50 protein-coding genes and 3 tRNA genes (1 of these 53 only partly in view) are annotated in these 53,346 nt (G+C 63.9%); 26 read left to right on the forward strand and 27 right to left on the reverse strand.

Going from position 1 to position 53,346, the window contains the following annotated elements; all coding sequences use genetic code 11:
- The 5 genes in view from ACTIF6_RS21290 to ACTIF6_RS21310 are tightly spaced (at most 47 nt apart) and all read right to left on the reverse strand, a layout consistent with a single transcriptional unit that may run on beyond the window.
- A protein-coding gene (locus tag ACTIF6_RS21290) for an undecaprenyl-diphosphate phosphatase (protein WP_439589831.1) crosses the window boundary here: on the reverse strand, positions 1-224 show its 5' portion. It extends 616 nt beyond the left edge of the window; the window shows 224 of its 840 coding nt (coding positions 1-224); the start codon lies at positions 222-224; the stop codon falls past the left edge of the window.
- Between the two features lie 47 nt (positions 225-271).
- On the reverse strand, positions 272-877 hold the full coding sequence (locus ACTIF6_RS21295; protein WP_439589832.1) for a CDP-alcohol phosphatidyltransferase family protein: 606 nt from the start codon (positions 875-877) through the stop codon (positions 272-274).
- Positions 867-1,502, reverse strand: coding sequence for an ATP-binding cassette domain-containing protein (locus ACTIF6_RS21300; RefSeq protein WP_439589833.1), 636 nt, complete (start codon positions 1,500-1,502; stop codon positions 867-869). The genes ACTIF6_RS21295 and ACTIF6_RS21300 overlap by 11 nt, the downstream gene beginning before the upstream one ends.
- Positions 1,499-3,133, reverse strand: a complete 1,635-nt coding sequence (locus tag ACTIF6_RS21305) for an ABC transporter permease (protein WP_439589834.1) — start codon at positions 3,131-3,133, stop codon at positions 1,499-1,501. Before ACTIF6_RS21305 ends, ACTIF6_RS21300 begins: the two co-directional genes overlap by 4 nt.
- 7 nt (positions 3,134-3,140) lie before the next feature.
- On the reverse strand, positions 3,141-4,358 hold the full coding sequence (locus ACTIF6_RS21310; protein ID WP_439589835.1) for an ABC transporter substrate-binding protein: 1,218 nt from the start codon (positions 4,356-4,358) through the stop codon (positions 3,141-3,143).
- A 94-nt stretch (positions 4,359-4,452) separates the two neighbouring features.
- Here ACTIF6_RS21310 and ACTIF6_RS21315 point away from each other — a divergent pair, with 94 nt between their 5' ends.
- Positions 4,453-5,034: a sigma-70 family RNA polymerase sigma factor gene (locus ACTIF6_RS21315; RefSeq protein WP_439589836.1), complete on the forward strand. Its 582-nt coding sequence runs from the start codon at positions 4,453-4,455 to the stop codon at positions 5,032-5,034.
- The gene (locus ACTIF6_RS21320) at positions 5,031-5,234 is read left to right on the forward strand and encodes a zf-HC2 domain-containing protein (RefSeq protein WP_439589837.1); all 204 of its coding nucleotides are present in this window, start codon (positions 5,031-5,033) and stop codon (positions 5,232-5,234) included. Before ACTIF6_RS21315 ends, ACTIF6_RS21320 begins: the two co-directional genes overlap by 4 nt.
- Before the next feature lie 12 nt (positions 5,235-5,246).
- On the opposite strand, the gene ftsY is transcribed toward ACTIF6_RS21320, so the two are convergent.
- Complete coding sequence (ftsY, locus tag ACTIF6_RS21325; protein ID WP_439589838.1) at positions 5,247-6,251, reverse strand: signal recognition particle-docking protein FtsY; 1,005 nt, start codon at positions 6,249-6,251, stop codon at positions 5,247-5,249.
- Positions 6,252-6,280: 29 nt separating this feature from the next.
- On the opposite strand from ftsY, the gene ACTIF6_RS21330 reads away from it, so the two are divergent.
- From ACTIF6_RS21330 to ACTIF6_RS21350, 5 genes are read left to right on the forward strand one after another with little or no spacing between them, the layout of a single operon-like run.
- Entirely contained in the window at positions 6,281-7,714 is a 1,434-nt protein-coding gene (locus tag ACTIF6_RS21330; protein ID WP_439589839.1) for a M16 family metallopeptidase, read from the forward strand.
- A gap of 2 nt (positions 7,715-7,716) precedes the next feature.
- Positions 7,717-9,078 carry a M16 family metallopeptidase gene (locus ACTIF6_RS21335; protein ID WP_439589840.1) on the forward strand — a complete coding sequence of 454 codons (1,362 nt, stop codon included), beginning with the start codon at positions 7,717-7,719 and terminating at the stop codon, positions 9,076-9,078.
- 28 nt (positions 9,079-9,106) lie between these two features.
- Positions 9,107-9,721 (forward strand): 16S rRNA (guanine(966)-N(2))-methyltransferase RsmD, encoded by a 615-nt coding sequence (gene rsmD / locus ACTIF6_RS21340; RefSeq protein ID WP_439589841.1) that lies wholly within the window; start codon positions 9,107-9,109, stop codon positions 9,719-9,721.
- Between the two features lie 36 nt (positions 9,722-9,757).
- Positions 9,758-10,276, forward strand: coding sequence for a pantetheine-phosphate adenylyltransferase (coaD, locus tag ACTIF6_RS21345; RefSeq protein WP_439589842.1), 519 nt, complete (start codon positions 9,758-9,760; stop codon positions 10,274-10,276).
- 14 nt (positions 10,277-10,290) lie between these two features.
- Positions 10,291-10,587, forward strand: coding sequence for a YfhL family 4Fe-4S dicluster ferredoxin (locus ACTIF6_RS21350; RefSeq protein WP_439589843.1), 297 nt, complete (start codon positions 10,291-10,293; stop codon positions 10,585-10,587).
- Here ACTIF6_RS21350 and pth read toward each other — a convergent pair.
- From pth to ACTIF6_RS21385, 7 genes are all read right to left on the reverse strand, one after another.
- Positions 10,539-11,198 carry an aminoacyl-tRNA hydrolase gene (gene pth, locus ACTIF6_RS21355; RefSeq protein WP_439589844.1) on the reverse strand — a complete coding sequence of 220 codons (660 nt, stop codon included), beginning with the start codon at positions 11,196-11,198 and terminating at the stop codon, positions 10,539-10,541. The genes ACTIF6_RS21350 and pth overlap by 49 nt on opposite strands.
- A 150-nt stretch (positions 11,199-11,348) precedes the next feature.
- Positions 11,349-11,984 carry a 50S ribosomal protein L25/general stress protein Ctc gene (locus ACTIF6_RS21360; RefSeq protein WP_439589845.1) on the reverse strand — a complete coding sequence of 212 codons (636 nt, stop codon included), beginning with the start codon at positions 11,982-11,984 and terminating at the stop codon, positions 11,349-11,351.
- A 100-nt stretch (positions 11,985-12,084) separates the two neighbouring features.
- On the reverse strand, positions 12,085-13,059 hold the full coding sequence (locus ACTIF6_RS21365) for a ribose-phosphate pyrophosphokinase (RefSeq protein WP_086125522.1): 975 nt from the start codon (positions 13,057-13,059) through the stop codon (positions 12,085-12,087).
- 75 nt (positions 13,060-13,134) lie between these two features.
- Positions 13,135-13,211, reverse strand: a tRNA-Gln gene (locus ACTIF6_RS21370).
- 92 nt (positions 13,212-13,303) lie between these two features.
- Positions 13,304-14,227, reverse strand: a complete 924-nt coding sequence (ispE, locus tag ACTIF6_RS21375) for a 4-(cytidine 5'-diphospho)-2-C-methyl-D-erythritol kinase (protein WP_439589871.1) — start codon at positions 14,225-14,227, stop codon at positions 13,304-13,306.
- 14 nt (positions 14,228-14,241) lie between these two features.
- A complete protein-coding gene (locus ACTIF6_RS21380; RefSeq protein ID WP_439589846.1) occupies positions 14,242-14,748 on the reverse strand; it encodes a lipoprotein insertase outer membrane protein LolB in 507 nt (168 codons plus the stop codon).
- On the reverse strand, positions 14,745-16,547 hold the full coding sequence (locus ACTIF6_RS21385; protein WP_439589847.1) for a tetratricopeptide repeat protein: 1,803 nt from the start codon (positions 16,545-16,547) through the stop codon (positions 14,745-14,747). The genes ACTIF6_RS21380 and ACTIF6_RS21385 overlap by 4 nt, the downstream gene beginning before the upstream one ends.
- Before the next feature lie 102 nt (positions 16,548-16,649).
- On the opposite strand from ACTIF6_RS21385, the gene mutM reads away from it, so the two are divergent.
- The 3 genes from mutM to mutY all read left to right on the forward strand — a co-directional run bounded on the left by mutM (position 16,650) and on the right by mutY (position 20,583).
- Complete coding sequence (mutM, locus tag ACTIF6_RS21390) at positions 16,650-17,468, forward strand: bifunctional DNA-formamidopyrimidine glycosylase/DNA-(apurinic or apyrimidinic site) lyase (RefSeq protein WP_439589848.1); 819 nt, start codon at positions 16,650-16,652, stop codon at positions 17,466-17,468.
- 104 nt (positions 17,469-17,572) lie between these two features.
- Complete coding sequence (locus tag ACTIF6_RS21395) at positions 17,573-19,516, forward strand: dynamin family protein (protein ID WP_439589849.1); 1,944 nt, start codon at positions 17,573-17,575, stop codon at positions 19,514-19,516.
- A complete protein-coding gene (gene mutY, locus ACTIF6_RS21400; protein WP_439589850.1) occupies positions 19,513-20,583 on the forward strand; it encodes an A/G-specific adenine glycosylase in 1,071 nt (356 codons plus the stop codon). Before ACTIF6_RS21395 ends, mutY begins: the two co-directional genes overlap by 4 nt.
- Here the strand turns inward: mutY and rapZ are convergent, their stop codons facing one another.
- The 3 genes from rapZ to ACTIF6_RS21415 are packed head-to-tail and all read right to left on the reverse strand — an operon-like array spanning position 20,584 to position 24,073.
- The gene (rapZ, locus tag ACTIF6_RS21405; RefSeq protein WP_439589851.1) at positions 20,584-21,495 is read right to left on the reverse strand and encodes an RNase adapter RapZ; all 912 of its coding nucleotides are present in this window, start codon (positions 21,493-21,495) and stop codon (positions 20,584-20,586) included.
- Positions 21,496-21,507: 12 nt separating this feature from the next.
- Positions 21,508-23,151 (reverse strand): DNA repair protein RecN, encoded by a 1,644-nt coding sequence (gene recN, locus ACTIF6_RS21410; RefSeq protein ID WP_439589852.1) that lies wholly within the window; start codon positions 23,149-23,151, stop codon positions 21,508-21,510.
- Between the two features lie 4 nt (positions 23,152-23,155).
- A complete protein-coding gene (locus tag ACTIF6_RS21415; RefSeq protein WP_439589853.1) occupies positions 23,156-24,073 on the reverse strand; it encodes an NAD kinase in 918 nt (305 codons plus the stop codon).
- A 95-nt stretch (positions 24,074-24,168) separates the two neighbouring features.
- Between ACTIF6_RS21415 and hrcA the strand changes: the two genes are divergently transcribed.
- Both hrcA and ACTIF6_RS21425 read left to right on the forward strand, forming a co-directional pair.
- A complete protein-coding gene (hrcA, locus tag ACTIF6_RS21420; RefSeq protein WP_439589854.1) occupies positions 24,169-25,188 on the forward strand; it encodes a heat-inducible transcriptional repressor HrcA in 1,020 nt (339 codons plus the stop codon).
- Positions 25,189-25,223: 35 nt separating this feature from the next.
- Positions 25,224-25,300, forward strand: a tRNA-Ile gene (locus tag ACTIF6_RS21425).
- Positions 25,301-25,957: 657 nt separating this feature from the next.
- Here ACTIF6_RS21425 and ACTIF6_RS21430 read toward each other — a convergent pair.
- The 3 genes from ACTIF6_RS21430 to ACTIF6_RS21440 are packed head-to-tail and all read right to left on the reverse strand — an operon-like array spanning position 25,958 to position 28,738.
- On the reverse strand, positions 25,958-26,422 hold the full coding sequence (locus tag ACTIF6_RS21430; RefSeq protein WP_439589855.1) for a Zn-ribbon domain-containing OB-fold protein: 465 nt from the start codon (positions 26,420-26,422) through the stop codon (positions 25,958-25,960).
- Between the two features lie 19 nt (positions 26,423-26,441).
- Positions 26,442-27,641, reverse strand: a complete 1,200-nt coding sequence (locus ACTIF6_RS21435) for a thiolase family protein (RefSeq protein WP_439589856.1) — start codon at positions 27,639-27,641, stop codon at positions 26,442-26,444.
- Entirely contained in the window at positions 27,638-28,738 is a 1,101-nt protein-coding gene (locus ACTIF6_RS21440; protein WP_439589857.1) for a thiolase C-terminal domain-containing protein, read from the reverse strand. The genes ACTIF6_RS21435 and ACTIF6_RS21440 overlap by 4 nt, the downstream gene beginning before the upstream one ends.
- A 118-nt stretch (positions 28,739-28,856) precedes the next feature.
- Here ACTIF6_RS21440 and ACTIF6_RS21445 point away from each other — a divergent pair, with 118 nt between their 5' ends.
- The 13 genes from ACTIF6_RS21445 to ACTIF6_RS21505 all read left to right on the forward strand — a co-directional run bounded on the left by ACTIF6_RS21445 (position 28,857) and on the right by ACTIF6_RS21505 (position 41,581).
- On the forward strand, positions 28,857-29,531 hold the full coding sequence (locus ACTIF6_RS21445) for a TetR family transcriptional regulator (RefSeq protein ID WP_439589858.1): 675 nt from the start codon (positions 28,857-28,859) through the stop codon (positions 29,529-29,531).
- A 173-nt stretch (positions 29,532-29,704) separates the two neighbouring features.
- Complete coding sequence (locus ACTIF6_RS21450) at positions 29,705-30,868, forward strand: acyl-CoA dehydrogenase family protein (protein ID WP_439589859.1); 1,164 nt, start codon at positions 29,705-29,707, stop codon at positions 30,866-30,868.
- A gap of 5 nt (positions 30,869-30,873) precedes the next feature.
- Entirely contained in the window at positions 30,874-31,692 is an 819-nt protein-coding gene (locus ACTIF6_RS21455; RefSeq protein ID WP_439589860.1) for an enoyl-CoA hydratase/isomerase family protein, read from the forward strand.
- Positions 31,693-31,727: 35 nt separating this feature from the next.
- Positions 31,728-32,900, forward strand: a complete 1,173-nt coding sequence (locus ACTIF6_RS21460) for a phenylacetate--CoA ligase family protein (RefSeq protein WP_439589861.1) — start codon at positions 31,728-31,730, stop codon at positions 32,898-32,900.
- Positions 32,897-33,667 carry an ABC transporter ATP-binding protein gene (locus tag ACTIF6_RS21465; RefSeq protein ID WP_439589862.1) on the forward strand — a complete coding sequence of 257 codons (771 nt, stop codon included), beginning with the start codon at positions 32,897-32,899 and terminating at the stop codon, positions 33,665-33,667. Before ACTIF6_RS21460 ends, ACTIF6_RS21465 begins: the two co-directional genes overlap by 4 nt.
- A complete protein-coding gene (locus tag ACTIF6_RS21470) occupies positions 33,664-35,592 on the forward strand; it encodes an AMP-dependent synthetase/ligase (RefSeq protein WP_439589863.1) in 1,929 nt (642 codons plus the stop codon). The genes ACTIF6_RS21465 and ACTIF6_RS21470 overlap by 4 nt, the downstream gene beginning before the upstream one ends.
- Before the next feature lie 4 nt (positions 35,593-35,596).
- Positions 35,597-36,478: a branched-chain amino acid ABC transporter permease gene (locus ACTIF6_RS21475; RefSeq protein ID WP_439589864.1), complete on the forward strand. Its 882-nt coding sequence runs from the start codon at positions 35,597-35,599 to the stop codon at positions 36,476-36,478.
- Between the two features lie 2 nt (positions 36,479-36,480).
- Positions 36,481-37,527, forward strand: coding sequence for a branched-chain amino acid ABC transporter permease (locus ACTIF6_RS21480; RefSeq protein ID WP_439589872.1), 1,047 nt, complete (start codon positions 36,481-36,483; stop codon positions 37,525-37,527).
- A 103-nt stretch (positions 37,528-37,630) separates the two neighbouring features.
- On the forward strand, positions 37,631-38,854 hold the full coding sequence (locus ACTIF6_RS21485) for an ABC transporter substrate-binding protein (protein WP_439589865.1): 1,224 nt from the start codon (positions 37,631-37,633) through the stop codon (positions 38,852-38,854).
- 20 nt (positions 38,855-38,874) lie between these two features.
- On the forward strand, positions 38,875-39,660 hold the full coding sequence (locus ACTIF6_RS21490; RefSeq protein ID WP_439589866.1) for an ABC transporter ATP-binding protein: 786 nt from the start codon (positions 38,875-38,877) through the stop codon (positions 39,658-39,660).
- Between the two features lie 34 nt (positions 39,661-39,694).
- On the forward strand, positions 39,695-40,828 hold the full coding sequence (locus ACTIF6_RS21495) for a CaiB/BaiF CoA transferase family protein (protein ID WP_439589867.1): 1,134 nt from the start codon (positions 39,695-39,697) through the stop codon (positions 40,826-40,828).
- On the forward strand, positions 40,818-41,378 hold the full coding sequence (locus ACTIF6_RS21500; RefSeq protein ID WP_439589868.1) for a DUF2889 domain-containing protein: 561 nt from the start codon (positions 40,818-40,820) through the stop codon (positions 41,376-41,378). The genes ACTIF6_RS21495 and ACTIF6_RS21500 overlap by 11 nt, the downstream gene beginning before the upstream one ends.
- 126 nt (positions 41,379-41,504) lie before the next feature.
- Positions 41,505-41,581 (forward strand) — tRNA-Arg (locus ACTIF6_RS21505).
- A gap of 103 nt (positions 41,582-41,684) precedes the next feature.
- Here ACTIF6_RS21505 and ACTIF6_RS21510 read toward each other — a convergent pair.
- The 6 genes from ACTIF6_RS21510 to ACTIF6_RS21535 all read right to left on the reverse strand — a co-directional run bounded on the left by ACTIF6_RS21510 (position 41,685) and on the right by ACTIF6_RS21535 (position 48,479).
- Positions 41,685-42,809, reverse strand: a complete 1,125-nt coding sequence (locus tag ACTIF6_RS21510) for a tyrosine-type recombinase/integrase (RefSeq protein ID WP_291085735.1) — start codon at positions 42,807-42,809, stop codon at positions 41,685-41,687.
- 805 nt (positions 42,810-43,614) lie between these two features.
- Positions 43,615-44,649 carry a hypothetical protein gene (locus tag ACTIF6_RS21515; protein ID WP_305339508.1) on the reverse strand — a complete coding sequence of 345 codons (1,035 nt, stop codon included), beginning with the start codon at positions 44,647-44,649 and terminating at the stop codon, positions 43,615-43,617.
- Positions 44,650-44,891: 242 nt separating this feature from the next.
- On the reverse strand, positions 44,892-45,800 hold the full coding sequence (locus ACTIF6_RS21520) for a hypothetical protein (protein ID WP_305339509.1): 909 nt from the start codon (positions 45,798-45,800) through the stop codon (positions 44,892-44,894).
- A 96-nt stretch (positions 45,801-45,896) separates the two neighbouring features.
- Positions 45,897-46,085: a hypothetical protein gene (locus tag ACTIF6_RS21525; RefSeq protein WP_056269337.1), complete on the reverse strand. Its 189-nt coding sequence runs from the start codon at positions 46,083-46,085 to the stop codon at positions 45,897-45,899.
- Between the two features lie 890 nt (positions 46,086-46,975).
- On the reverse strand, positions 46,976-47,377 hold the full coding sequence (locus tag ACTIF6_RS21530) for a hypothetical protein (protein WP_305339510.1): 402 nt from the start codon (positions 47,375-47,377) through the stop codon (positions 46,976-46,978).
- A 16-nt stretch (positions 47,378-47,393) separates the two neighbouring features.
- Positions 47,394-48,479, reverse strand: coding sequence for a plasmid segregation protein ParM domain-containing protein (locus ACTIF6_RS21535; RefSeq protein ID WP_305339511.1), 1,086 nt, complete (start codon positions 48,477-48,479; stop codon positions 47,394-47,396).
- Positions 48,480-50,091: 1,612 nt separating this feature from the next.
- Between ACTIF6_RS21535 and ACTIF6_RS21540 the strand changes: the two genes are divergently transcribed.
- On the forward strand, positions 50,092-51,522 hold the full coding sequence (locus ACTIF6_RS21540) for a tyrosine-type recombinase/integrase (protein ID WP_305339512.1): 1,431 nt from the start codon (positions 50,092-50,094) through the stop codon (positions 51,520-51,522).
- 93 nt (positions 51,523-51,615) lie between these two features.
- Here ACTIF6_RS21540 and ACTIF6_RS21545 read toward each other — a convergent pair whose 3' ends face one another.
- Both ACTIF6_RS21545 and ACTIF6_RS21550 read right to left on the reverse strand, forming a co-directional pair.
- Positions 51,616-52,098, reverse strand: a complete 483-nt coding sequence (locus ACTIF6_RS21545; protein WP_305339513.1) for a helix-turn-helix domain-containing protein — start codon at positions 52,096-52,098, stop codon at positions 51,616-51,618.
- 176 nt (positions 52,099-52,274) lie between these two features.
- Positions 52,275-53,129: a nucleotidyl transferase AbiEii/AbiGii toxin family protein gene (locus ACTIF6_RS21550; RefSeq protein WP_304778089.1), complete on the reverse strand. Its 855-nt coding sequence runs from the start codon at positions 53,127-53,129 to the stop codon at positions 52,275-52,277.
- Positions 53,130-53,346: the final 217 nt, after the last annotated feature.

Consider the following 53,346-nt stretch of genomic DNA (forward strand, 5'->3'; position numbering starts at 1 on the left):
CAGGCCAGGAAGATGCGTGCGATGTCGTGCCGGAAATAGAGCAGGACGGCCGCCTCGGTGCCGATCTGGGTGATGGCTGTGAAGGCCGCGCCTGGGTCGCCGCCCGAGGGCAGCATCGGTCCGATGATGCGCAGGTGAGCGCTGGAGGAGACAGGAAGGAATTCGGTGAGTCCCTGGATCAGACCCAGGAACGCGGCTTCCAGCCAGGCGGTGGCAGGACTCATGGCAGATGTGGTGGAGAGTAGGTGCGGGAAGTATAGGCAGCCGGCGGTCAGTCGAACCGCCGGTAACCCCAGCCGACGCGCAGCAGGGTCGTGATGGCACACAGCGCCGCGAACCCGTACGCGATTTGTGGAAACCACGCAGGCCACAGGCACATGGCGACGAAGGCGACCAGGGTTTCGGTGGCCTCGGTCAGGCCTCCGAGGAAATAGAAGCCCTTGTCGGGAAAGTCCAGCGAGCTCAGTTTGCGCTGCGCCGCCACGATGGCGAAGGCGAGGAAGCTGCTGCCGGTTCCGATGAAGGTGGTGAGCAGCACCGCTGCAGGCAGGGCGTTGGCGGCTGGGTCGTGCACGGCGAAGGCCAGCGGGATCGACGCGTAGAACAGGAAGTCGAGCGTGATGTCGAGAAAGCTGCCACGGTCGGTGGGCTTGGTTGCCCTGGCCACCGCGCCATCGAGCCCGTCCATCAGGCGCGAAAGCAGCATCAAGGCAAGACCGGGGAGAAAGTGGCCCATCGCGATCGTCGCCGCTGAAGCGATGCCGATGAAGAAGCCGGCGAAACTGAGTGCATCGGCGCTGACGCCCATGCGCACGAGGAGCGTGGCCGCACCCGCCAGCGGCGCCTTGAGCATGCCCTGCAACGCTCTATCCAGCATGCGCGAGCTCCACCACCAGCGCCGCATCGGCCACATCGGCCGCGTCGTGCGTGACCAGCACCGCAGGAATCCCCTTGTCGCGCAGGTGGTCGAAGACGAATGCGCGGAACTGCCCGCGCAGCTCGGCGTCCAGGCGGGAGAAAGGCTCGTCCAGCAGCAGGGCCCGCGGCTGGGCCAGCAGGGCGCGCATGAGGGCCACACGCGCCCGCTGACCTCCCGAAAGCGAAGCCGGATCGCGGTGGCCGAAATCAGCCAGGCCAGCCTCGGCCAGCGCGCGTCGCACCTGGGCATGCCTTTCGCCTTTGGGCGCGGCTGGCACGGCGAACAGCAGGTTCTCGGCCACCGTCATGTGGGCAAAGAGCAGGTCGTCCTGGAACAACAGGCCCACGCCACGCTTCGACGTGGGCAGCGAGCCGATGTCATGGCCATCCAGCTGCACCCGGCCTTCGAAACGCAGCGCCTGGGTGTCCAGCGTGCCTGCGATCGCTGCCAGCACCGAACTCTTGCCGCAACCACTGGGCCCCATCAGGGTGAGGATCTGCCCCGGCGCTACTACCAGCCGCAACTCCGTCACCAGCGTGCGTTCGCGCGTGGCCAGATTCTGGATGTGGACCGTGAGTGTCATGGGCGCTGAGCATGCCTGAATCGGCGCGGGCGGCCCAGCCACGCGGCCAGCCCGAACACCAGCACGGGCAGCAGGATCTGCAGGCCGGCATAGGCGCTGGTGAGCGAACGCTGCCCACCCGATGCGAGCGTGACGGCCTCGGTGGTGACGGTGGAAAAACGCCCGGCGCCCACGTACAGCGTGGGCAGGTACTGCGCCACGCTCACCGCGAAACCCACGGCAGCCGCAGAAGCCAGTGATCGTCGCAGCAGCGGCCACTTGACCCGCCACAGCCAGCGCCACACACCGTGCCCCAGGCTGGCGTTGAGTTGGGCGTAGCGCGGGTCAAAACCCAGGTAGGCAGGGCTCAGGGCCAGCAACACATACGGAAGCACCATGAGCGTGTGGGTCATCAGGAGGCCACTGGCGCTGCCCTCGAGCTGCCAGCGCAGGCCTACCCCGTACAACCCCACCACCCACAGCACGGCAGGCAGCACCAGCGGCAGGTAGAGCACCGGGCGAAGGGCCTGGTCCCACCGGGGCGGGGCAAGTTCGAGCCAGGCCACGCTCCAGGCCAGCGCAATGGTGCTGCTGAGCGTGGCCAGCCACAGCGTGCCCCAGGCCGTGCGGCTGCTCTGTACCACCTGCGACCACGCGTCGAGCGTCCAGTTCTGTGGCCACATGGCCGGAAACGCCCACACGCCGCTGAAGCTGCCCACCGCCAGCGCGATCAGCACGCCCGCATAGAGTCCGCCCAGCACCCAGAGGCCTGCGCCGGGCCGCACGGGGACGGGCGTGGATCGGCCCCGAACACCGCGACCGTGGGCGAGTGCCGTGCGCAGCAGCCGCTGGGTGGCAAGCCAGATCACGCTACAACCCAGCACGACCAGCGCCAGCAGCACGCCCGCTGCTGCGCCGCGTGCGTAGGTGGCGGGCTGCGCGTCCTGGAGCCATTGCCAGGCCAGCACGGCCAGCGTGGGAGGCGTCGCAGGTCCGATCACCAGGGCCATGTCCACCACCGTGAGGCTGTAGGCCAGCACTGCCAGCAGAGGCCAGCGCAGGCGCACCGCCAGTTGCGGCCAGAGCACCAGCCAGAAAGCGCGGCGCGGGTTGTAGCCCAGCGTCTGCGCCAGGGCGTGTTCGGCGCGCCAGCGCTGGCGCACGTCGTCTCGTTGCAACTGGGTCGCAGCGGTCCAGAGCAGAAAAGGCACTTCCTTGACCACCAGCGCGAGGATCAGGCCCAGGCCCCAGGGGTCCTGCGTGGTGGGCCAGGGTGGAGGGTTGTCGAAGCCCGTCAGCCATGGTGAGAACGCGCGCAGCAACCAGCCGCTGGGTGAGAGCAGGAACAGCAGGCCGATGGCCAGCGCGGCGTGTGGTGTGGCGAGCATCACAGGCAAGCCACGAAGCAGGCGATCGAGCCGCTGCCGCACGAAACCCTGAGCCAGCAGCGCGGCAGCGCACCCCCATGCGAGCACGGTGGAGGCCAGCCCGGTCCACAACGTGAGCGCCCCCGCCGTCCAGAAACCGGGCTCTTGCGGCAGTGATCGCCAGGCGTCCAGCTGTGTGCCGCTGCGCAGGGCCTCCAGCGCGGTCCACAACATGGGCCCGGCGGCCAGCACCAGCAGCACAGCCGCCATCCAGCGGCGGTTCACTCCGGCCTCAGACACCGTAGCGCCGCGTCCATTCTTTCTCGATCGGGTCCACCCAGGAGGTGTGTGGCTCGGGCAGCGTGGGCGCGGGCTTCATCACCAGGCCAGGCAGGGCGCCTGCGTGAAAGCGCGCGCGTTCGGCAGCTGGCAGCCGAGGAACGTCGAGCACGGTGGGGTCGCCCCAGTGGGCGATATCGGCCTTGCGCGCCTGCGCCACCGGCGAGAGCAGGTAGTTGGCCACGACCTGTGCCGCCGGTTTGGCTCGCGCGTTGTAAGGAATGGCCACGAAGTGCGTGTTGCCGATCGTTCCCTTCTCGAACTGCCAGCTCAACACGGTGGCGGGCAGGCGCTTTGCAGCGATCTCGTTGGCCGCCTCGTTGGGGTTGAAGGTGATGGCCAGCAGCAACTCACCATCAGCCATCATCTGGCGCACGGCAGCCGCATTCTGCGGGAACTGCCTGCCCGCGCGCCACAGGTGCGGGCGCAGTGCATCCAGCAAGGGCCAGAGCGTGGCGGTCTGCGCAGCCAGCGCTGCGTCGGTGACCGGCCTGGCCAGCGCGCTGCGGTCGGGGGCGAGCTCGACCAGCGCCTGCTTGATGAACGTGGTGCCATGAAAGTCGGGCAGGCGAGGGTAAGTGATGCGCCCTGGCTGGTTGCGTGCCAGCGCCAGCAGGTCCTGCATGCTTTGCGGCGGCCGAGGCAGGCGCTGGCGGTCGGTGAACAGCGTGAACTGGGCCATGCCCCAGGGCGACTCCATGCCATCGGTGGACACGGAGAAGTCGTTCAGCGTGGTGGGCTTGCCCTCGGTGTCGACCCAGCGGAAATTGGGCAGCGTCTCGGCGAAGGGCCCGTACAGCAAGGCCTCGCGTTTCATGGCAGCAAAGTTCTCACCATTGATCCATACCAGGTCCACCGTGCCTTCGCCAGCGCCACGCCCGGCGGCCTTCTCCGCGCGCACGCGTCTGACCACGTCGGCGGTGTCGGCGATCTTCACATGCTGCAGCGTGATGCCGTGTAGCGTGGACACCTGCTGCGCCACCCATTGGATGTAGTTGTTGGTCTGTGCGCCGCCGCCCCAGGCATTCCAGTAGACGGTCTGGCCGCGTGCGGCCTGTTCCACCGCGGCCCAGGCTGAGGCATTCGTCTGGGCCAGGGCCGGAGCCAGCGCGCCAGCGCTGGCGGCCAGCAGGAACTCCCGGCGGTTGAAGCGAGTCGTGGGCCTGTTCATGGCGTTTTCTCCAGATGAGGGGTTGGGGTGCAGCTTAGTGCATGCTTTCCTTTCATGGGTCAGGCAGACCGCCGTTTCCTTACACTGCAGGCCCATGCGGACTCCATCGGATCCTTCGTTCGAACAACAGGTCGCCGACCTGCGCCTGTACCTGCTCAAGTTTGCGCGCATGCAGCTTCGCAACGACGCCTGGGCAGAGGATGCGGTGTCGGAAACGATGCTGGCGGCCATTTCCCGACCTCAGGCCTTCGAGCGACGCTCGCAGCTCAAGACCTGGCTGGTGGGCATCCTCAAGCACAAGATCGTTGACGTCCTGCGCCACCACCAGCGCGAGATCAGTGCGTCCGGCACCACGGAAGACGAGCTGGCCGATCCGCTGGAAGACATGGCCTTCCATGCCGATGGCCATTACGCGGAAAATCCGGCCGACTGGGGCAACCCGGAGCAGGACCTGAACAACCGACAGTTCTTTGCCATCCTGGAGGCCTGCACCGACAAGCTCCCTGCTATGCAGGGCCGCCTGTTCCTCATGCGAGAGTGGCTGGAGCTCTCCAGTGAGGAAATCTGTAAGGAACTGTCGCTCACGCCGACCAATCTCTACGTCCAGTTGCACCGCGCCCGCCTGCGCCTTCGCGAATGCCTGGAACTCAACTGGTTCGCCAGGAAAAGCCCATGAAGCCCGTGTACCCCCTCCGTCGCACCTGCAAGGAGGTCAGCGCCCTGCTGATCGCCAGGGAAGACCGTGCCCTGCCCCTGTTGGAACGCATGGCGCTGCGGTTGCACATGGCGATGTGTCAGGCCTGCCCGAAGTTTGAACGCCAGTTGCTCACCATGCGCCAGGCCATGGGGCGGTGGCGCAACTATGCCGAGGATTGACGGCGGAAGGGTTCAGGCCAGCAAGGCCTGTGCGAACTCGCGTGCGTCGAAGGTTTCCAGGTCTTCGAGCTTCTCGCCCACGCCGATGAAGTAGACGGGCACGGGCTTTTCGCGCGCAATGGCACACAGCACGCCGCCCTTGGCCGTGCCGTCGAGCTTGGTGATGATCAAGCCGGTGAGCGAGAGCGCTTCGTCGAAGGCCTTGACCTGGTGCAGCGCGTTCTGCCCGGTGTTGCCATCGATCACCAGCAACACCTCGTGCGGAGCCGTGGCGTCGGCCTTCTGCACCACGCGCTTGATCTTGCGCAGTTCTTCCATCAGGTGCAACTGCGTGGGCAGGCGCCCCGCCGTGTCGACCAGCACCACGTCGCGTCCTCGCGCCTTGCCCGCGGTGACCGCATCGAAGCTCACAGCGGCGGGGTCACCCCCCTGCTGCGTGATGATCTCCACGGTATTGCGGTCGGCCCACACGGCGAGCTGCTCGCGCGCAGCCGCACGAAAGGTGTCGGCTGCGGCCAGCAACACACTGGCACCTCCATCGGCCAGGTGGCGCGTGAGCTTGCCGATGGAGGTGGTCTTGCCCGCACCGTTGACGCCCGCGACCATGATGACGGTGGGCTTGTGTTCTCCGATGACCAGAGGCTTCTGCAAAGGCTCGAGCAGGTCGGCAATGGCGTCGGCCAGCAGGCCTTTGACAGCGGCGGGGTCGGTGGTCTTGCTCTCTTTCACGCGGCGCTTGAGGTCGGCCAGCAAATGCGTGGTGGCCTTCACGCCGGTGTCGGCCATCAGCAGAGCCGACTCCAGTTCTTCATACAGCGCATCGTCGATCTGCGTGCCCGTGAAAACCGTGGCGATGCCGCTGCCGGTCTTGCGCAGGCCAGTCCGGAGCTTGTCGAGCCAGCCCTGGCGTTGTGCCGGGCTCTGCGGTGCCGCAGCAACGGCGGGGGATGGCAACTCGGCGGGCGGAGCGGCGGCGGGGGAGGGCGCGGGGGTTTTTTTGCGGAAGAACGAGAACATTTTCGAATCTCTAGAATCCATCGCATTCTATGAAACGCTTCCCACGCCTGCACTTCGCCCGCCTGGGTGCATCCCTTCCCCCTCTGGTTCTGGCCTTCGCGCTCACGCTCCCAGGTGGCTTGCATGCGCAAGCGTCCGCGCCGGTGGCCGCATCACCCGCGCCGAAAACCAGTTCTGCAGCACGTTCCTTCACGCTGGCCAATGGCATGACACTGATCGTTCGGCCGGACCGGCGAGCGCCCACGGCGGTGCACATGCTGTGGGTTCGGGTGGGTTCGATGGACGAAGTCGATGGCACCTCCGGCGTGGCGCACGTGCTGGAACACATGATGTTCAAGGGCACGCCCGATCTTGCCCCTGGCGAGTTCTCGCGCCGCGTGGCGGCGTTGGGCGGTCGCGAAAACGCTTTCACCAGCCGCGATGCCACGGCTTTCCATCAGCAGGTGCCGGCCGAGCGCCTGGAGGACGTGATGAAGCTCGAAGCCGACCGGTTCGCTCGCAACCAGTGGGACGACGAGGAGTTCCGGCGCGAGATCGAGGTCATCAAGGAAGAGCGTCGGCAACGCACCGAGGAGTCACCGCGCTCCCGCATGTTCGAGGCCCTCAACGCGATGGTGTACCAGGCCAGTCCGTACCGCCGGCCCATCATCGGCTGGATGAGCGATCTGGACGCCATGACGCCCGACGACGCGCGCACCTTCTACCGCCAGTGGTACAGCCCTTCGAATGCCGCCGTGGTGGTGGCCGGTGACGTGGATGCGGACCAGGTGCTGGCATGGGCGCAGAAACACTACGGCTCGATCCCTGCGCGCGCTGTGCCGGCCAGAAAGCCGCGCGAGGAGCCGCCGCAGATGGGGCCACGCCGCATGGAATACCGTGCCGTGGCCGATCAGGCGCTGGTGGCGCTGGTCTACAAGGCGCCGCGCTGGCAGGGCGATGACACCCCCGCGAGCCAGGACGCGCTGGCGCTCACCGTGCTGTCTGCCGTGCTCGACGGCTACAGCGGTGCGCGACTGGACCGCGCCCTCGTGCAGGGTTCGGGCCATGGCGGCAAGCGCATCGCCGACGGCGCCAGCGCTTCCTTCGGCCTGATGGGTCGGGGCCCGCAGGAGTTCGTGCTGAGCGCGGTCCCGGCCAGGGGCATCAGTGCCGAGATGGCCGCTGCTGCCCTCAAGGCGGAGGTGACCCGCATCGCGCGCGAAGGGGTCAGTGAAGCGGAGTTGCGACGCGTGAAGACGCAGTGGACCGCGAGCGAGGTCTACAAGCTCGACTCCGTGGTGAGCCAGGCCCGCGAACTCGGCAGTTACTGGATCAACGGCATGGGTCTGGACACCGGCGACCGGCTCATGGCGCGCCTGCGGGACGTTTCCGCCGCGCAGGTGCAGTCGGTCGCGCAGCGCTATTTCTCTGACGAGCAACTCACCACCGCCGTGCTGGTGCCCACGCAGCCTGCAGCGAAGTGAACATGACATTCCCATCTCAACCGTCCCGCAGGCTCATCGCAAGGTGGGCTGCGCTGATCACTACCGCGCTGGCCCTGCTGGCCGGGTTTCCCGCCCAAGCTGCGATTCCCATCGAGCACTGGAGGCATGCCAGCGGTGCGCGCGTCTACCTGGTGTCCAGCCCCTCCATTCCCATGCTGGACGTGCAGGTCGATTTCGACGGCGGCAGCCGGCGCGAACCCGCGCGGCAGGCGGGACTCGCCAGCGTGACGGCGGGCTTGCTATCGGGCGGTGTGGCCGCTCAGGGCGGACAGCCCGCGCTGGACGAAAACCAGTTGAGTGAAGCCTGGGTGGATCTGGGTGCCCAGTTCGGGGCGCAGGCCGGTACCGACCGTTTCAGCGTCTCGCTGCGCACCCTCACGGAGCCCGATCTGCTCGACCGCGCCGTGACCCTGGCTGCGCGCCAGTTGGCCGCGCCGGCCTGGCCCGAGCGCGTGTGGCAGCGTGACCGCGAACGCATGCTGGCGTCCCTCAAGGAAGCCGAGAACCGGCCGGGCACCCTCGCGGGTCGCGCTTTCGCTCGTGCGGTGTACGGTGACCATCCCTATGGGCAGCAAACCGAGACCCCCACTCTGCAGGCCATCGGTGTGGCCGACATGCGGGCCTTCTACCGCCGGCATGTGGTGGCTTGCCGCGCGCAGGTGACGATGGTGGGTGCCATCGACCGCGCACGCGCCGACCGCATCGTGGGCCAGCTCATGGCGGCGGTGCAACCGCACGGCTGCGCCACCCTGCCCAGCGTGCCCGAGGTGTCCGCCCTGTCGCGTGCCGTGGAAGAGCGCCTGCCGTTCGACGCGGCGCAGGCCCAGGTGCTGATCGGCCAACCCGGCATCGCGCGCGACCATCCGGATTTCTTTCCCCTGTTCGTGGGCAACTACATCCTGGGTGGAGGTGGCTTCGTTTCGCGGCTGACCACCGAGGTGCGCGAGAAACGCGGCCTGAGCTACAGCGTCTACAGCTACTTCTCGCCCGGCCGCCATGCCGGGGCGTTCCAGATCGGGCTGACCACGCGCCCGGACCAGGCCGCGCAAGCGGTGGACGTGTCGCGCGAGGTGGTGCGCAACTTCGTGGCGCAAGGCCCCACCGAGGCCGAGCTGCAAGCGGCCAAGGACTTCCTCATCAATGGTTTCGCGCTGCGCATCGACAGCAACCGCAAGCTGCTTGACAACGTGGCCAACATCGCCTGGAACGGCCTGCCGCTGGACTACCTGGACACCTGGACCGAACAGGTGCGGCGCGTGAGCGTGGCCGACATCCGGCGCGCCTTTGCCCAGGCAATCCAGCCCGATCGCATGGTCACCGTGGTGGTGGGCGCCAAGCCCTGAGTCATGGGCTGGCGTTAAGCTCGGCGGCATGAAGAAATCCCCTGCCAGCGCCACCCGCGTGCCCGTCAATGCACCGCGAGAAGTTCGCATCATTGGCGGCCAGTGGAAGCGCACGAAGTTACCCGTGGCCGATCGGCCCGGCCTGCGCCCCACGCCCTCGCGCGTGCGGGAAACCCTTTTCAACTGGCTGGGGCAGGACCTGACAGGCTGGCGTTGCCTGGATGCCTTCGCCGGCACGGGAGCGCTCGGGCTGGAATCGGCCTCGCGTGGTGCTGCAGAGGTGGTGCTGGTCGAGCAGGACGCGACGCTGCTGGGCAACCTGAGCCGCACCGTCACCAGACTCAAGGCCGATACCGTGCGCGTCGAGCGGGGCGACGGCGTGGCCGCGCTGCGCCAGCGCGCAGGCCAGGGACTGGACGTGGTCTTTCTCGACCCGCCTTTTGCCGAAGGAGAGAACGATGCGCTGGTGCTGGCGGCCCTGGCCGCAGCGCGACAGGCGGTGCACGAAGAAGGCCTGGTCTACCTCGAGGCGCCCCGCGCCTGGGGAGATGACGAACTCGCGCGGCTCGGCCTGCAGTTGCACCGCCATGGCAAGGCCGGCGCGGTGGCCTTTCACCTGTTGCGGCCATTGCAGGCGCAGTGAAGTGGCTGCAGGGGGCCCTCGCGCATAATCCTGCGCATGAGCTCAGCCCTCGCTTCCCCTGCCGGCACCGCGCGCGTGGCGGTCTACAGCGGCACCTTCGATCCCATCACACTGGGCCATGAAGACGTGACGCGCCGCGCCGCGCTGCTGTTCGACGAGGTGATCGTCGCGGTCGCGATGGCGCACCACAAGAAGACGCGGTTTTCGTTGCAGGAACGGCTGGACATGGTGGCTGAAGTCGCCGCACGCATGCCCGGCCGCGTTCGCGTCCTGCCCTTCGATGGCCTCATCATGGACTTCTGCCGCCAGCAGGTCGCGACCGCCGTGGTGCGTGGGATCCGAAACCTCACCGACTTCGACTACGAAGCCCAGATGGCGGCGATGAACCGCAAGCTGAACCCGGCGGTGGAGACGGTGTTCCTGCTGCCGCAGGCCGAGCTGCAATGCATCTCCAGCACGCTGGTGCGAGAGATCTCGCAGTTGGGCGGCGATGTCTCACAGATGGTCAGCGAGCCGGTGGCAAGGCGTTTGTTGCCGAGGCCGCTGCAGGCCTGAACAGGAGCTGCTGCATGGCCCTGTTGATCACCGACGAATGCATCAATTGCGATGTGTGCGAGCCCGAATGTCCGAACCAGGCCATTTACATGGGCGAGGAGATCTACGAAATCGACCCGGCGCGATGCACCGAGTGCGTGGGCCATTTCGACGAGCCGCAGTGCGTGCAGGTCTGTCCGGTGAGTTGCATTCCGATCAACCCGGAACACATCGAGTCGCGCGAGACGCTCTGGCAGAAGTACCAGCGTCTGCAGAAAACCGGTCAGCCCTTGTCGGCGGCCGGTGAGGCGCCACCACCCGTCTCGGGTTGAGGCGTCGTTTCAGCGGGTCGCGGCGGCTTGGGTCGCGGCGGCTTGCTGGTGTGGATGAGCGCAGTGGCCTTGTCCATCTCGCCCGCGATCAGGTCGGGCAGGGCCTTCAGGCTGCGGTCCAGCGCCTGCGCGATGGCGATGCGGTCGTCCGGCGAGGGTTTCTTCAATACCCAGTTCGCCACCTCGTTCTTGTTGCCAGGGTGTCCGATGCCCACGCGCAGCCGCCAGTAGTCGGGACTGCCCAGCTGGGCATGGATATCGCGCAGGCCGTTGTGGCCGGCGTGCCCGCCACCCTTCTTCAGCTTGGCTTCACCCGGTGGCAGGTCGAGCTCGTCGTGCACCACCAGCACCTCCTCCGGCGCGATCTTGAAGAAGCGTGCCACCGAGGCCACTGTCTTGCCCGACAGGTTCATGAAGGTCTGCGGCTCGACCAGCCAGACGCTCTGGCCTGCCACGCTGGCGCGCGCTACCAGGCCGAAGTGGCCGCGTTCCATCTGCAGTGAAACCTTGAGCAGACGCGCTGCCTCGTCTACCCACCAGAAGCCGGCGTTGTGGCGTGTGTGTTCGTATTCCGGTCCCGGGTTGCCCAGGCCGGCGATGAGTTTGATCATGGGTTGGGATTATCGAGGCGGAAAACAGAAAGGCCCGCACGAGCGGGCCTTTCTGAGGCTGGGAAGACGATCCGGCGCCGGGCCGCCCCAAGCCGGATCAGCTCCCTTGGGGGGCAGCGACCCGCGCAGCGGCGGAGCGTGGGCGCATCCTTACTTCTTGCCCTTGCCTTTGGCGGCAGCCTTCTTGTCGTCAGCGGGGGCGGCAACGGGCGCGGCGACCACTTCTTCCACCGGCTCGACCACGGTCGCCACGGTGAGGTTCTTGCGGCCGTGCATCACGAGCTTGACACCCTTGGACAGTTTGATGTCGCCGGTGTGCACGGTGGCGCCCTTGGTGACTTCACCCAGATCAACTTCGATGAACTCAGGCAGTTGGGTGGCCAGGCACTCGATTTCGATGTCGTTCATCACGTGGCTGATCACGCACTTGTCCGTCTTGACGGCCGGCGAGTTTTCCGCGTTGACAAAGTGCAGAGGCACCTTCTTGCGCAGGCGGGTCTTGTTGTCCACGCGCTGGAAATCAACGTGCAGCACTTGCGGCTTGTAAGGGTGGTACTGCACATCGCGCAGCAGCACTTTCTGCACCTTGCCACCCAGTTCCATGTCGAGGATGGACGAGTGGAACGCTTCCTTCTTCAGGGCGTGCCACAGGGCGTTGTGATCGAGTTCGATCGTGGCAGCCGGCGTTTCACCGCCGAAAACGATACCGGGCGCGCGACCGGTGTTGCGCAGACGGCGGCTCGCACCCGTACCCTGCTTGGCGCGCTCAAAAGCGACGAATTGCATGTCATTCTCCAATGGAGGGGTTCCGCGACCAGAACGCCTCTGTTTCAAAAGAGCGGCGCCCACCATGGACGCCACCCGCCTTTTGCCGCCTTCAGGAACCTTAGAACAGGTTGTCCTGATCGGCGAACAAACTCATGACCGACTCTCCGGAAGCGATGCGCGCGATGGTCTCGGCCATCAACGGCGCCACGGAGAGCTGGCGAATCTTGGAGCAGGCCTGCGCGGCCTGCGAAAGGGGGATGGTGTTGGTCACCACGACTTCGTCGAGCGCGCTGCCCTTGGCGATGCGCTCGATGGCCGGGCCCGAGAAGATCGGGTGCGTGCAATAGGCATAGACGTTCTTGGCGCCACGTTCCTTGAGCACTTCGGCGGCTTTGACCAGCGTGCCGGCGGTGTCGATCATGTCGTCCATGATCACGCAGTTGCGGCCATCGATGTCGCCGATCACATGCATGACCTCGGAGACGTTGGCCTTCGGGCGGCGCTTGTCGATGATGGCCATGTCGCAGTTGAGCTGCTTGGCCAGAGCGCGCGCGCGAACCACGCCACCCACGTCGGGCGAGACCACCAGCAGGTCTTCGTAGTTCTTCGTGCGCAGATCGCCGAGCAGCACAGGCGAGGCGTAGATGTTGTCGACCGGGATGTCGAAGAAACCCTGGATCTGGTCGGCGTGCAGGTCCATGGTGAGCACGCGGTTGACGCCGACGGTCTGCAGCAGGTTGGCCACCACCTTGGCCGAGATCGGCACACGCGCCGAACGCGGACGGCGGTCCTGGCGGGCATAGCCGTAATAGGGGATGACCGCGGAGATGCGCTCGGCCGAGGCACGCTTGAGCGCGTCGACCATGATGAGCAGCTCCATCAGGTTCTCGTTGGTCGGTGCGCAGGTGGACTGCACCACGAAGACGTGGCGTGCGCGCACGTTCTGGGTGATCTCGACCGTCACTTCACCGTCGGAAAAGCGGCCTACGTTGGCCGCGCCGAGTTGCGTGCCCAGATGTTGGGCGATCTCGGATGCCAGCACCGGGTTGGCATTGCCGGTGAAGATCATGAAATCCGGGGGCTGAACTTGCATGGTGTTCCCAGCGGTTTGAACGACGGCCGCGTCCTGCGTGGCCGTGTGCCTACCTGATTGGCTCAAAAAAATGGGTGGCAGGGGAGGAAGGACTCGAACCCTCGCATGCTGGAATCAAAATCCAGTGCCTTTACCAACTTGGCGACTCCCCTACGCAGGAGGGCCGTTTGACGCGATGTCGGACGGCCCACCAAAAAACGTCGCTGGTTGCGCAACCACTGCCTGGGCTGTGCGCTGGCCGATTCTAGTCGGTGCACCAGTCGAGCAATGGATGTGCATCCATGTTGGCGCATTCCCGAACCGTCCAGCCGCCAGGGGCGGGTGTCAGGTTCTTGGCCTGCGCCAGATGCGCAAACACCGCGGTGCCCGATCCGGTCATGCGCGACTGCAAGCCCTGGCTTTTCAGCCATTGAATGCAGTGACCCACTTCGGGGCAGATCGCCTCGGCCACGGGTTGAAGGTCGTTGTGCCCGAAAGCCAGGATTTCCTGGATATCAAGCGCCCCAGAAGCCTGGAACCCTCTGCCCATTGCGTCGGTTTTGTTTCCCGCGTCGTTTGCAGCAAAGCCTTGGATTGTAGCAGTTTTTGTGTCCCGTTTGAGCTCTGGCGAGCCGAATATGCGCTGCGTGGAGGCCCCGGTTGGGGGCTTCACCACAACGAATCTGGCGGGCGCCAGGTGCAGTGGCGTGATCTGCTCGCCCGCGCCTTCCACCCAGGCGTTGCGCCCACCCAGGAAGAAAGGCACGTCGGCACCGAGCCGCAAGCCGATGGTGGCGAGTTCGCGGCGCGTCAGGCCGAGACCCCAGAGGCGGTTGAGGGCCAGCAGCGTGGTGGCCGCGTCCGAAGAGCCGCCACCCATGCCGGCTTCGGCGGGCAGCCGCTTTTCCAGGCCGATGCGAACGCCCTGGGTGCAGCCGGTGGCATCGCGCAGCGCCTTGGCAGCGAGCACCGAAAGATCTTCGGCAGGCAGGGCGCCAGAGGCCAGGCCGGGTCCGATGTCTTCCCGATCGATGCCGCCATCGTCCCGCCGTTCGAAGTGCAGCAGATCGCACCAATCGATCAGCATGAACACCGATTGCAGCAGGTGATACCCATCGTCCCGGCGGCCGGTGATGTGCAGGAACAGGTTGAGCTTGGCCGGCGCAGGCACATCGAGCAGGCGCCGCAAAGGGAGATTGGCACTCATGGCTGGAAAACCACACGCAGTTCGGCCGTGGGCAGCGGTTCGGTGCGGCGCGCGGTGACGCGGCCTTCAGGCTGCCGCGTGAGATCGGCCTGCCAGCCAGGCACATTGCCTGGCTGGCCGTTCAGCCAGCCGAACAAGGCGGCCACCGGCACCGCTGTGCCACTGAGCTCGGCCGTGAGTTCGTCCAGGCTGCCGCGCCGGGTGATCTGGCCGCCTTGCCGCAATTCGGCGCCAGAGCGGTCCCAGACCACCAGGGCCAGGGTGTTGCCCAGGGGAGATACCAGTTGCAGTTCGCCGGCCAAGGGTGAGCCCCGCAAGTCGAAGCCGGCGGAGAAGGATTGCGGGGGCTGGCTCTCCACGCTGAGGGCAAGGCGCCCGCTCCAGGCCGATTCACCTGGCTGCACGGGCTTGGGCGCCGTGGCACACGCACCGAGCAGGGCGGTCAGGGTCAGCGCTCCCAACATGCGCCAGACGCTGCGAAGACCGGGCACCGCCATGCTCATGGCTTGACTTGCAGACGCTTGAGGGTTTCCTGCAGGGTTTCGTTGTCGTTCGACAGCAGCAGGCCTTCGCGCCAGATCTTCAGGGCCTGCTCACGCTGGCCCTGCGTCCAGAGCACCTCACCCAGGTGGGCCGCGATCTCGGGGTCCGGGCGCTTCGCATAGGCGGCCTGCAGGATGCCCAGGGCGCGCGGGGCGTTGCCCAGCCGGAACTCGACCCAGCCCAGGCTGTCCTGGATGTAGGCATCACCCGGTGCCAGCGACACCGCTTTCTCGATCAATTGTTTGGCCTCGGCCAGACGCTCATTGCGGTCGGCCAGCGAGTAACCCAAAGCGTTGTAGGCGTGGTGGTGATCGGGCTTGGCGGCGATGAGCTGGCGCAGCAGCTTCTCCATCTCGTCGCTCTTGCCGGCCTTCTCGGCCATCATGGCCCGGTCGTAGATCAACTCGGTGTCTTCCGGAAACCGTTGCATGGCCTCGCCGTAGACTTCATACGATTGCTGATAGGCCTTGAAGTCGCGCAGCAACTGAGCCTCGGCCACGAGCTTGAGACGCGCGTCCTCCGGCCGGCGTTCGGGCTGGTTGCGCAGCAGCGCACGCGCTTGTGGCAACTGGCCCTGGCGCGCCAGCAGCGAAGCCCGGCGCATCTGAGCGGCCATGATGTCGTCGGCGTTTTCGATCCGGTCCAGCCAGGCGTTGGCGGCCGCGAAGTCCTGCTGTTTTTCCGATACCTGGGCCATGAGCAGGTAGGCCTGCGTGAGACCGCGGGCCGAGCGCTCGTCGCCAGCGCGGCGGGCCAGCGCCATGTACCTCTGCAAGGATTCGCTGGCGGCGGGCAGGGCGCCCTCCTGCACCTGCAGTGAACCCAGCAACAGCCAGGGCTCGGCTTGATCGGGCTGGCGTGCGGTGAGGGTTTCCAGTTGCGCACGCGCGTCGCTGTTGCGCTGCAGGTCGAGCAGGATGCGGGCATAGGCCAGTGCGACCGCCGTGTCTTCCGGCGAAGCGGTGGTGCTCGCCAGCAACTGACGGCGCACCAGGGGTTCGGCGTCAGACTGGCCGCGCTCCAGGAGTTCGAGCGCCAGCAGGGCCGGGTAAGGCGATGCCGGCTCGGCTTCGTGTCCCTGTCGCGCCGCTGCGAGCGCCTGCGGCAGGCGATCCTGTGCCAGTTCCATGCGCCCAACGGTGGTCCAGGCCGCGGCGGCATGGGCGGGTTGCTTCAACCAGGGCTCCAGCGCTTCCCGGACCACGGCAGCGGCTTGCGCCTTGTCGACCACACGCGCATAGGTTTGCGGAATGGCGTTGATGGTGTCGTTGCGCTCGCCTGCAGTGGCCTGCAGGATGGACCGGAGCACAGGCGCCGTTTCACCTGCGCGATCCAGCGCGAGCAGGATCTGCAGCACATAGCGGCTCGACTCCGTACCACCGGGCAACTCTTGCGACCACGCACGAGCGGCCGTCAGCGCGGCGTCGCCCGAGCGTGCCTGCAGTGCCACTTCGACCGCTCGGCGGTAAAGGTTGGCATCGCGCTGCTTTCTGGCGGCATCCAGAATGAGCGAGTAACCGGTGCCCGGCTCGCCAGCACGCACATTGAGTTCGCCCAGCAGCAACTGGAAGAACAAGGGCGCATCGAGTCCCGAATTGACAACAGGCTGCGGTGCCGCCTGCGTCGATTCGCTGGCGGCGGGCGTAGGCGGCGTGGGGGTTTGTCCTGCAGCGCCCAGTGCTGTGCACAACAACCCACTGGCGATCAGGCTGGCAGCGAGCGAGGGTTTGGCGAAGGCGTGGCGAGGCGCGTTTTTCATCGGATCATGATAATGGAAGGGTCTCTGGTCAACCGGGTGTGATCCGATGACCTCACCGCCGTTCCAGCCCTTCGACAAGTAACCAAAAATATCCTGGCCGCCATGCCTGAATTGCCCGAAGTCGAAGTCACCCGACGCAGTTTTGCGGATCGCATTGCGGGTGCGAGGGTGCAGCACCTCCAGATGGGCAAGCCCTTGCGCTGGCCCCTGGGCTGCGAGCCGGCCGATCTGGTGGGTCGCGAGATTCTTTCGGTGGCCCGGCGCGGCAAATACCTGCTGATCCACCTGGATCAAGGCCTGCTGCTGTTGCACCTCGGCATGTCGGGCAGCCTGCAGTTCGCGCAATCCCTTCCTCCGCCCGGCACGCACGATCACTTCGAGCTGCGCACCAGCCTGGGCGTGCTGCGCCTGCACGATCCCAGGCGTTTTGGCGCGGTGGTCTACGCGTCTTCGCTGGATGATGCTCGCTCGATCAAACTGCTCGGTGGCCTGGGGGTGGAGCCGCTGGAGGAGGGTGCTTTCGATCCCGGCGCCTTTCACCGAGCGTTGCGCCAGCGCCGTGCGCCCATCAAGCAGGTGCTGCTGGCAGGTGACGTTGTCGTGGGCGTGGGCAACATCTATGCTTCCGAGGCACTTTTCATGGCGGGGATTCGGCCCACCCTGCGGGCTGATCGGCTGAGCGGTCCCCGCGCGGCCAGGCTGCATGCGGCCATTGTGGCGGTGCTGCAGCGCGCGGTAACGCTGGGTGGCAGCACCCTGCGCGATTTCTCGAGCGCCGAGGGCCAGAGCGGTTACTTCCAGCTTGATGCGATGGTCTATGGTCGCCAGGGCCTGCCATGCAGGGTGTGCGGTGAACCGGTCAAGACCATTCGCCAGGGCCAGCGCTCCACGTTTTTCTGTTCTGTCTGCCAGAAGGCCTGAGCGCCGTTGGCGCGGCTGGAGCGCCCGGCTGTCGGGCTCGGAAGCCGTCCGGCATTCTCCAGGGTGGCGATGCTATATTGGCCGATTCAAGGACCATCGCGCGTATGAGTTTCAATCAGGATTTCGAGCAACACGGTGTGTGGCGCAAGCAGTTTGCCTTGCGCCTGAAGCTGTTGTCCGAATGGCTGACCGATCACGATCTGATGGAGTCCGGCGTGCGCGAGCGCCTGGATCAACTGCACGCACAGGTCAAGAACGACAAGATCATGGTGGCCTTCGTGGCCGAGTTCTCGCGCGGCAAGTCCGAGATGATCAACGCCGTGTTCTTCGCCGGCTATGGCCGGCGCATCATGCCCGCGAGTGCCGGCCGCACGACCATGTGCCCCACCGAGCTGGGCTACGACGCCGAGATCCCCCCCTGCCTGCGCCTGTTGCCCATTGAAACCCGCTTGCAGCCCCAGTCGTTGCTGGACTGGCGCAACGCACCGGACAAGTGGGAGCGCGTCGACCTGGACGTGACCGATTCCAGGCAACTGGCGCGCGCGATCCAGAAGGTGGCCGAGGTGCGGCGGGTGACGCAGGCCGAGGCGGCCGCGCTAGGTTTCTGGCATGAGGACGTGCCCGAAGACAACCCACTGCCTGGCCCCGATGGACTGATCGAAGTGCCGCGCTGGCGTCATGCGCTCATCAACATGGCGCATCCCTTGCTGAAGCAGGGCCTGGTGATCCTGGACACGCCAGGCCTGAACGCCATCGGCGCCGAGCCCGAGCTCACCGTGAGCCTGCTGCCTCAGGCCCATGCGGTGGTGTTCATCCTGGCCGCCGACACGGGCGTGACCAAGTCTGACCTGACCATCTGGCGGCAGCATCTGTCGGTGTTGGGCGAGGGTCGCGAGTCGCGCCTGGTGGTGCTCAACAAGATCGACACCATGTGGGACGCGCTCAGTTCCCCCGAACAGGTGCAACTGCAGATCGCCTCGCAACGAACCGACTCTGCCGAAATTCTGGGCCTGGAGCCGCGCCAGGTGCTGGCGGTTTCGGCGCAAAAGGGCTTGCTGGCGAAGGTGAGCCGCGACAAGAAGCTGCTGCAGGCCAGCAATCTCATGGAACTGGAGACCGCGCTGGGCGTGGATCTGCTGGGCCAGCGTCGCAAGATTCTGGGCGCAGCGGTGGCCTCGGGTATTCAGGCGCTGCGCAGCGAGACAGGCCGCATGGTGCACACGCGTGCCCGCGACCTCGTCGAGCAGATCCAGGAACTCGAAGGCCTGCGCGGCAAGAACACCGGCGTGATCAAGCAGATGCGCCTGCGCATCGAACAGGAACAGGCCGACTTCGACGCCAGCGGCGCGAAGATCCAGGCCGTGCGATCGGTGCACCTGCGTCTGCTCAAGGATTTGTTTGCATTGCTCAGTTCCACGCACCTCAAGGCGGAGGTGGGTGTGCTGGGCAAGGCACTCAAGCAGCCCGGCATCAAACTGGGTGTGCGCCGCGCCTACGACCAGACCTTTGATCGCCTGCGCGCCGATCTCATCAAGGCCGACCGCATGGCTGGCGACATCCAGTCCATGCTCGAAGGCAGCTTCAAGAACCTCAACGCCGAGTACAGCTTCTCGCTCCAGGCTCCCACGCCACCGCGCCTGGGTCAGTACGTCAAGGATCTCGACCTCATCGAGAAAAGCCACCTGCAGTACCTGAGCCTGGGCAATGCACTGCGTCTGGCGCAGCCTGAATTCGCCGAGCGCCTGGCGCGCGCGCTGATGAGCCGCCTGCGCGTGGTCTACGACACGGCCGTCAATGAGGTGGAGCTGTGGAACAAGTCGGCCGCCGCCCAGCTTGACGCGCAGTTGCGCGAACGTCGCCGGAATTTCAGCCGCCGCATCGAGGCGGTCGCGCGCATCCAGCAGGCCGCTGGCGGCCTGGACGAACGCATCCGTGAACTGCAGTCGCTCCAGGACGACCTCAATCAGCTCGAAACCAAGCTGGCTGAACTCACCGATCACCTGCTCGCGGCTCCCGAGGACGAACCCGCCGAAGCTCTGGCGGCATGACGCGCCCGGCCCTGCCGCGCGAATTCGCTCCGCGCCTCATCGAATGGCAGCGCCGTGCCGGTCGCAGCGGACTGCCCTGGCAAGGCACGCGCGATCCCTACCGCGTGTGGCTTTCCGAAGTCATGCTGCAGCAGACGCAGGTGAGCACGGTGCTTTCGTATTTCCCCCGGTTTCTCGAGCGCTTTCCTGATGTGAAGGCGCTGGCCGAGGCACGGCCCGATGACGTGATGGCCTTGTGGAGTGGTCTTGGTTACTACAGCCGGGCGCGCAACCTGCATCGCTGCGCGCAGGTGGTGATGACAGACCACGCCGGCATCTTTCCTGACTCGGCCGAGGTGTTGCAGACACTGCCCGGCATCGGTGCCTCCACGGCGGCGGCCATCGCGGCGTTCTGCCATGGTGAGCGCATTTCCATTCTGGATGGCAATGTGCGCCGGGTGCTCTCGCGCTTGCTGGCTTTTGAAGGTGACCTGGCGCAGGCGGGGCCGCAGCGCGAGCTCTGGGACATGGCACAGGCCCTGTTGCCCGTCACGCCCACGCCGGACGACATGACCGCCTACACACAGGGGCTGATGGACCTGGGTGCCACCCTGTGCCAGCGCAGTCGACCGGCGTGTGCGAACTGTCCGGTGCAGTCCTTGTGCCGCGCCCATCGCGCTGGCGACGTGCAGCGATTTCCGGTGAAAACCAAACGCCTGTCGCGCAAGTTCGAGCGCTGGTGGTTGCTGGTGTTGCGAAATCAGGATTCACCTGGACGTGCACGCTTCTGGTTGGAGCGTCGACCCGCACCGGGCATCTGGGCGGGCCTGTATTGCCCACCCGTGTTCGCCGCAGAGAACGAGCTTCTGGACGCGTTGCCCGAGCGAATGCGCGGGGTCCTGCAAGCTCTGGAGCCTGTGGCGCACAGCCTCACGCACCGCGAACTGCACCTGCACCCGATGCTGCTGGACCTCAAGTCCGAGTCATTCGAACCGGTGGCGGGCAGGGGCCAATGGGTGGAGGCCGACTCGCTGGGCGATCACGGCCTGCCCACGCCAGTGCGCCAGTTGCTTGCTCGCCTGATCTGACTACGGGCTGGTGCGCGGCCAGTTGTCGAGCTCGCGGTGGCGGATACGTGTGGACCACTCCGCGCGAAAGGCTTGCGCCAACCGCTCTACCAGGTACACCGAACGGTGCTGGCCGCCCGTACAACCGATGGCCACCGTGACGTAGCTGCGGTGGTCGCGCAGCATCTGCGGCATCCAGTGGTGCAGGAAATCGGTGAGCTGCTGCTCCATCTGCACCACTTCGGGTTGCGCGGCCAGGTAGTCGGCCACAGGCAGATCCAGCCCGCTCAACAGCTTGAGCTCGGCTTCGTAGTGGGGGTTGGGCAGCATGCGCACGTCGAACACGAAGTCCGCGTCCATCGGAACACCGCGCTTGAAGGCGAAAGACTCGAAGACCAGCGTCAGCGGTGCCTGCGTCGCGCCCAGCATGTCCTTGACCTGGCTGCGCAGCCGCATCGGGCGGATCAGACTGGTGTCGATCACCAGCGCCTGCTCGCGCAACTCGGCCAGCAGTTCGCGCTCATGCTCGATGGCATCCACGAGGGCTCGGTGCTGGTCGTTCGCCATCTTGAGCGAGAGCGGATGCAGCCGGCGGGTTTCGGAGAAACGACGCACGAGGGTCTCGGTGGTGGCATCCAGGAACACCGTGGTGAGGTTCACCGGCCGATCGGGGTCGTTCTGCAGGCGTGCCAGACGCCGAGGTAAACCGGGCAGCGAGGACGCGCTGCGCACGTCCATGGCGATGGCCACCTTGTCCGCCCGCTGGTTCTGCTCGAGCTCGATGAAGGACTCCAGCAGCTCGGGAGGCAGGTTGTCCACACAGTAGAAGCCCACGTCTTCCAGTGCTGTGAGTGCGACCGATTTTCCCGAGCCGGACATGCCCGTGATCAGCACAAGTTGCGTCGGTGTCTCGGGAGGAATGGGCGTCGTCATCGTGATGAGTGCTCAGGTGGTCAGCATCTCGCGAGCATGCGCCAGCGAGATTTCAGACTGTTCGCCACCGCCGAGCATGCGAGCGAGTTCGCGAACCCGCGCTTCGTGTTCGATGGGCGCCACGGTGCTCTGCGTCTGGCGTCCAACCGCCTGCTTGCTGACCAGCAGGTGGTGGTCGGCGCAAGCGGCCACCTGGGGCAGGTGGGTCACGGCCAGCACCTGCCGATCCTTGCCGAGCTGGCGCAGCAACTGGCCCACCGTGTGGGCCACGGCGCCACCAATGCCCGAATCGACCTCGTCGAAGATCAGCGTGGGCGCCTGGCCCAGGCGGCTGGTGACGACCGAGATGGCCAGCGCGATGCGGGAGAGTTCACCGCCAGAAGCGACCTTGCCCACCGGTTTGGGCGTGGTGCCCGCGTGGCCGGCGACGCGAAACTCCACTTGTTCGGCGCCATGGGCCTGGGGTTCATCGATCGGCAACAGCGCGACCTCGAAGACGCCGCCTTGCATGCCCAGGGTCTGCATGGTCTGGGTGACCGCCCTAGACAGCTTCGGAGCTGCCTTCTGACGTTCCTTTGAGATCGATTGCAGCGCAGTGGAAAACGCTTTCCATGCAGAACGCTCGGCCTTTTGCAGGCTATCGATGTCCAGCGCCTGGTCCACGCGAGCGAGTTCGTCCCTCCATTGCGCGTGGACCTCGGCCAGCTCTTCCGGCGCACGCCGGTAACGACGCGCCAACGAAACCCAGAGTGCGAGTCGCTGGTCCAGAGCCTCCAGGCTTCCGGGGTCCTGGTCGGTGTGGCGCAAGTACTGATGCAGGCCATGAACGCTGTCCTGCACCTGAGCAAGCGCGCCTTCTAGAGCCTCGACGGCACCAGAGAACTGAGGTTCGATGTGCGCCTGTGCCTGCAGTGCCGCCAGCGCGCGGTGGATGAGACCAGCCGCGTTGGCCTCTTCCTCGTCCAGGGCGTTGATGGCGGTTTGAGCGGCTTCCATCAACGCCTGCGAATTCGCCAGGCGACCATGCTGCGCATTGAGTTCGCTCCACTCGCCGATTTGCGGCGCAAGCTTGTCCAGTTCAGCGATCTGCCAGGACAGGCGCTCGCTCTCCTGTTGCAGGGCGGCCTGCTTCTCGGTAGCGGCATCCAGCGCCTTGCGGCTCTGGCGCCAATGCGCCCACGCTCTGGCGGCTGGGCCGGTGTCGATGCCCGCGTAGGCATCGAGCAGATCGCGCACCGCGTCGGCACGGGTCAGGCTCTGCCAGGCATGCTGGCCGTGGATGTCGACCAGCCCGTCGGCCAGCGTCTTGAGCTGCGCCACGGTGGCCGCGCTGCCATTGATCCAGGCGCGGCTGCGTCCGTCGGTATCCACCGTGCGACGCAGCAGCAAGCTGTCCTCGATGGGAAAGCCCTGTTCTTCGAGCCACGGTTCCAGCGAGGTCGGTGCGTCGAATTCGGCGGCGATGTCGCAGCGTGCCGCACCTTCTCGCACCACGCCACTCTCGGCACGCGCGCCCAGAGCGAGTTGCAAGGCGTCAATCAGGATGGACTTGCCGGCGCCGGTCTCGCCCGTGAGCACGCCGAAGCCAGCTGCCAGTTCCAGATCGAGCGATTGCACGATGACGAAGTCCCGCAGGACGATGCGCCGAAGGCTCATGGGGTCACGCTCCCTCGTTCCAGTGCAGCTTCTTGCGCAAGGTGTCGAAATAGCTCCAGCCCACCGGGTGCAACAGGCGAAGGGCGTGCTCGGAGCGGCGAACCACGATGCGATCGCCGTGCAGCAGGCTGGTGAGCGATTGCATGTCGAAATTGGCGCTGGCGTCTCGCCCCGAGACGATCTCCACGGCGATCTCGCAGTCCGAGGGCAGCACCACCGGCCGGTTGGACAGCGTGTGCGGCGCGATGGGCACCATCACCCAGCCACCCAGGGACGGGTGCAGCATGGGTCCGCCTGCCGACAGCGCATAAGCGGTGGAGCCCGTGGGCGACGCGATGATCAAGCCGTCGGCACGCTGGTTTGCCACGAAGTGGCCGTCGACCTCCACGCGCAGCTCGATCATGCTGGCCACGCCGCCGCGGTTGACTACCACGTCGTTGAGCGCGGTGGCCTCGAACACGCAGCGGCCGTCGCGCCAGACGGTGGCCGCCATGAGCGCGCGCGGGTCTTCTTCGAAGTGCCCGTGCAGGATGGGACGCAGCTTTTCTCGGTAGCTGTCAAAAGGAATGTCGGTAATGAAACCCAGGCGGCCCTGGTTGATGCCCACCAGCGGAACGCCGTAGCGCGCCAGGCGCCTCCCGATGCCCAGCATGGTGCCGTCGCCGCCGACCACCAGGGCCAGGTCGCATTGCTGGCCCATCGCAGGCACGTCGAGGGCAGGGTATTGCAGCAATCCGGTGTTGAGCGCCGTTTCCTGCTCCAGCGACACGTCGCACCCCTCCTGGTGCAGGAAATTCGCGATCTCGTCGACCGCATGGCGAGCGCCCGGCGCGTGGTACTTGCCCACGATCACCACGTGTGCGAATCGAAGGGGGCTGTCCTTGCGGGTGGGCGCGGAGCGGGTCTCAGGGGGCAGGCTCATGCGGCAAATTACAACATAGCTTGTTTGTGGGGGATTGCCCGAAAACCCTTGTGTCTCGCCGGTCGCGCAGGGCAGACCTTCCTTAAAATGAAGCGATGTTGGATGACCGCGCCAAGTTGCTGCTCAAGGCTCTCGTCGAGCGATACATCGCCGACGGTCAGCCCGTGGGCTCGCGCACGCTGGCCAAAGCGGCCGGCATGGAGCTTTCGCCCGCCACCATCCGCAATGTCATGAGCGACCTGGAGGAGTTGGGACTCATTGCCAGCCCGCACACCTCGGCCGGCCGCATTCCCACCGCCAGGGGTTACCGGCTCTTCGTGGACACCATGCTCACCGTGCGGCGCGACTCGTTGCCTTCCGTCAGCGAGATGACCGCCTCTGGCCTGGATTCGGGCCAGCCGCACCGCGTCATCAGTCACGCTGCGCAGATGCTCTCGAACCTGTCGCAGTTTGTCGGCGTGGTCATGGCGCCGCGCCGCACCTCCGTGTTCCGCCACATCGAATTTCTCAGTTTGTCCGATCGGCGGGTGCTGGTCATCATCGTCTCGCCCGATGGCGAGGTCCAGAACCGCATCATCCACACCCAGGTCACCTTCACCCAGCCCCAGTTGCTCGAGGCGTCGAACTTCCTCAACACCCACTATGCCGGCCTCACCATGGAGGCCGTGCGCGAGCGCCTGCGCACAGAGGTCGATGCCTTGCGCGGCGAGATTGCCGAGCTCATGAAGACGGCGGTGGAGATCGGTACCGAAGGGAGCCAGGCGCAGGACGAAGTGGTGGTTTCCGGCGAGCGCAACCTGCTCTCGGTGAGCGAGTTCTCCAGTGACATGGGCAACCTGCGTCGCATGTTCGACCTGTTCGAGCAGAAAACCCAACTCATTCGCCTGCTCGACGTGTCCGCCCAGGCCGATGGTGTCCGGATCTACATCGGCGGCGAAAGCCAGGTCGTGCCCTACGAAGACCTCTCGGTGGTTACCGCACCGTATGAAGTGGATGGCCAGGTGGTCGGAACGCTGGGCGTGATCGGGCCGCAGCGCATGTCTTACGAACGCATGATCCAGATCGTGGACGTGACGGCCAAGCTGGTGGGCAATGCGCTCAGCCATCACAAATGAAGTGATCGGAGCTGCCGCCTACAATCGCCGGTCGCGGGCCGTTAGCTCAGTTGGTTAGAGCAGAGGACTCATAATCCTTTGGTCGTTGGTTCAAGTCCAACACGGCCTACCAACTTACCTGTGCTTCCGCGTCCGATGGGGACTTTGGTGCACTTCTGCAAGACCCCCCTCGGACTCGATGCATCCGCGACAGCAACCCTGGCGGTTTTGCTCGCAGGCAAATGACAGCGCTCGGGCAAACCAGCGCCGTGTCATTGTCTTGCCTGGTGGACGCGACCTGCGGCATTGATCGGGACGCCTATCGTCAACTCGTGCCAGTGACGAACTTCGTTGGAAATCCGGGCCAGCCGTCGTGGCTCGCAAATGGACAGCAGCTTGCTGCATTGTTCGGCGATCTCGCCGGGGATCGCCGAATTGCATGCGCAAAGCATCAGGTAATGGCGAAGTGCCAGATGGCGGTGCCTCGCTGCGAGATCCTTCACAAGGAGTCCGAGAATGACCTCGCGGGACGTCATTGGCGCGGCGCGAGGCACCTTGTTTCTCGCAGTCCCGTGATCGTCGAGGGGGCGAATCGTGTCGTTCCGCGGACCAGAAAGAGGGCGCGACGCTTTCGCCGGACGGCGAGTCCCATTGACGGAGACGGCGGGACGATGCGGTGGGCGCGCGAGAGCCGTCTTGTCCGGCGCCGCAGTCGTTTCACAGAAACGCCACGGTGGATCAAAGGCCCAGGTCGTGCGAGGCTGGTATTGTCCTTCCGCGCCCATCGCTTTCAAATCAGCTCGTAGTGAAAGTCGGTAATGCTGCCCCTGGGTTGGGCGTCGAACACGACCTTTACACGCGCTCCGGGGTCCAGCTTCTTCGCCGCTTTTTTCACATCGCCCAAGTCCAGGCCGCGCACGAAGTTTACGAGCGCCGTGTCCACACCGTCCAGCCGGACGTAGGCAATGGCATACGGCGGCGCTGGAAGGTTCTCGAACGCAGCGGACACGATGGTGGCGCATTCGATGACCCCTTCCTGCGATGCCTCGACCCAGCCGTCGCACGCCTCAAACGAACGCTCGCAATAGGCGCGCGGAGGCAGGTAGCTGATGCCCGAGGTGCTGCAGCGCGTGGCGAGGATCTTCTTCTCGCGCAGGCCCGCGAAGAACCTCGTGCCGGTCTCGCCGACAGGATAGTTGTAGCGGACGTGCCATTCGGCTGGGAGGATGACGGGGTTGGCGTTGTCGGTGCTCATGGAGTTTTCCTTCGTCGATTCAGTGGTTGGATGCCATGCGCGGCTCATCGGAGAGCATCGTGCAGGTGAAGAACTGGGTGGAGCCGCCCGCGGCGGTGGCCAAGGCATTGCGTACGTTTGGTACTTGCATGGCGCCAGCACGTCCCATGACCTGTAGCGCTGCATCGGCCACCCGCACGAGGCCTGTCACGCCGATGGGGTTGGTGCACAGCGTGCCGCCCGACGGGCCTACTACCGTGAGGCCGCCGTGGTCGAAGGCGCCTTCGTCGCTCAGTCGAGCGGCCGTGCCGCGCGCACAGAATCCCATCGTCTCCAGCTCGGGAAACTGGAACGAACTGAACGGGTCGTAGAGTTCAGCAACCTGGATTTCCTTCGACGGGCTGGTGATGCCGGCCTGCGCAAAGCATTCGCGCGCGGCAATGCCGATCTCTTCGTGCTCCGCAAAGTCGCAGTCGGCGCTGGGCACGCAGCGGTCACCCATGAAGACAGTGTTTGTGACGGCGCCGATTCCTGAGACGAAGGCCGGACGGTCGCACAGGTTGCGCGCTGACGCCTCGTTGGCGATCACCACCGCGGCTGCGCCGGCAGATCGCGGGCAGATGTCATAGAGCTTGTAGGGCCAGGCCACGCGCGGCGAGTTCATGACGTCATCGATGCTGATCTCGCCTTTCAGGTGGGCGTTCGGATTGCGCATCGCGTTCTTGCGAGCGCGCACGACAACGCGCGCGTACTGCTCCTCTGTCACGCCATGACGCGCCATGTAACGCTGCGTCGCGATGGCCGTCATGGTGACGGTGTTAAGAGCGAAATCCTGCTCGTACAGCGGGTCCCAGATCAGGTTGAGGATGAACTGCGCGTCCGGTGTCTCCGTGATACGGTCCGCGCCGACGACCAGCACGCGCTGGTACTGGCCACTGGCCACATGAGCCCATGCGGCCTGGAAGGCGGAGCCGCCGGTTGCGCCACCCGTGTGCACGCGCAGGAAAGGCTTGCCTTTGGCGCCGATGTAGTCGACGGCCCATTTGTCGCAGTCCGGTACGCCCATGAAATGAGTGGGTGCCATGGAGTAGACGACTGCGTCGATGTCGTCCATGGTCAACGAGGCGTCGGCCAGCGCGCGCATCGCAGCCTGCTGGGCGAGTTCTACGTAGGTTAGGGAGTCCCAGCGGGCCTTGAACCCGGTCTGGCCGACCCCTATGATCGCGACGTTTTCGCTCATGCTTCAATCCTTTCAAAGGCGGCGAAGGTGTGGCCCTGCTGGGCGAATCCGTGGCTTCCATGTGCCACGGCAAACCGGGCGCCCCTAACTTGGTGGGCCCCGGCGTTGCCCGAAACCTGGAGGACGGCTTCGGCGGCATTCACGAGGCCGGTGCAGAAAAGCGGGTTCTGCGCCCACGCGCCTCCCGATGGATTGACTGCGCCGATCCTGCGGTGGCGCGAAGCGCATTTCTCCAGCGCCAGGTCCTGCCAACCGTTCTGTGCCTCGAACTCGATCACATCGATGTCTGCTTCCGCGTTTCGGCCGCAGCGCACCAGCAGGTCTGCCAGCGTGCGTTCGAAAAGGTCTGGGTTCGACAGCCGTTCCTGGCCGAGCGCGTAGCGGTCGATCCCCGAGGACACGGCCTTCAGCCTTGCCAGCGGCTTCGTGCCCGGGTGTGACTCCAGCCATTGCCCGGAGGCCAGAACCATGGCGACGCAGCCGTCGCTGGCGGGCGCGGCATGTTTCTCGCGAAGTGGCCACGCCACGAAGGGCGACGATGCGATGGCGTCGGCGGTGAGTGGCTGCGAACCGGCACTGCGCGGGTTGCGGCTACCCTGCTGCATACGCTGCGCCACACGCTCGGCCACCTGCGCTTCGGTAAGGCCCAGCGCCTTGCCCATCGCACCGGCCTGCAAGCCATCGGAGATCGGCTGGTTGAGGCCGATTTGGCGCAGGGTGAATGGCTCGGCGCGCATGCGCGTGAGGTCGTCGATGTCGATCTGCGAGGTCTGACTCCAGCTCACCAGCAGGCCGAGCGGGAAGCGGCCCGATGCGCAGCGCATCGCTGCCATTGCCAGGCCAGTCAGGCCAGAGTCCGTGACGCGCAGTTCGTCCTTGAGGTAGGCGCCGGCAGGTCCCGCCATCAACATGCTGCTGATGGCCCGCCCATCCATTTCGTCGCTGGTGGCCAGCGTGACCGCGTTCAGATCACGCCGGTGTATGCCGGCCTGGTCCAGTGCCTGCCTAGCGGTTGCAAACGCCATTTCCTCGCAACGCTGGTCGTCGATCTTGAGTCTTGGAGGGCTGATGCTCATGCCCACGATATATGTGTTCATAGTCCTTCCGGTCGTTTAGGTGAGCAGCATCTTAGAATGAAAACGTCCAACTAGTCAATAAACTGACTGTATGGTCGGAATGTGTTTTCTACAATACGTCATTGACCGGAGAAACCGCATGACCACATGGAAAGGCGCCGTGCCAGGCGCAGACACTCAGTTCATGGCCAAGCGCCAGGCCATCCTGCGGGAGGCCGCCTCGTCGTTCAACCGCAAGGGCTACCACGGCACTTCGCTGACCGACATTGCGCAGACGCTGGGCGTGAGCAAGGCGGCTCTGTACACCTACGTCAAGAGCAAAGACGAACTCCTGGCTTTCTGCCACGAAGCTGCGATGGACGCGGCGGATGAGAGCCTGCAGCGCGCGCGCGCGGCGGGCGGAACGGCGTTGAAGCAGTTCTGCGGCACCATGCTCAACTACTTGAGGGTGATCATGTCCAAGGAGTCCTGCTACGTAGTCCTGCTGGAGGAGCATGCGCTGACGCCCGAAGCGATTGCGCAGCTGCTGGCCCGGCGCGACCGTTTCGAGGGCGAACTGAGGGGCCTGGTCGCTGCCGGCATCATCGACGGCAGCATTGCTCCATGCAACCCGAAGATGGCGGTCTTCTCCGCGCTGGGCGCGATCAACTGGGTGCAGAAGTGGTATGTGGCGGGCGGTGGCTGGACGGGCGATCAGGTCGCCGTATCGCTCATGGAACTGCTCGAGCGGATGCTGTCGTCGAGCCCGGCATCGGCGCTCAGTGTGGATCCCAGCCTTCTGCCACCGCTGGCTCAACCGGCCCCCGGCGCTTGAAGCGAAAAGTGGCCCAAATTCCTGCTTTCGAACCGCGAGATTCAAAAACAAGGGGTAAACACCTATGAATGACTGACTGGTCGGACGGTTGACCATCTTGACGGATTTCGTCACGGTGGCGCAAAATCCACGCATTCAAACAGCGGCAGATTTTGCCGAATGGAGATCAAGACGTGGATTTCGACCTGACCCCCGACCAGCTTCGCCTGCAGGAAACCGTCGCTGAATTTGCCCGCAAGGAGGTGGAGCCGCGCGCCGAGCAACTGGACCGCGACGGCGTGTTCCCCACCGACCTGTTCCGCAAGGTGGGGGATCTGGGCATCACCAGCATCCCCTTCAAATCCGAAAACGGTGGCATGGGCCTTGGCACGCTGGAAACGGCGCTGGCCATCGAGCAACTGGCGATCGCCGACCAGGCACTGGCCGTCACGACGATGGTGAGCGTCTCCGCCGGCCTGATCCTTGAGCGCTTCGGCACCGAGGCGCAGAAGCAGCGCTACCTACCGGGCATCATCAAGGGCGAGGCGCTCGGCGCTCTGGCCGGCACCGAGCCGCAGGCCGGCTCGGACACGGCTTCCTTCACGACCCGTGCGACACGCGTTTCCGGTGGCTGGAGTCTGAACGGGCAGAAGGCCTACATCACCAACGCGGGCACGGACATCTCCTCTTTTGCGCTTACGCTGGCGATCACAAGCGAGCCGGGTGCAGAGCGCAAGCGCTATACGCTCTTCGTCGTGCCCAATGGCACCAAGGGCTACCAGCCGGGCGAGTCCTACCGCAAGATGGGCTGGCGCTCGAGCGATACGCGGCCGCTTTACTTCGACGACTGCGTCGTGCCCGAGGATGCCATCCTGGGCAATGAAGGCGAAGGACGTCACCTACTGCACAAGGGCTACCAGCAGGCACGGGTATTTCTGTCGCACTGCTCGCTGGGCCTCGCGGAAGCCTCGCTGCGCCGCTCCGTCAGCTATGCCAATGAGCGCAAGGCCTTCGGCGCCACGCTGGGCAACCTGCAGATGATCCAGGAATTGATCGCACAGATGGCTGTGAAGGTTGACGCCGCGCGCTTGCTGGCCTACCGCGCAGCCTACATGGGTGACAAGGGCACGGTGACCCTGCGCGAACTCGCTATGGCCAAGTACTACTGCACCGAGATCGGCTCACAGGTGGCAGACGCCGCCATCCAGGTCCACGGAGGCTGGGGCTTCATGGACGACTGCGCAGTCTCGCGCTACTACCGCGACAACCGGATCTGCACGATCGGTGACGGCAGCAGCCAGATCCAGCAGTTGCTGATCGCCCGCTCGCTCGGCCTAGACGTGCGCTTCGCGAGCTGACCGCGATGCAGACTCCCGACTACGCGGTGGCGAATGCCGCAGCCCGGTTGTCCCAGCCAGAGCGCGGCATCTGGCTGTTCGAGATGACGCGCGCGGAAGAGATGAACACGCTCACGCTCGAGTTGCTCGACGCTCTGGAGCGCTCGATCTCGCACTGCCGGAACCAGTCTGCGCGTGCGCTCGTGATCACAGGGGCCGGGCGGGCCTTCTGCTGTGGCGCGCACTTGCGCTACTTCGCCGGTGACGGCGCGATCCTCACCGAGCCGCTCATTGCACGCGACCGCTACCTGTCCAGGATCGCAGCGCTCTTCGACGAGCTCGAGGAGTGCGCCTTCCCGACCATCGCTGCGATCAACGGTTTCGCGCTGGGCGGTGGCTGCGAGCTGGTGCTGTCGTGTGACCTGCGCGTGTTTGGCGAGCACGTGCGCATCGGATTGCCGGAGACGAAGCTTGGCGCGATCGCCGGTGCCGGTGGGGTGCAGAAACTGGTGCGCCACGTCGGCCGTTCCAAGGCGATCGAATGGATCCTGCTGGCCCGCCAGGTCAGCGCGCAGCAGGCGGCGGCCGAAGGGCTCGTCACAGCGCTGGTGGCGCCGGAGGCGGTGCTGCCCACTGCGATGGCGCTGGCGCGCGAATTGCGCTCGCTCGCGCCTCGCGCCATTGGCCAGAGCAAGGCCACGATCTACTCCAGCGAGGATGCGGACCTGCGCACCGCGCGGCGTCACGGTCTAGAAGCGCTGAGCATCCTGGTGGGTGGCGCTGAATGGCAGGAAGGCATGAGTGCCTTTGTGGAAAAACGGGCACCGGGATTCGACCAATGGTGAGTACTCCAAGTTATCTGCCGCCCAATGCCGATGCCGTGCTGCACAGCCTGGCCCGGCGGCGCGACGGCGCGGTGCCCGACCTCGAGGAGCGGCTGCGTGCGGCCGGTTTCAGTGCCGAGCATCCACCCACCTGGGCTGGTCTGCCCCGCGTCGCTCCCCGCGCCAAGTCGGAACTGGCGCAATTGCAGCGCACGCGGCCGCAGTTCGGCGGCCTCGGTACGTCGAAGACCCCCGCCGTGGTGTTCTGGTCGCCGGGCGGTTTGAGTGAACCCTTGCCCGAGGCGGCGATCGCTCGCCTGGCTGACCTGTTCAGTGACGCCGGCTTCACCGCAGGTGACAAGGTGGCCAATGGTTTTGCCTACCACTTTACGCCGGCCGGCCTGCTGGTCCACGAGGCCTTGCGTCGCATCGGAGCCTGCGTCCTGCCGATGGGACCGCAGCAACTCGCGCAAGCTGCGGAGTTCATGTTGACCGTCGGCGCGACGGCATATGTTGGCACCGCCTCCCACCTGAAGCTGCTGCTGCAGGCGATGGATGCCTTGCCGGCTCAACCGGGCGGCACGCCGAAGCTGCGCATGGCGCTCGCCGGCGCGGAGCCCTTCGGTGACGACCTGAGGCGAGATATCGAGGCACGGTGGGGGGTTCCGTGCCTGGACTTCTATGGCACCGCGGAGTCGGGCATTGTCGCGCTCGAATGCGCAAGCCATGCCGGCATGCATCTGCATGCCGACGTTCTCGCCGAAACGGTGGTGCCTGGCACCGGGGAGCGCAGCCCGGAGCCGTTCGGCGAGCTGCTGCTGACCGTAGATGCCGATGAATTGCCGTTGCTGCGCTTCGGCACGGGTGACCTCGTGCGTGTGAAGACAGAGGTGTGTGGCTGCGGTCGCACCACGCCGCGTGTCGTGCCGCTCGGCCGCGTTGGTGACAGCGCGCGCGTGCGCGGCATGCTGATCCATGGCTCGCAACTGCGGGCATTCGCCCGGCGCAGTGGCCTTGCCGCATGCCGGCTGGAGATCAGCCGCGAGGCAGGCCGTGACGTCATGACGCTCCGCTTGGCCGGCACAGCCGACAATGCCGCGCTGGCGCTTCTGTTCCACGATGTCTGCCGTCTGCGCGTGGATGAACTCATCGAGGACGCCACGCTCGTGCCGGGCGAGGTCGTGCTGAAGGACTTGCGGATGACCCGGCGGCTGGAAGATACCCAATGATCAACGCCGTGCTGTCAGCCAGCGGCCTATCGCTGAACTTCGGCGCCATCAAGGCGTTGAACAACGTGAGCTTCAGCGTCTACCCGGACGAGTTGCTCTCGATTATTGGCCCCAATGGCGCGGGCAAGTCCAGCCTGCTCAATTGTCTGTCGGGCTTCTACCGCCCTCAAGCGGGCACGGTGAGCTTCCTGGGTGCCGATATCACGCGCCAGCCGGTTCACCGGTATGCCCAGCTGGGTGTGGGAAGAACTTTCCAGGGCATCCAGACCTACCCGAGCATGACGGTGCGCGAAAACATCCTGTGTGGTTTTCACTCGCGCATGCGCACCGGGCTATTTGCTGGCCTGCTGTACTGGGGCTGGTGCCGCCGCGAGGAGGATGTGTTCGTGCGCGAAGCCGAGGAGATCATCGAGTTCCTCGAGCTTGAAGAGCTGCGCAACGCGCACGTGGGCGAACTGCCATACGGCCTTCGCAAGCGGGTGGATCTGGGCCGGGCACTGGCCATGAATCCCAAGGTGCTGATCATGGATGAGCCGATGGCGGGCATGAACCCGGAAGAAAAATCGGACCTGGCGCGCTACATCCTGGACATCAAGGAGGGCCGGCGCATCCCGGTCGTGCTGGTCGAACACGACATGGACGTCGTGATGGACATCTCCGACCGCGTGATGGTCATGGAATGGGGTTGCAGCATCGCCGAAGGAACGCCGGACGAGATCCGGCGCAACCCGAAGGTGATCCAGGCCTACCTGGGAGCGGAAGAATGAGCGGCGTCGAAAGTACCAGGAAGGTCGTGGGCGTCCACGGCACTGACACGCGATCGGGCCGCGGCCGGACGCTGCCGCAACTGCTGTTCAGCCAGGCCTGCGAACTGGGCGACGCGACGTACCTGCGGTCCAAGCGCCACGGTGTGTGGGTCGGCCGATCCTGGAGCGAGGTCGCTACCGAGGTACGGCTGCTTGCCCATGCACTCCGGTGCAAGGGGGTGGTGCGCGGCGACGTGGTCGCCATGATCAGCGAGAACCTGCCGGAGCTGTACCTGCTCGAGTTCGCCGTGCAGTCACTGGGCGCCGCCGTGACCTGCCTGTACCCTGACGCGTCCTCGTCCGAGCTCGACTACATCGTCCAGCATTGCGGGGCCAGTGTGATCGTGGCGCAGGACCAGGAGCAGGTCGACAAGGTACTGGCGCTGGAAGGCGCGGCGGAGCAGGTCAGGACGGTCATCTACCTGGAAGATCGCGGACTCTGGGACTATGACGACGAGCGGCTCGTTTCACTCCAGGGCCTCGGTAAGCTCGGCACCCAGGCCACGCCGGCCGACGAGGCGACGCTCCAGCGCAGCATCGAAGAGGGCCGCGACGGCGAGATCGCGGCCCTCTGCTACACCTCCGGCACGACGGGCCGGCCCAAGGGGGTGGTGATCACGCACCGTTACCTCACCGACAATGCCTACCGGCTGATGGCGAGTTTCCGGATACCGCGTGGAATTGCCTACCTCAGCTACATCTCGCCAGCCTGGGCGGCCGAGCAGATCATCGGCATCGCGCTGGGACTGCTGGCGCCGGCCGTCGTGCATTTCAGCGAGAAGCCCGCCACGGTGCAGGCGGATCTGCGCGAGATCGGGCCGCAATTCCTGCTGTTCACGCCGCGCCAGTGGGAGATGATGGCCTCAACCGTCGCAGCCGCCATGCTCGACGCGCGGCCCTGGCAGCAGCGCCTGGTCGACTGGGCGCTCTCTCCGCCGGCGGCCAACGGATGGCGGGGCTGGCTCGGCGAGCGCCTGGTGCGTCGCGCGATCCGCGACAACCTGGGCCTGAAGCACGTGATCGTCGCGCTGTCGGCGGGTTCGGGTATGTCGGCGGATGTATTCCACCGCTTCCATGCCATCGGCGTGCCGCTGCGCAACCTGTATGGCTCGACCGAAAGCGGGCTCATTTCCGCGCACTGGGGCGGCAACTTCGACCCGGCCACACTGGGCCGTCTGCTGCAGATTGACCCGGCCGTTGGCGCGCCGCTGGAAGTCCACCTCGATTCCGACAGCCAGATGCTGGTGGGCGGCGCGAGCGGCTTCGGCGGCTACTTCCGCGACGATGCCGCCACTTGCGCGTCGATGCGGGACGGCGCCTATCTCACTGGCGATGCGATGCGGGTCGGGCCGGACGGCGAGTTCATCTTCCTGGACCGCATCAAGGACCTGCGCGAACTATCGACCGGGCGGCGCTTTCCGCCCCAGTTCATTGAGAACCAGCTGCGCGCATCGCCTTACGTGCGCGATGCGATCGCAATCGGCGATGGCACGCGCGACCGGGTGACAGTGCTGGTCAATATCGACCAGCAGATCGTGGGCCGTTACGCTGAGTCCCGGGGCCTCACCTGGGGGACGTTCGCGGATCTGAGCCAGCACCCGGAGGTGCATGTGCTACTCGTGCGCACGCTGGCCGGGGTGAATGAGCACCTCGAATCGCATGCACAGGTGAAGTCGTTCGCGTCCTTCCCCAAGGAGCTCGACGCGGACGACGACGAGCTTACGCGCTCGCGCAAGCTGCGCCGGGACGTGATCGAGAAGCGGTACGGGGCGTTGATCGATGCCATGTATTCGCGCCAACCCGATTGTCCGATCGAAGTGCTGGTGCGCTATCGCGACGGCACACAGGCACATGTCCGGCAGCAAGTGCGCATCACGGAGATCTGAACCGATGGAACTTCTGCAAACCCTTATCAACGGCGTGCTCACCGGTTTTGTCTATGGCGTGGTGGCGCTGTCGTTCGTGGTGATCTACCGCGCTTCGCGCATTGTCAACCTGGCGCAGGGCCAGGTCGTCATGGTCAGCGCCTTCTTCGTCTGGCTGTTTGTGCTACACCTTGCCTGGCCGGTCTGGATCGGCCTGCCAGCGGCGCTGGCCGCCAGCATCTGTCTGGGCGCGCTGATCGAGAGGGCTGTGTTCCGTCGCTTGATCGGTCAACCGGTGTTCAGTGTGGTGATGGCCAGCATCGGCCTGCTGATCCTGATTCAGGGTAGCGCACAGCTTTTGTTTGGCGCGCAGACGCGGCCGTTTCCGCAGGTGTTGCCGGCTGGCGCCTGGGCCGTTGGCCCGTTGCTGCTGAACAAGGCCTTGCTGATCGGCGCCGTGCTCACACTGGTGACGACCGAAGCGCTTCACCGCTTCTTCACCAACACGCGCGCCGGATTGCGGCTGGCCGCCGTTGCCGAGGACCACGTCACGGCGATGTCTTTGGGCGTGTCGGTCCAGCGAGCGACGGCCATTGCGTGGATGTTGGGCACGGCGCTGGCCTTGATGGCAGCAGTCATCCTGCTGTCCGGCACCGTGCTTGGCCTGCAAGCTGCGGAGATCGGCCTGCGCGCCCTGCCCGTCGCCCTGCTCGGTGGGTTGGAAAGCGTCCGTGGTGCGGGCCTGGCCGGGGTGCTGATAGGCGTCGGCGAGGCGCTGGCCTCGCGGTTCCTGGATCCGTACACGGCGGGTGCAGCATCCCAGGTGTTCCCCTACGTGCTGATGATCCTCGTGCTGCTGGTGCGGCCGCAGGGACTGTTCGGCTGGAAAAAAATCGAAAGGCTGTGACGATGTTGCCATCGGGTGTTTTCTTCGGGACTCATGCGCAGGAGCGTGCGCTGGTGCGAACCGCGCCGCAGCGCATCGCGCTGGTCCTCTTCCTCGCGCTGCTGGTCGCGACGCCGTGGCTGGCCAACGATTACTTCATTGGCGTGCTGACCCAAGTGGGCATCACGCTTCTAGCGGTCCTGGGCCTGCAGATCACGGTCGGTAGCGCGGGGCTGCTCAACCTGGGTCAATCCGCCTTTGTCGGTATCGGCGCTTTCACCGCTGCGGCGATTGCGGCGCAAGGCTATCCGCTGTGGGTTTGCATCCCGGTCGCGGGGCTGGCGACGGGCGCGGTGAGCATCGTCTTCGGCCTGCCGGCACTGCGAATCAAGGGCTTCTACCTTGCGCTCACGACAATCGCCGCCCAGATCATGTTCCCCATCGTGATGATCCGACTTCCCTGGTTCGGCGGTACGGCCGGCATGCCGGTAGACCCGCCCGTGGTCTTCGGCCAAGCAGCGGACACACCGCGCGCCATGTACTGGGTTGTGCTGGCGGTCGTCATCCTCGGTTTCCTGGGCGCCAGCAACCTGCGGCGCAGCCGCACTGGCCGGGCGTTCCGTGCGATGCACGACAACGACATCGCCAGCTCGGTGATCGGCGTCAACCTGGCGTGGACCAAGATACTGGCCTTTTTCGCCAGTGCGTTCTTCGCTGGCGTCAGCGGCGCACTCTACGCGTACTCGGTGCGTTACGTGAGCACCGAGCAGTTCACGCTGTGGCTGTCGGTCTGGTACATCGGCATGCTGATCGTGGGTGGCTTGCACAGCCCGCTCGGTGCTGTGCTCGGGGTGCTGGCCATCACCACGCTGCAGGAGGGCGTTCATGCGATCGGCGGCGCCGCGCTGGCCAGCCTGTCGGGCGTCGGCGGCGGCGCTGTGTTCGCGCTAACCAACGTCGTGCTCGGCGGAATGATCGTGTTGATGCTGCTGTTCGAGCCGCTGGGCCTGGCCCACCGGTGGACGCTGCTCAAAGCGGCGTACCGCATCTGGCCGTATCCCCGAAGTTGATGGCCCCGAGACCTGAATCACCGATTGCCTTTCCGTTTGCTTACCTTCCGTTCCCGAGCTTCATTCACCTGCGGCACGGCCGCACCATAACCAGGAGACAGACATGAGCATGAACCAGTGGAAGATCGCCCGCAGAAGCCTCGTGCTTGCTGCACTGCTTTGCGGCCTGACCGGCGTCGCGCGCGCGCAGGCACAGTACAACGTGGCGGTATCGCTCGACTACACGGGCCCGTTCGCCAACGTCATGGACAGTTGGTGGGGTGGCCAGCAGTCGGTCTTCGACTGGTGGAACGAGACCCGTGGTCGCCAGCTCGGGATCCGCCTGCATGTCAAGACCTACGACATGCGCTATGACGCGAGCGTGGTCGCCCGCACGTGGCCGCAAGTGCTGTCGCAGGACAAGCCGATCGCCTTTCTAGGCATGGGAACGCCCGATCTGGTCAGCCTGATGAAGCGCCTGCCTGCCGACAAGGTTCCGATGATCATGGGCACTGCCATGGTGGCACCGCTGTGGACAGCCGACGGCTGGCACTTCTCCTACCGCCCGACGTACTCACACGAGTTCGCGGGGCTCTTTGCCAGCTTGCAATCGCAGACGGCCGAGAAGCGGCCGTTGCGCATCGGCACCGTCAGCACCCAAGGTATCGCAGGCTACGTGGACCAGGTCAACGGTGTCGTCGCGCTGGCGAAGGCTTACCCGGACCGCTTCCAGGTGGTGAGCTCGCAGTGGGTCGACAACCAGCCCATCTCGGTGACCAACCAGATCCGCGAGATGGCCAAGGAAAAACCCGATCTGGTGCTGGTGGGTACCAACACCGCGCAGGTCGTCGCCACTCTCAAGGCGTTGAAGGAGCTGGACCTGAAGATACCGGTGGTGACTTCGTCGCACAACGGCCTCAACGAGGTCGCCAAGGCTGTGCCCATCGCCGACCTGGAGGGTAGCTACTCGGTATTTGCCTTCGCGCCCTACAACGACCCAAGCGTCAAGGCCGTGGAGATCTTCAACAAATACAACAAGACCAAGGGCACCTGGGGCATCACCTCGGCGCAGACTGCCGGCCAGGCGCTGCTGACCGTTGCAGCCATCGAGCGCGCGGCGGCCAAGGTGGGCGCCGATAAGCTGACAGGACAGGCAGTCTACGACGCGCTGCTAGCAGGCCCCTTCGATGCCAGCCAGTTCCAGGGCCTGCTGCCGGCAATCTCGCTCAAGAGGGACGCACCGTTTCCCACCGACAACCTCGCAGTGAAGGCCATGACCGTCAAGGGCGGTCAGGTCGTCGCGGTGGGCAGGGACTGGATGCCGGTGCCGGCGCTGGGCAAATGGTGAGTCCGGGGCCGATCCTCGCGTTGCGCAACGTCGACGTCGTGTTCGACGGAGTGATCCAGGTGCTGCGCAGCCTGAGCCTGGAAGTGCAGCCGGGCCAGATTGTGGCGCTTATGGGCGGCAACGGCGCCGGGAAGACGACAACGCTCAAGGCCGCCTCCAGTCTGCTGGCGGCCGAGCGCGGCGTGGTGGCCAGCGGCCAAGTGCTGCTGTTGGGCGCCGACGTGACCAATGCCGACCCCGGCGACGTCGTGCTTGGGGGTGCGGTGCAGGTGATGGAAGGCCGGCGTGTGCTGCAGCACCTCACGGTGGAGCAGAACCTGAGGGTCGGCGCGCACTTTCGCAACGACAAGGCAGAGGTTTCTGCCGACATGGCGGAAGTATTCGAGTACTTCCCGCGCCTGAAGGACCTCATCGGCCGTACCGCCGGTTTCCTGTCGGGCGGCGAGATGCAGATGTTGCTTGTCGGCCGCGCGCTTATGGCCCGGCCCTCGCTGCTGCTCTTGGACGAGCCGTCGATGGGGCTGGCGCCCAAGATCGTGCGCGAGCTGTTCGAGCGGGTGGCGGAGGTCAGCGCCCGCCGTGGAATGGCGGTGTTGCTGGTCGAGCAGAATGCGCGTGCCGCGCTGGGCATCGCCGACTACGGCTACGTGATGGAGAATGGCCGCATCGTGTTGCACGGCACGCGCGACGAGCTCGGCAGCAACGAGGACATCCGCGAGTTCTACCTCGGCCTCGGCGGCGCATCCGGGCGCCGCAGCTACCGAGAGACCAAGCACTACAAGCGCCGCAAACGCTGGCTGGGTTGAACAACCCTGATCGATCGGACACTTTGCCTACTGAATGACCTCACGCCTCCATGAATTCCTGAAGGACTTGCGCGTCCTTGACCTGTCGCGGCACTTGCCCGGCCCGCTGGCCACCCTGATGCTGTCTGACATGGGCGCATCGGTGCTCAAGATCGAGTCGCCCGAGGGTGACGAGATGCGCCGCTGGGGCGCGCGTGACGCGGCAGGGCGTCCGGTGATGTTCGAGGCGGTGAACGCGGGCAAGCGCACGATGCGTCTGGACCTCAAGTCCGATGAAGGCCGAGAGGCGCTGCTCGGCCTCGTCGACACGCACGACGTGCTCATCGAGTCATTCAGGCCAGGCGTGCTGGACCGGCTGGGTATCGGTCACGCCGACCTGCGTCGTCACAACCCGCGTCTGATCATCTGCGCGCTGTCCGGCTATGGGCAGGGCGGCCCCTTGAGCGGTGCCGCCGGCCACGACATCAACTACCTGAGTCAGGGGGGCTTGCTGTATGGCAATGGCACGCCGGCCAGCCCGTCGATGATCTATCCACCGATCGCTGACTGCACCGGCTCGATGTTCGCTGCGGTGTCCATCCTCGGCGCGCTTCGGGCGCGTGACCGTGACGGGCAGGGCTGCGTCATCGACATCGCGCTGGCGGACGTGTGCGCACCCTTCCAACTGTTCGACCTGGCGCAGCTGGGCCTCTGTGGCCAGCCACCGCAGCGGGGCGGCGAGTGGATCAACGGGGGTTGGGCCTGCTACCAGATCTATGCAACGGCGGACCATCGGCACGTCAGCCTGGGCGCCGTGGAGCAGAAGTTCTGGGCCGCGTTCTGCCGCGCGTCGGGGCACGAGGAATGGATCGCCAGGCAGGACGAGCCCGCCCCGCAGGTTTCGCTTGTGGCGGAAGTCGCGGCGCATATCGGCGCGCTCAGCCTCGCTGAGTGTGTGGCGTGCTACGGCCCGGCCGACTGTTGCCTGACGCCGATCGACGACATCGCTACGGCTGTGCAGTCGGAAAGGGCGAGGTCGCGCGGGCTCGTGCGCCGCCACCCGGACCTGCCGATTTACGAAGCCGCTTTCCCTGCCATCGTCGACGGCGAAGTGCCGCAACATCGGACCGTGCTGCAGGTTGTGCAAAGCGCAGGTGCGCAGAGAGGAGGGGACGCCCATGCTGCCTGAAGTTGAAGGCCGCTTGCCGCTGCACACGCGCCGCATCAGTTTCGAAGGGCACCGACTCTCCGATGGCTTGTTTCAGGTGGATTGTGAGCTGCGCGACACCCGCAACTACGACTCCACGCTCAACGAGAAGGGCCACATGCCGGCCGGTAGCGCCATCCACCGCATGGCCGTCAGGATCACGGTGACCCAGAGATTCGAGGTGGTCGGCGTCGACGTCGCGATGGGCAGCTTTCCGTACCTGATCTGCTCGTCGGCGGGCGATGCCGCGCGGAAACTGGTTGGCGCGAGCATCGGCAAAGGCTGGCGCGCGGAGGTGGAGAGGGCGATGGGCGGAATCCGAGGTTGTACCCATGTGCGCGAGTTGCTCATCACCGCCGCGACGGCCGTGATCCAGACCATCACGGGTTACCTGGAAGAAGAGCGGCTGCTGGCCGGCCGGCAGCGCGAAGCCGGTATCACGCCGCACTTCATCGGCAAGTGCAAGTCGTGGGACGAATCGGGCGTGCTTGTACAACAGTATGAGCCGACGTACTTCAAGCCGCTGACCTAGGTGTGACTGCAATCTGGCCATATGGCTCCTGGAAGCGATTGATTCGATCACTCGTTCATAATCTCGTGTTCGTTGGTTCAAGTCCAACACGGCCTACCAAAAAAGCCTGCTACAATGCAAGGCTTCGCGGCTGTAGCTCAGCTGGATAGAGTACTTGGCTACGAACCAAGGGGTCGTGGGTTCAATTCCTGCCAGCCGCACCAGAACATCGTTCTAGAACAACGGGTTAGCTCCAAAAGAGCTAGCCCGTTTTTCTTTGCTGCGGGACTTTTGCGGGACTCGGAATTGATCATCAGCATCCGAGGCTCAAGTCCGTGTGCCGGCTTTCCGCAGCGCATGCTCCGCTTTCAGCGCCTGGAGGCTCTTGTTCCAGCCGTTGGTCGGCTTTGTGATCTTCTCCAGAGCTTCGTGAATCTCTCGGATCTGGGCCATGGAGTAGTGGTCCGTGACGGAGCGATTGCTATGCCACAGGACGTCCCGCCGGGTCGACTCACTGACGCCAGCCTCACGCAGTCGCATGCCAACCGTATGGCGAAGGTCGTGGACATGCAGATCGCCCAGACCCGCCCTTGAGCGCGCTGCTTGCCACGCGCTGTTGTTCATGGCCTTGATTGGTCCAAGTTCACGGTGGCGCCAAGACATCGCGAAAACGTGGGTCGGGTGGTGCCCCCGCGCTTCCTCAATCACGGCCTGAGAAATGCTGTTGCACACCACCAGCTTTGAAGTGCGGCGCCCCTTGACGTTTTCTGGCGGGGTCTCGAAAACGGAGATGTTGAGCTCCGGCACTGGGATCTCCCAAGCCCATTGGAGATTGCAAACCACATCATCTCGCACGCCACTGTGCAGAGTAAACAGCGCCATGTCGTGAAGATGCTTCGGCAACTCCTTCAGCAAAAGCGCTTGCTCGTCCCAAGTGATCGGCCGTGGAGGACGCTGATGACCTGTCAAAGGCAACATGGTGATCAGGGGGGCAGAGACCAGCCAAGGTTTGCCCGACTCGGGATCGCGCCAAGTTCCCGCTGCCAGATTGAGGACTCGACGCACCGCGCCCAGGCTCAAATTGATCGATTTGTGTGAGATCTTTGCCTCGCGTCGAGCATCAATGAAAGGCTGCAGTGTTCCTGAATGAACTTGCTCAAGCAGAAGGTCGCCAATGTAGGGCATCACGGCCTTCAGGTGATAGCCAGATGACTCCACTGACGCCATATGCGCATTCTCTTCAATGAAGCGCCCAGCAGCTTGGTCAAAGGTAATCTGGGGGGTGGCACCATGGACGCGCGTCTGCCGTAGTGCCTCTAGTTCCCGGGTGAGCCACGCTTCTGCGTCTTCATACGATCCAAAGCTTTGGTAAACCCGAACTCCTTCGACGAACTTATCGACGACCCAGCTGCCGTTTTGCCGTTTGTAGATGCCGGTTGATTTTTTTCCCATGGTGTTGCACTCGTTTTTTCTGGTTTTGTCTGCATATCGTCGGCGCGAGCGATCTCAGTGCCGGGTGCATTGAACATCTCGTATGCGATCGCCTTCACTTCTTCGCAAAGGAACAGGAGAGAAGTGCCTTGCTTTGTTGTTCTCAGGCGCGGCCTGATGTGCGTGTCGAAGTAGTTTGGCTTGACGCAAAGTGCTTGAATGGCGTGTTGGCGGTTCATGCAATACCTAGGGAGCTCATCGTCGAAGTCGGGCCGTGGTTTTTCTTTCATGTGTAGTTCTCTCTGATCAAGATTGCATAGGTCAGTCACTTGTCAAGAGCACGGCAGTACGCAAGCGCCCCAGTGAGGCAAAGCCGAGCCTGGGCACAGACAACTTGCCCAAGTGATGAAAAGGAAAAAAATGAAGAGCCCGCTTTGCGAAGAGCGGAACGGAAAATGCCTGTGTGGCCTGCGCAGAAAGCGGCCGGTGCGAAGCTGGCGCGTGAATGGCTGCTAGCTCGCGGTGATTGAAGGATTTCGCCTTCACGCACTTGCGTGCGCCGACCCGGGTATCTGGGTCAGATCAGAATCAACCAGACGACCATGACCAGTCTTTTCATTCGAGACTTGTCACAACGCTGATCTGGGCGGAGTTCACTCATAAACATCAGTGAACTCAAGTTGAAGGAAGGCATGTGCCTTCACGTACTGTCGTACGGTGACTAGAAATGTATTGTGCTGACCGAACCTGGTCAATCGATCACGACCAGTCCTGCGCGCTGGCCCTTGTCAGTGCTCGCACGCCTGCCCCAACTGTCCATCGCGTTTCACGCTGGCCCGCGTCTCATGGTCTCGGCGACGACGCCATTGCGTGTGGCCCAGGCGAGCGACAGGACGTGTTTTGCCATGAAACGGCTGGCGTGAGTCATCCGAGGAGTGCCGTCCGCAATGTTCAAAACGACGATCCGCGCTGGATGGGTTGCTGCCGCGCTTGCATGCCAGAGTTCCAGAAAGGGTTTCAAGTCATCTCGGGGCCAATGTTGATAAGCAACTTCAAGTTGTGCTGGTCGCTCGTGCTCCTCAGCGCTGTTACCGGGAGCTGGAGCAGATGGGTCCATCGCGATCACCTCGACTTTGCAGGTTGGGCTCCGGAACTTGACTGTGTTCGCCAGCGTGCTCGGGAGCATGGCGATGCACTCCGAAGTAGCCGGTACCGGATGTCCCAAGGTCGCAGTCGCCATGTTCACGACCAATCCGATCCTGTGGCGCGTCACTGCCGTACGAAGTTCCTGTAGCACGACCTGCCGGTCTGTGAACTGATTCACTTCGAAGTCCCGCTGAGGTGTGAACACCAACAGGATCGGATCATGCTGCTGGTTGACCAGGGCGAGCTTGCCGAGCAGCGCCTCAAGCCGCAGGGATTTTTCACGCTGCACGTCGGGGCTATGCAGCTTCCCATGAGATCGATTGGTCGAAACGACCGCGACAGGACCTAAATGGCTCGGCGCAGCCGTCTGGTCAAAGGTTCCGTCTAGAACTACAGTGGCGCAGATGGCCAATGCGAGCGATCGCCCAGATACCACGCTCATCGGTGCGCGCCGCTCGCGTTCTCTGCGAATAGCGGTTACCAGAAACGCGGTCAAAACACCGGTAATCACAAATGTCAGCGGGCCCATTCCGCCTTTGCCGATGAATAGCCAACCCAAGCTCGGATGTGCCAAACCCCATCCACCCATGGGTGTGACAAGTGTGACAACCCACACGCCCAGCATGGTGATGAACCGCCTAAATGCAGTTGGGTGGTGGCCACCAGTGAGCGCCCATGCCGATGCGGAGAAAGCCAAAACCAGGCAAGCGGTCATTAGCCTTTCCCATCCATCGGTGCCCTGTGTGACTAGGAGTTCACCGATAACGTACGGTCCGAGCGCGCCAAGGTAATGGCCAGCGGAGATTGCCAAAGCTCGCATACGCGTTGGCTGAAGTCCGCACATGAAAGGCAGCACGATGCTGAGGGCGCCTCCCCATGCGGTCCCCGGCCAGGCCACATAGCCAAGTGTCAGTCCACAGACGCCAAGCGCAAGCAGATACATCTCAAGACTGCGCTTCACTGCCGTACCTCTGGGTGGCGTGGGGCTAGTAGGCCCATGTGGGAGGCGATTCGTGACAGGCCCGTCGAACCAATCAGATGGGACCGGAGGGGGACGCGAAGCTGGGACGCTGGCTCGCCAGCTCGCGCGAGATGGATCCACCTGCGATCCGCATCGTATCGGTCGAGATGAAGATCCCAGGTGTCATGGCCTGAGAGCGCGATCTCCAGCGTCAACCAGTCGCAGATTCCCTGTGTCAGTGCTTCAGATGCGGGTAACACCGCACCCACTTTCGCGACACATGCCCCTTCGATTTCGAGCACAAATTTCAGGACAGCCATGAGACGCGCGCGCTCCTGCTCACGGCGGAGCCATCGCGTTGGCCAGCCTCGTTCACTGCATGCCACCAGCAGGATGAAGCCGAGGCTCGATGCTGGGCTGTGTGCGGGTTGATGGGCTGGTAGTGCCAGCTCATGCTGAAACGTCGCACCTCCAGGCAGCGCGTGTTCCAGCAAGAAGCGGGTGGTCTCAGGTACCCAGTGCTCAAGCTCGGCTATCCACGGTAGCCGGCGCAGGACATTTGTGCGTAAGCCTTCGGGCGCCCAATTTTGCAGGGCATCCTGAACCATGTCCCAATGTGCTGAGCGCGGCCGCAGAGCTGGGCCGTTATTGACGTCCACATGGTCCATCTCGCAGAACAGCACGGGAATCGCCAGGAGTTCATTGAAAGTTACTTTTTGGCGGTGCCGGTAGGCCAGCCGGGTCGCCGTCACGGCCAGTTGGTCCAGATCCTCTGCGGTTTGTGCGCCAGGATCCATCGCGCTCTCGCCTGTTTGAGGGGAAATGCTCCCGGTAGCCCTGGTCTGCCTTCCCTGTTGTATCTCGCTCAAACACTCCACGAGCAGTGATTGCCGTTCTTCTTTCATGGCATCCCTCCGGTCTGGACGGAGGACTGTTTCGCAGGAACCAAGTTAGATGTCTCCTGGCTTATGCTGATGCGTGATGGTTTTGTCATGGCTGCATCAGTAGTCGCTGTCCTGCCAGAGGCGGTAAAGGTGGTCCTCCTCCATCTGATCTTGAATCTGCTTGTAGGGATCGTCATCGTCGTCATCGGAGTTTGATGATCGGCCTCTCGCGCTGCTGTTGCCTTGAAACGCGATTACGACAACAAAAATCATGAATCCGAGCACCAGCCAGGTTGTGGAGTTCATACCCGAGCTCCTGTGAGGAAGGAACCTCGGCCAAGCGAGCGCCGTGGTTCCCTCGCGATGATTCGTGCAAGGGCCCAACGCAGAAAGCAAATCTGCTCTTGCAGGTTGCTAGGTTCAGGCATCGTGCGCAGCCCAAGCTCGTCGACCATGGCCTCGAGCAGGGGATCCAAAGCACTACTGGTCGCCCAGAACGAGAATGCCAGGCCGGGCCGCAATTGACGCAGCTTCTGCACGAGCAGGTTGCGTCCGCACACTGACTTTAAGAGCCAGTGGGGCGCCCTGGTCATAGATCGATTCAGCGCGGCAATGTCGAAGTGCTGTCTCAGGCTGCGGCGCCACGCCGAGGCGCGAACCGCTTCTTGGTGAGTGGGAGTCATTCGTTCCTCTTGCGTGTGATTGGTTAGACCAAGTTCGCACAAGAGGACCTGATGTCAAGGCCGGGCGCTCATTTTTTGTCGACTGCAGCTCGCCTAGCAGGCCGCTGGCAAGCTGAGTACATCCGATGAATGAAATACCTTGTGAGTGCCCCTGTCAGTGCTCACCAAACCAAGTTGCGATGCCCTTCGCAGATGCACGCTTTTCCGCAGCGCTCAGCTTGCTTTCTGAGCATGGGCGCCTAGAATATTTTGGAATGATTGCGTTCAACGAGGAGTTCAAATGACGGCGCCAGACTTGCTCAAAATATTCATGGGTGTGGGAATCTTGGTGGCCATATGTGGAATCCGTTGGCTGAACGGAGCGAGCGCCGAGCTCAAAGAGGAAATGCGGCGTGAGCGAGAGCAGATGGCTCGCGATGAAGAGTCCCTCTGAAATGTTCACATCATCTAGAACTCTTGCTGATTGAGCTGGTGGGTGATCGCGTTGCCTCTTCTTCCCACTCATGGCCCTGGTCAGGCCACAGCCTTTCTATTCTTTGTGCGTTCGTACGCTGGCGCAAACATGGTCTTGAAACTTGCAGCAAAAGGGCTGGCAACTTGTGCACCTTCCTCCGAAGGCTTGGCAGCATTGACCTGGATGTTCTCTAGGGCGCCGAGGGGAATCGATGGAGCCCGAGGAGTCAATGGGACTTCCACTGCAGCTGGCGTGGGGTGTTGTCCAAAGAGTGGTAAGCCCCCACGGTTCATGACTATTCGGAACTGGTAGCCCAGATGAACCAACTGTAGGATCTCCATGTTGAGTCCTGCTGGGCTGATCCCCTTGAGATAGTCCAGGACCCCGACCCCATCGGGGGGAATGGTTAGCCGGACCCGCAGAACTTCGCCAGGTTTTTTTGACCGTTTTCGCTGCGTCATGGTGTGCTCCGTTTGATCAACGGTTTGCGGAGGCTTCGTTCGCAGAGTAGTCGGCCACTACTTGGAAACCGCGCACGTTGGAGAAGGTTGAGCCACCATCCATCTTCAGGCGACGGCGCAGCTCAGGCGCATGTGCGCGGAGAAACTCAAAGAACACCGCGCCACCGCCGCCACAGACCAAAACGTTGTCGAAGTCGTTCAAGGCGCCTGCCGTGTTGAGCATCGCCTCATATCCACGTCGAAGGACCTCGTTGATGGCACCCTTGTAGCGGGCCATTTCGTAGTCCTCGCCACCAATGCGAACGGTTTCACGGTTGTCGCGGATGGCCATGTCAATCGCCTGAATGACACCGTACTGGTTCTTCAGGTCCGGATGGATCGCTTTGGCCACCTCGTACGCACACGCCAGCATCGACTCTGGATGAGCGCCCGAGCGTTCGTAGTTGGGGACCTTGTCGTAGGCCGCCAGAAAGTCAATCGTTCCGCCGCCCACGTCGACCACGAGATTCCACCCGCTCATCTCGAAGTCCTTGTGTGTGAGGCCGTAGTAGTAGAGGGCTCCGAGGGGTTGAACCATGACGGAGGCGTTCAGCACCGTTACGTGCCTTGCACCCACTTCAATATCTGGGCTGGTCACGGCGTGCCGACCGATGATCAGCTCGCGCAGGTGGTTCTCGTATTCGTCAAAGGTGTTGAGGGGGAGTCCTACGGTCAGGTGCTGAATCGTCATCTCTTTCGGATTGCCTTCATCGATCAGCATGTAGTGCATAGCCCCCCGCATGAGCGCGAGGTAGGAGGGAGAGGTGCAGTAGTCCTTCATGACGTGGCGTGGCTGGAGCCCCTTGAGGTGCATCTCGACCCCACGACCGGCAAAGTGTGGCACCCCATCGATTTCGCTGATGCATCCGTCGGCCCCAAGGGTGCCGGGTGCATGTCGGAAAGTGGCGCCCGCCCGCAAGGTGGCGGTGATCGACGGAAACAGGTCCGCATGGATGATCGGGACACCTCGTGCCACCTTGTGGCCACAGGTGAACTTGGTATTGGCGTAGCCCACGTCGATGGCTCGTGCGGGAACAGTGATCAGATGTGCGTCGCGTTTCATAGGTCTCTCCAGGTTTCTTGCCTGCACAAAATTGTGCTGCTGGGAATTCTGTTGGGGCTTTCGCACCTCTGCAAGCGATGCGGACCAGTTGCTGGCCAAGGGAGGCCAAGTCGGGCCAGTGCAGGCCACAAACTGCAACTCTTGCGAGGCGACCCTTGTCCACGCTGTTGTATTGGCCAGGGTGGGCCACCCGAGGCCACTGGCGACCACAAAGTGTTCGCGTGGGAGGCGGGTCCCTACAACAAGTCACAGTAGGGGCCTCAGGAGGCCATGGCAGGCCAGTGGCGGCTTCGACGCACATTGCGCGCGCGGGGCTGAAGCTGGTTTCTTCGAAGGTGAGGCCACGGGTGGCCATGGACGGTCACAACGTGTGGGTCAGCCAAAGAATCGCACCTCACTGCGGCGTGAACCATCTTGTCGAAACGCGCAATCAGGTGGCTCCATTTATGTAGGGAGCTAGGAGCAGGGCTGCCATTTCTTGTTTCCTCAATCGACGGATCGTTTTGCGCGTTCAAGTGTCGTGTTGACGGCGAGATATCAACAGGGCACTTTCAAACAACCAACTTGGGGTGTCTGCAGGAGTGGTGGCAACCAGAGTGATATGAAGGCTTCTGATCTGAAAGGACTTTTTTGCCCGTTGGCATGAGTGACACGCTGCGGGAGAGTGTTTTGCCATCTGTGGACAAGGGCTCGGGCAGACTGCGTTGAGCGGTACCTATCCCCAACTGGTCCGCATCACAAGACAAGACTGCAAACAGCATCTACTATTCGCTCACCTGTACCTCTGGTACTTAGACATCCCAGTGATGTCCCACTCCCTACACAGGGAAAACGGCTAACCGACGCTTCACCATGAGTGTCCTAAGGCAACAAGCCGACTTCCCACGTTGGAAGTCGCAAACCAAGACGGTGCTCTGTATGGAGCGCCGCAAAACAGGTCGAATAACGACCAGCTGCTGAGCCCGCGACGCGGTTCAGAAGTGGCGACCCCGAATGGGGACTGCCCACAGCAAGCCAACCAGGCCTTCCTTCTTGGAAGCCGCCAGCCAACGCTCTGAGCTACGGAGCGGGTGTGGACGCGTAAGCGTATAGATCAACTCACGTTTTGACTTTGCACTGACGACTACCTGCGGGTGGTTCGTCACAAGTACCTCCCGCCTGGCGCGTTTGCCGGGAGCCCTTAGGGCCTAAAAAGGGCAGGTTGGACAAGCTGCAAAGGACAACGCCGCCAAATCAGTCTGGCGGTGAAGTGAGTTCACCTGGGTAGTGAATAACTGCTCTGGTCTAGCCCACCCACAAGGCTCTGTCTGAACAAGACAGTACCCCCCCGACGATGTCCATGCGTCGGGGTGCCCATCAAAAAAGGATGGGGGTCACACGGGGATTCCACCTGTGCCGACAGGACAGCTTGCTAACGAAAAACGGAAGCCACCGAAGACTGACGTGCCTTGCCCAGGGGCCTTGTACCAGGCGACCAGTAGCAAAAAGACAAATGAAAAGCCAGAGCGATCTGGCGGTTTGGGCCCGCCTGAAGGTTTAGGCATGCGGGTGCGTTGGGCGCCCGCAGGTGTTAACCCTCATCACGACGAAAGTCACAACAGGAGAAAGAGAAATGGCGAAAGCATCAGGTAATGGTCGCGGCAAACGTCGCGCACACCGAGTGAAGTCGCGTGCGGAAACACTTACCAGGGGAGGGCCGGGAAGCGAAAATCCACGCGCGCTAGAAGCGATCAAGGCACATCCCAACGACCCGTTGCGGCAGATGGTGTGTTTCCTGCGGAACCTGGCCCTCCAGTCTTCAACCGGCCGCAAGCGCAACGTCGGGGAGAAGACGCTAACAGCGTTCGGAAGCACCATGAAGAATCTGATCCAGGATTTGAGAACGCTGAACATGCCCATTCAGCGCATTGACGAAATCGGACAGCGTCACGCTGTGGCGCTCACTGCATACTGGGCCAACGAACTGGGTCATACGGCAAAAACGATCACCAACAAGCTGAGCGTGATTCGTAAGTTCTGTGAGCTCATCGGCAAGATTGGTGCAATTCCGAAGCGGGAAGAGCTTTACGAAGTACTTGCCGCGAAAGGCGTGGACAAGGCCACCGTCACTTGTGCGCAGGTGACCCATGGCAGCAAGAGCTGGAAGGCTGCCGGGGTGGATGCCCAAGCGATCATCGAAGTTGTCGCGATCGAAAACCCTCAGGAGGCCCTCCTGTTCGAGCTCGAGCTGCACTTCGGCTTGCGTGTCAAAGAGGCGCTGAGCTTTCGCCCGCGTGAGGCTGAGCGCCGTGATGGCATCGCAATCAAACTGGGCACGAAGGGTGGCGCGGGCCGCTTTGTGCCCTTCATGAAGGATCCTTTGAAGCAAGCCAAACAGCGCGATGTTCTTGAGCGCGCGCGCGCCTGGGCTGACGAGCACAACAACAAAGGTGAGATGGGGTACGAGCGCATGACGATGGAGGAGGCGCGGACCAAGTACTACCACGTGCTGCGCAAGTACGGCATCAACCAGAAGGCTATGGGGGTCTCGAGTCACGGCCTGCGTCACCAGTTCGCAGCAGACATGTTCGAAGACATCACCGGCCACCGCCCGCCAGCTGAGGGTGAGGAGACGCCAGCGTGGTTCAAACAGAACCGTGAACTGGTTGACCACGCGTACAAGAAGGTGTCAGAGGCTCTGGGCCACTGGCGCAAGGACATCTCCACGGCCTATCTCAGCTCGGTCCCCATGATGAGCAAGCTGCAAAAGCTGCGCATCGAAAAGCGGATCGAGATGTTTCAGAACACGCCCGGCGTCGCCACGGGTTTGCTGATGCTTGGTGTGGAGCGTGCGTGGCTGACCGGGCGTGCCGCATTGGGGATCGAAATGCCACACAACGAGCGCATCGTTCTCACCGTGAACCTTGAGGAGGGGGTCAAGTTGGAAGTGCTCAAAGATGTCCACGCGCTGCTTCAGAAGTTGCTTCCTGGCCGCGTTCTCGTAGCCCCGCTCTTGGGCGGCGGCGTTCAGCCTGAGAACGGTGTTGAGGTGTCTCTGCGCTGATGAAGAAGGTGGGCAGGTGCAATCCTGCCCACCGTATGGTGATGCACGATGCCTAGTGCTCAGAGCGCATTTATACGACCTAAAGCGGGTTCTTTAGGCCGCGTGCGGTTCAATGAGCGACAAGGCTTCACGCTTGCCCATTGCAATTCTTCCCAAAATTTCCGGGACACGCGCAGCCCTTGGCGAGGCGCCGCCGGACTCCCACTTCCATATTGACAAGGAAGAGACGCCCAGCAGCTGTCCCATTTGTTCCTGGGTGAAGCCGAGTCGGGCGCGTTGGGCTTTCAGACGTTCCGCAGTGAACATCACCTTGCGACCTGGTTTTCCCCGGGGTGTATCGGGAGTGGGCTTGACCGCCGGCAAAGGTTTGGTCAAGGAGCCAGAGGAGGAGGGTGCCGCGCGCAACTTCTCCAGTTTCTTCAGACTCGACTGAAGCGACTTGACCTCCTTCTTCAAGGCGGAGATGTCGGTTCGCTGGCTCATCGCGATCTTGCGCAGCGCCGTGATCTCCTCGCGCAGTTCCTTGCGGGCTATGCGGGCGATCTCTTTTTTGAGGGTTTCGGCAAAGGTGGTCATGCCCGCATCGTACGACAGAGCCTGCGCCGCATCCCATACTTGTATGAAAGTCGGCCCATTTGTCCGGCCGGCGAGTCGGTATTGATAATGGGTGTTTTCAACACCAATTCGTTTGGGCGCCCTGAATCTGCACCTTGGTCGTATCTGCGTGGTGTGCCGCTATCGATCGACTCGACTTAGGTCCGAGCGGCAGCGTTGGCCCGGGCCTGCACCTGGGCGCAGGCCTGCATCAGTTCATCGAAGGGCAGGGCGTCACCCACCATGACCTCGTCTTCCAGCATCTTCGCGTAGTCAGCAGCCAGCGCGTCTCGCGCGGCCCCCTCGGGCACGATCCGCAACGCCCCCAAGACTGCGAAGGTGTAGTTGATGGTCTTGTTGTCGGCGGCTTTCTCGCTGAAGAACCAGGACTTGTGTTCCGCTACCTCCCGGGCCACGGCACGGTCAGCAATGACAGCATCAAAGTGTTCACTGCGCATGATGGCAGCCAGGTCGTGCCAATGGCGCGCGTACCGCTCACCTCGGATGCGTCCCTGGGCGCAGTAGACGTGTGTCGCTGTGGCCTTCTCCCAGAAGGTCCGCGCCACACCCATCACCTGCGGCAAAGCCTGGGGGAAGGACACGCCATCGACATGACCGGCGATGTCGCAGGTAACGGGCAGCACCCCGTGCGGCTCTCCGGTGGCCCGGCCACCAAATTCCAGCGTGATGACGGGTGAGACATACCCAGTGCCCAGCTTGATCGCCGGGTAGTGCAGCAGGAGTGTGTCGTGCTCCGCACCTGCGATTTCCAGCTTTGCCCCAAGGCGCTCGCGCTCCAGCGCCGCTTGCAAATGTGGCTGTACGGCAGATCCGATCCAGTCGGGGAGCCGATCCCTGACGGCCTTGCTCCACTTGCTGGCTTGGCTGCGGCTGGCCGGGAGAAAGTACTCGTCGCCGGTGAGATCCGCGATCAGTTTGCGGATGTCGTAGGTGAGGTCAATGTCCTCGGAGAACCGCTCGATGATTAAGAGGTACCATGGCCAGTGTTGCATTTCAATTAGAGGGAAAGCTCTGTACGTAGAGGTATCCCCAACCGTTATCTCCAGTGCTCGTCCGTACTCAAGCAGTTCCTGAACATGTCATCGTTGACCCCGTGAGACACATGCCAAGACTATGGTCCACGGCGTGGTCCCTAGGGAAGGACTGCAAAACCCCACGCTCTTTGAACTGGCAAGTGGCATGAAGTGAGGAGAAGATAGGGGCATGAAC

The sequence above is a fragment of the Hydrogenophaga sp. genome (genome assembly GCF_051860785.1).
Lineage (GTDB): Bacteria > Pseudomonadota > Gammaproteobacteria > Burkholderiales > Burkholderiaceae_C > Hydrogenophaga.

Coding starts and splice junctions, on each gene's coding strand:
- ACTIF6_RS21295 (WP_439589832.1), bottom strand. CDS start 877: ATGCTGGATAGAGCGTTGCAGGGCATGCTCAAGGCGCCGCTGGCGGGT.
- ACTIF6_RS21300 (WP_439589833.1), bottom strand. CDS start 1,502: ATGACACTCACGGTCCACATCCAGAATCTGGCCACGCGCGAACGCACG.
- ACTIF6_RS21310 (WP_439589835.1), bottom strand. CDS start 4,358: ATGAACAGGCCCACGACTCGCTTCAACCGCCGGGAGTTCCTGCTGGCC.
- ACTIF6_RS21315 (WP_439589836.1), top strand. CDS start 4,453: ATGCGGACTCCATCGGATCCTTCGTTCGAACAACAGGTCGCCGACCTG.
- ACTIF6_RS21320 (WP_439589837.1), top strand. CDS start 5,031: ATGAAGCCCGTGTACCCCCTCCGTCGCACCTGCAAGGAGGTCAGCGCC.
- ftsY (WP_439589838.1), bottom strand. CDS start 6,251: ATGTTCTCGTTCTTCCGCAAAAAAACCCCCGCGCCCTCCCCCGCCGCC.
- ACTIF6_RS21330 (WP_439589839.1), top strand. CDS start 6,281: ATGAAACGCTTCCCACGCCTGCACTTCGCCCGCCTGGGTGCATCCCTT.
- ACTIF6_RS21335 (WP_439589840.1), top strand. CDS start 7,717: ATGACATTCCCATCTCAACCGTCCCGCAGGCTCATCGCAAGGTGGGCT.
- rsmD (WP_439589841.1), top strand. CDS start 9,107: ATGAAGAAATCCCCTGCCAGCGCCACCCGCGTGCCCGTCAATGCACCG.
- coaD (WP_439589842.1), top strand. CDS start 9,758: ATGAGCTCAGCCCTCGCTTCCCCTGCCGGCACCGCGCGCGTGGCGGTC.
- ACTIF6_RS21350 (WP_439589843.1), top strand. CDS start 10,291: ATGGCCCTGTTGATCACCGACGAATGCATCAATTGCGATGTGTGCGAG.
- pth (WP_439589844.1), bottom strand. CDS start 11,198: ATGATCAAACTCATCGCCGGCCTGGGCAACCCGGGACCGGAATACGAA.
- ACTIF6_RS21360 (WP_439589845.1), bottom strand. CDS start 11,984: ATGCAATTCGTCGCTTTTGAGCGCGCCAAGCAGGGTACGGGTGCGAGC.
- ACTIF6_RS21365 (WP_086125522.1), bottom strand. CDS start 13,059: ATGCAAGTTCAGCCCCCGGATTTCATGATCTTCACCGGCAATGCCAAC.
- ACTIF6_RS21380 (WP_439589846.1), bottom strand. CDS start 14,748: ATGAGCATGGCGGTGCCCGGTCTTCGCAGCGTCTGGCGCATGTTGGGA.
- ACTIF6_RS21385 (WP_439589847.1), bottom strand. CDS start 16,547: ATGAAAAACGCGCCTCGCCACGCCTTCGCCAAACCCTCGCTCGCTGCC.
- mutM (WP_439589848.1), top strand. CDS start 16,650: ATGCCTGAATTGCCCGAAGTCGAAGTCACCCGACGCAGTTTTGCGGAT.
- ACTIF6_RS21395 (WP_439589849.1), top strand. CDS start 17,573: ATGAGTTTCAATCAGGATTTCGAGCAACACGGTGTGTGGCGCAAGCAG.
- mutY (WP_439589850.1), top strand. CDS start 19,513: ATGACGCGCCCGGCCCTGCCGCGCGAATTCGCTCCGCGCCTCATCGAA.
- rapZ (WP_439589851.1), bottom strand. CDS start 21,495: ATGACGACGCCCATTCCTCCCGAGACACCGACGCAACTTGTGCTGATC.
- recN (WP_439589852.1), bottom strand. CDS start 23,151: ATGAGCCTTCGGCGCATCGTCCTGCGGGACTTCGTCATCGTGCAATCG.
- ACTIF6_RS21415 (WP_439589853.1), bottom strand. CDS start 24,073: ATGAGCCTGCCCCCTGAGACCCGCTCCGCGCCCACCCGCAAGGACAGC.
- hrcA (WP_439589854.1), top strand. CDS start 24,169: ATGTTGGATGACCGCGCCAAGTTGCTGCTCAAGGCTCTCGTCGAGCGA.
- ACTIF6_RS21430 (WP_439589855.1), bottom strand. CDS start 26,422: ATGAGCACCGACAACGCCAACCCCGTCATCCTCCCAGCCGAATGGCAC.
- ACTIF6_RS21435 (WP_439589856.1), bottom strand. CDS start 27,641: ATGAGCGAAAACGTCGCGATCATAGGGGTCGGCCAGACCGGGTTCAAG.
- ACTIF6_RS21440 (WP_439589857.1), bottom strand. CDS start 28,738: ATGAACACATATATCGTGGGCATGAGCATCAGCCCTCCAAGACTCAAG.
- ACTIF6_RS21445 (WP_439589858.1), top strand. CDS start 28,857: ATGACCACATGGAAAGGCGCCGTGCCAGGCGCAGACACTCAGTTCATG.
- ACTIF6_RS21455 (WP_439589860.1), top strand. CDS start 30,874: ATGCAGACTCCCGACTACGCGGTGGCGAATGCCGCAGCCCGGTTGTCC.
- ACTIF6_RS21465 (WP_439589862.1), top strand. CDS start 32,897: ATGATCAACGCCGTGCTGTCAGCCAGCGGCCTATCGCTGAACTTCGGC.
- ACTIF6_RS21470 (WP_439589863.1), top strand. CDS start 33,664: ATGAGCGGCGTCGAAAGTACCAGGAAGGTCGTGGGCGTCCACGGCACT.
- ACTIF6_RS21475 (WP_439589864.1), top strand. CDS start 35,597: ATGGAACTTCTGCAAACCCTTATCAACGGCGTGCTCACCGGTTTTGTC.
- ACTIF6_RS21480 (WP_439589872.1), top strand. CDS start 36,481: ATGTTGCCATCGGGTGTTTTCTTCGGGACTCATGCGCAGGAGCGTGCG.
- ACTIF6_RS21485 (WP_439589865.1), top strand. CDS start 37,631: ATGAGCATGAACCAGTGGAAGATCGCCCGCAGAAGCCTCGTGCTTGCT.
- ACTIF6_RS21495 (WP_439589867.1), top strand. CDS start 39,695: ATGACCTCACGCCTCCATGAATTCCTGAAGGACTTGCGCGTCCTTGAC.
- ACTIF6_RS21500 (WP_439589868.1), top strand. CDS start 40,818: ATGCTGCCTGAAGTTGAAGGCCGCTTGCCGCTGCACACGCGCCGCATC.
- ACTIF6_RS21510 (WP_291085735.1), bottom strand. CDS start 42,809: ATGGGAAAAAAATCAACCGGCATCTACAAACGGCAAAACGGCAGCTGG.
- ACTIF6_RS21515 (WP_305339508.1), bottom strand. CDS start 44,649: ATGACCGCTTGCCTGGTTTTGGCTTTCTCCGCATCGGCATGGGCGCTC.
- ACTIF6_RS21520 (WP_305339509.1), bottom strand. CDS start 45,800: ATGAAAGAAGAACGGCAATCACTGCTCGTGGAGTGTTTGAGCGAGATA.
- ACTIF6_RS21525 (WP_056269337.1), bottom strand. CDS start 46,085: ATGAACTCCACAACCTGGCTGGTGCTCGGATTCATGATTTTTGTTGTC.
- ACTIF6_RS21530 (WP_305339510.1), bottom strand. CDS start 47,377: ATGACGCAGCGAAAACGGTCAAAAAAACCTGGCGAAGTTCTGCGGGTC.
- ACTIF6_RS21535 (WP_305339511.1), bottom strand. CDS start 48,479: ATGAAACGCGACGCACATCTGATCACTGTTCCCGCACGAGCCATCGAC.
- ACTIF6_RS21540 (WP_305339512.1), top strand. CDS start 50,092: ATGGCGAAAGCATCAGGTAATGGTCGCGGCAAACGTCGCGCACACCGA.
- ACTIF6_RS21545 (WP_305339513.1), bottom strand. CDS start 52,098: ATGACCACCTTTGCCGAAACCCTCAAAAAAGAGATCGCCCGCATAGCC.
- ACTIF6_RS21550 (WP_304778089.1), bottom strand. CDS start 53,129: ATGCAACACTGGCCATGGTACCTCTTAATCATCGAGCGGTTCTCCGAG.